Origin of the sequence: Streptomyces sudanensis, assembly GCF_023614315.1 — a bacterium.
Taxonomy (GTDB): Bacteria; Actinomycetota; Actinomycetes; order Streptomycetales; family Streptomycetaceae; genus Streptomyces; species Streptomyces sudanensis.
Genome location: NZ_CP095474.1, coordinates 4743587 through 4787311, shown reverse-complemented (window position 1 = coordinate 4787311; position 43725 = coordinate 4743587). Strand labels below are relative to the sequence as shown.

The 43725-nt window shown below is 75.8% G+C and carries 35 protein-coding genes and 1 pseudogene; 26 read left to right on the top strand and 10 right to left on the bottom strand.

All coding sequences use genetic code 11. From position 1 onward, the window contains the following. Nucleotides 1–91 precede the first annotated feature (91 nt). From MW084_RS22175 to MW084_RS22150, 6 genes are all read left to right on the top strand, one after another. Complete coding sequence (locus MW084_RS22175; RefSeq protein WP_010476762.1) at nt 92–1042, top strand: cytochrome c oxidase assembly protein; 951 nt, start codon at nt 92–94, stop codon at nt 1040–1042. A 74-nt stretch (nt 1043–1116) separates the two neighbouring features. After that, nucleotides 1117–1275, top strand: a complete 159-nt coding sequence (locus MW084_RS22170; RefSeq protein WP_010476760.1) for a hypothetical protein — start codon at nt 1117–1119, stop codon at nt 1273–1275. Between the two features lie 467 nt (nt 1276–1742). Further along, nucleotides 1743–2699 (top strand): thiopeptide-type bacteriocin biosynthesis protein, encoded by a 957-nt coding sequence (locus MW084_RS22165; RefSeq protein WP_010475286.1) that lies wholly within the window; start codon nt 1743–1745, stop codon nt 2697–2699. Between the two features lies 1 nt (nt 2700). Beyond that, nucleotides 2701–5262: a lantibiotic dehydratase gene (locus MW084_RS22160; RefSeq protein WP_010475288.1), complete on the top strand. Its 2562-nt coding sequence runs from the start codon at nt 2701–2703 to the stop codon at nt 5260–5262. A 40-nt stretch (nt 5263–5302) separates the two neighbouring features. Then, nucleotides 5303–5458, top strand: coding sequence for a hypothetical protein (locus MW084_RS22155; RefSeq protein ID WP_169331713.1), 156 nt, complete (start codon nt 5303–5305; stop codon nt 5456–5458). A 112-nt stretch (nt 5459–5570) separates the two neighbouring features. After that, nucleotides 5571–6791, top strand: coding sequence for a lanthionine synthetase LanC family protein (locus MW084_RS22150; RefSeq protein WP_010475290.1), 1221 nt, complete (start codon nt 5571–5573; stop codon nt 6789–6791). A 168-nt stretch (nt 6792–6959) separates the two neighbouring features. Here MW084_RS22150 and MW084_RS22145 read toward each other — a convergent pair whose 3' ends face one another. Both MW084_RS22145 and MW084_RS22140 read right to left on the bottom strand, forming a co-directional pair. Further along, a complete protein-coding gene (locus tag MW084_RS22145) occupies nt 6960–7835 on the bottom strand; it encodes an alpha/beta fold hydrolase (RefSeq protein ID WP_029553866.1) in 876 nt (291 codons plus the stop codon). 65 nt (nt 7836–7900) lie between these two features. Then, nucleotides 7901–9475, bottom strand: coding sequence for an alkaline phosphatase D family protein (locus MW084_RS22140; RefSeq protein WP_010475294.1), 1575 nt, complete (start codon nt 9473–9475; stop codon nt 7901–7903). A gap of 355 nt (nt 9476–9830) precedes the next feature. Here MW084_RS22140 and MW084_RS22135 point away from each other — a divergent pair, with 355 nt between their 5' ends. After that, nucleotides 9831–10559, top strand: coding sequence for a lysophospholipid acyltransferase family protein (locus MW084_RS22135; RefSeq protein ID WP_010475297.1), 729 nt, complete (start codon nt 9831–9833; stop codon nt 10557–10559). Nucleotides 10560–10681: 122 nt separating this feature from the next. Here MW084_RS22135 and MW084_RS22130 read toward each other — a convergent pair whose 3' ends face one another. Further along, on the bottom strand, nt 10682–10957 hold the full coding sequence (locus MW084_RS22130; protein ID WP_029553867.1) for a type II toxin-antitoxin system Phd/YefM family antitoxin: 276 nt from the start codon (nt 10955–10957) through the stop codon (nt 10682–10684). 54 nt (nt 10958–11011) lie between these two features. Here MW084_RS22130 and MW084_RS22125 point away from each other — a divergent pair, with 54 nt between their 5' ends. The 3 genes from MW084_RS22125 to MW084_RS22115 all read left to right on the top strand — a co-directional run bounded on the left by MW084_RS22125 (nt 11012) and on the right by MW084_RS22115 (nt 12981). Continuing rightward, on the top strand, nt 11012–11620 hold the full coding sequence (locus tag MW084_RS22125; RefSeq protein ID WP_010475301.1) for an ATP-dependent Clp protease proteolytic subunit: 609 nt from the start codon (nt 11012–11014) through the stop codon (nt 11618–11620). A 2-nt stretch (nt 11621–11622) separates the two neighbouring features. Next, the gene (locus tag MW084_RS22120) at nt 11623–11931 is read left to right on the top strand and encodes a hypothetical protein (protein WP_029553868.1); all 309 of its coding nucleotides are present in this window, start codon (nt 11623–11625) and stop codon (nt 11929–11931) included. Between the two features lie 609 nt (nt 11932–12540). Next, nucleotides 12541–12981: a C40 family peptidase gene (locus MW084_RS22115; RefSeq protein WP_255130712.1), complete on the top strand. Its 441-nt coding sequence runs from the start codon at nt 12541–12543 to the stop codon at nt 12979–12981. A 111-nt stretch (nt 12982–13092) separates the two neighbouring features. On the opposite strand, the gene MW084_RS22110 is transcribed toward MW084_RS22115, so the two are convergent. Then, nucleotides 13093–14265, bottom strand: coding sequence for an 8-amino-7-oxononanoate synthase (locus MW084_RS22110; protein ID WP_010474393.1), 1173 nt, complete (start codon nt 14263–14265; stop codon nt 13093–13095). A gap of 144 nt (nt 14266–14409) precedes the next feature. On the opposite strand from MW084_RS22110, the gene bioB reads away from it, so the two are divergent. The 8 genes from bioB to MW084_RS22065 all read left to right on the top strand — a co-directional run bounded on the left by bioB (nt 14410) and on the right by MW084_RS22065 (nt 22678). Further along, nucleotides 14410–15609 carry a biotin synthase BioB gene (gene bioB, locus MW084_RS22105; protein WP_010474394.1) on the top strand — a complete coding sequence of 400 codons (1200 nt, stop codon included), beginning with the start codon at nt 14410–14412 and terminating at the stop codon, nt 15607–15609. Further along, nucleotides 15602–16897, top strand: a complete 1296-nt coding sequence (locus tag MW084_RS22100; protein ID WP_010474395.1) for an adenosylmethionine--8-amino-7-oxononanoate transaminase — start codon at nt 15602–15604, stop codon at nt 16895–16897. Before bioB ends, MW084_RS22100 begins: the two co-directional genes overlap by 8 nt. A gap of 1 nt (nt 16898) precedes the next feature. Next, nucleotides 16899–17618, top strand: a complete 720-nt coding sequence (bioD, locus tag MW084_RS22095; RefSeq protein ID WP_010474396.1) for a dethiobiotin synthase — start codon at nt 16899–16901, stop codon at nt 17616–17618. 102 nt (nt 17619–17720) lie between these two features. Next, nucleotides 17721–18065, top strand: a complete 345-nt coding sequence (locus tag MW084_RS22090; RefSeq protein WP_010474397.1) for a VOC family protein — start codon at nt 17721–17723, stop codon at nt 18063–18065. 68 nt (nt 18066–18133) lie between these two features. Next, nucleotides 18134–18811 (top strand): class I SAM-dependent methyltransferase, encoded by a 678-nt coding sequence (locus tag MW084_RS22085; RefSeq protein ID WP_010474398.1) that lies wholly within the window; start codon nt 18134–18136, stop codon nt 18809–18811. A gap of 531 nt (nt 18812–19342) precedes the next feature. Next, nucleotides 19343–20761 carry a hemolysin family protein gene (locus MW084_RS22075; RefSeq protein WP_010474400.1) on the top strand — a complete coding sequence of 473 codons (1419 nt, stop codon included), beginning with the start codon at nt 19343–19345 and terminating at the stop codon, nt 20759–20761. Further along, on the top strand, nt 20758–21774 hold the full coding sequence (locus MW084_RS22070) for a hemolysin family protein (protein WP_010474401.1): 1017 nt from the start codon (nt 20758–20760) through the stop codon (nt 21772–21774). Before MW084_RS22075 ends, MW084_RS22070 begins: the two co-directional genes overlap by 4 nt. A gap of 124 nt (nt 21775–21898) precedes the next feature. Beyond that, nucleotides 21899–22678, top strand: coding sequence for an SGNH/GDSL hydrolase family protein (locus MW084_RS22065; RefSeq protein ID WP_010474402.1), 780 nt, complete (start codon nt 21899–21901; stop codon nt 22676–22678). Nucleotides 22679–22935: 257 nt separating this feature from the next. On the opposite strand, the gene MW084_RS22060 is transcribed toward MW084_RS22065, so the two are convergent. Beyond that, on the bottom strand, nt 22936–23922 hold the full coding sequence (locus MW084_RS22060) for a hypothetical protein (RefSeq protein WP_010474404.1): 987 nt from the start codon (nt 23920–23922) through the stop codon (nt 22936–22938). Nucleotides 23923–24106: 184 nt separating this feature from the next. Here MW084_RS22060 and MW084_RS22055 point away from each other — a divergent pair, with 184 nt between their 5' ends. The 7 genes from MW084_RS22055 to MW084_RS22025 all read left to right on the top strand — a co-directional run bounded on the left by MW084_RS22055 (nt 24107) and on the right by MW084_RS22025 (nt 33794). Then, nucleotides 24107–24385: a heavy-metal-associated domain-containing protein gene (locus MW084_RS22055; protein WP_010474405.1), complete on the top strand. Its 279-nt coding sequence runs from the start codon at nt 24107–24109 to the stop codon at nt 24383–24385. Between the two features lie 81 nt (nt 24386–24466). Beyond that, nucleotides 24467–26737: a heavy metal translocating P-type ATPase gene (locus MW084_RS22050; protein WP_010474407.1), complete on the top strand. Its 2271-nt coding sequence runs from the start codon at nt 24467–24469 to the stop codon at nt 26735–26737. A 105-nt stretch (nt 26738–26842) separates the two neighbouring features. Then, nucleotides 26843–27124, top strand: coding sequence for a metal-sensitive transcriptional regulator (locus MW084_RS22045; protein WP_010474409.1), 282 nt, complete (start codon nt 26843–26845; stop codon nt 27122–27124). A gap of 757 nt (nt 27125–27881) precedes the next feature. Further along, the gene (locus tag MW084_RS22040; RefSeq protein WP_029553794.1) at nt 27882–29333 is read left to right on the top strand and encodes an MFS transporter; all 1452 of its coding nucleotides are present in this window, start codon (nt 27882–27884) and stop codon (nt 29331–29333) included. Between the two features lie 435 nt (nt 29334–29768). Next, entirely contained in the window at nt 29769–31202 is a 1434-nt protein-coding gene (gene purB / locus MW084_RS22035; protein ID WP_010473656.1) for an adenylosuccinate lyase, read from the top strand. Between the two features lies 1 nt (nt 31203). After that, entirely contained in the window at nt 31204–31803 is a 600-nt protein-coding gene (mug, locus tag MW084_RS22030; protein WP_078571984.1) for a G/U mismatch-specific DNA glycosylase, read from the top strand. Nucleotides 31804–31928: 125 nt separating this feature from the next. Further along, nucleotides 31929–33794, top strand: coding sequence for an SIR2 family protein (locus MW084_RS22025; RefSeq protein ID WP_010473654.1), 1866 nt, complete (start codon nt 31929–31931; stop codon nt 33792–33794). 20 nt (nt 33795–33814) lie between these two features. On the opposite strand, the gene MW084_RS22020 is transcribed toward MW084_RS22025, so the two are convergent. The 5 genes from MW084_RS22020 to MW084_RS22000 all read right to left on the bottom strand — a co-directional run bounded on the left by MW084_RS22020 (nt 33815) and on the right by MW084_RS22000 (nt 42435). Beyond that, on the bottom strand, nt 33815–36526 hold the full coding sequence (locus tag MW084_RS22020; protein ID WP_010473653.1) for an NACHT domain-containing protein: 2712 nt from the start codon (nt 36524–36526) through the stop codon (nt 33815–33817). Between the two features lie 61 nt (nt 36527–36587). Continuing rightward, nucleotides 36588–37847, bottom strand: coding sequence for an FG-GAP repeat domain-containing protein (locus MW084_RS22015; protein ID WP_010473652.1), 1260 nt, complete (start codon nt 37845–37847; stop codon nt 36588–36590). Next, nucleotides 37844–38824, bottom strand: coding sequence for a myo-inosose-2 dehydratase (iolE, locus tag MW084_RS22010; RefSeq protein WP_010473651.1), 981 nt, complete (start codon nt 38822–38824; stop codon nt 37844–37846). The genes MW084_RS22015 and iolE overlap by 4 nt, the downstream gene beginning before the upstream one ends. A 23-nt stretch (nt 38825–38847) precedes the next feature. Continuing rightward, a complete protein-coding gene (locus MW084_RS22005; protein WP_010473650.1) occupies nt 38848–40548 on the bottom strand; it encodes a GMC oxidoreductase in 1701 nt (566 codons plus the stop codon). Between the two features lie 24 nt (nt 40549–40572). After that, complete coding sequence (locus tag MW084_RS22000; RefSeq protein WP_010473649.1) at nt 40573–42435, bottom strand: glycoside hydrolase family 15 protein; 1863 nt, start codon at nt 42433–42435, stop codon at nt 40573–40575. Between the two features lie 854 nt (nt 42436–43289). Between MW084_RS22000 and MW084_RS21990 the strand changes: the two are divergent. Continuing rightward, a pseudogene (locus MW084_RS21990) lies at nt 43290–43725 on the top strand (GNAT family N-acetyltransferase); the annotation flags it as partial.

Genomic DNA, 43725 nt, shown 5'->3' with positions numbered 1-43725 from the left:
GCCGAAGCCGCCCCCGGTCGCCGGGGCGGCCGGGGGCGGTTCTAGTCTGGTGCGGCAAGCGGACAACCCCGTACGAACCAGGAGCCGTCGGATGGACCACAGCGGACACGGCGTGATGGCGGACCTGCCGCCGTTCACGCTGGGGCGGGGACTGGCCTTCTCGCCGGACACGTTCTTCCTGGTGGGCTGCCTGCTCGCGCTGGCCCTGTACGGCTGGGGCGTCGTGCGGCTGCGCAGGCGCGGCGACGCCTGGCAGGCCGGCCGCACGGTCTTCTTCGTCCTGGGCGTGCTCTCCGTGGCCCTGGTGATGTGCACGGGGCTGAACGACTACGGCATGGTCATGTTCAGCGTGCACATGGTGCAGCACATGGTGATCAGCATGCTGTCGCCGATCATGCTGCTGCTCGGCGCGCCGGTGACGCTGGCGCTGCGGGCGCTGCCGGTGGCGGGCCGGGGCGGCAAGGGGCCGCGCGAACTGCTACTGATGCTGCTGCACAGCCGGTACATGCGGGTGATCACGCACCCGGCGTTCACCATCCCGATGTTCATCGCCAGCCTGTACGGGCTGTACTTCACCCCGCTCTTCGACTTCCTCATGGGGTCCACGGCCGGGCACATCGCGATGATGATCCACTTCCTCGCGGTCGGCCTGGTCTTCTTCTGGCCGATCATGGGCGTCGACCCGGGCCCGCACCGGCCGGGTTACGTGATGCGGATGCTGGAGCTGTTCGCGGGCATGCCGTTCCACGCGTTCTTCGGGATCGCGCTGATGATGGCGTCGGAGCCGATGGTGGGGGCGTACGCGAACCCGCCGGCGTCGCTCGGCATCGACGCGCTGGACGACCAGAACGCGGCCGGCGGCATCGCCTGGGCGTTCAGCGAGGTCCCCTCCGTGGTGGTGCTGGTCGCGCTGCTGTACCAGTGGTACCGCTCCGAGCAGCGGGTGGCCAGGCGCTCGGACCGGGCCGCGGACCGGGACGGCGACAAGGAGCTGGCCGCGTACAACGCGTACCTCGCCTCCCTCCAGGCGCGCGGCCGGTAGCGCACCCGCTGGCGCCGCCCCGGGGCGCGGGGCGACCATGGCAGGGCGGGGTCCGCGGGCGGGAGGAGGACGCGATGTCCGGTCCCACGAGGACCATGGGGATCCTCACCGCCGGTGCGCTGGTGCTGACGACGGCGTACACGGTGGCGCTGGGGAGCAACGGCTGGCTGTGGTTCGCCTGGATCGTGCTCGGCCTGCTGACGCTGGCGATGGCGGCCGCGGGCGACGGCTGAGCCCGTCAGGAGGCTCCCCCGCGGCGGCCCCTCGGCGGCGGCGACGGCCGGACGCGGACGGTGTCCCGCGCACGGAGCCGTGCGGAGCCGCACGGACGGGGGCGCCGCGCCCCCGCACGGCGTACCCGCCGCCCGTACCGGTGCCCCGACGCGCCCCCCCACCACGTGTCCGCCGCCCGCGNCNGNGCCGCCCNCGNCNGNGGNCNGGCGCCCGGCCGCGNGNCCGGCCCGGTGGCGGGCCGCGCGCCGGTCCCGGACGCGGGCGGCTCCGGCGCGGCGCGCGGCGGCTCCGGCACCCCGGCGCACGGAAGCACCCCTGCGCGCAACACCGACACGCCAGCGCACCTCCGCCGATCGTATGACTAACTCTCCTCGTGCTTTCGGCGGAGCCCGTCGTGGACACACAGTTGACGGACGGCCCGCACACGGCCGGACCCGTCCGCCGGACCGCCCCACGAGGAGGCCGCATGTTGCAGGTCGAGCGTCTGCTCGCGGACTGCCTCCGCGACGTGCGCACCGATCCCTCCGGTCCCCTGCCGGTGCCGCCCGACGGCGACGCCTACGCGGCGGCCCGCCACACCTTCCTCGCCGCCGGGCTGCGCGCCCTGCGCGACGAGCGGCGGCCGGACAGCGGCTGGGTGCAGGTCAACGTCGCCCCCGACGGAACGCACGCCTGGCCCGCCCTGTACCGGCGGCTCGCCGGGACCGCCCGCGAGCTGACCGGGTCGGGGGCGGCCGACGACTTCTTCTTCCTCCACAAGCCGCCGGGCGTGCGCATCCGCTTCCACGCGCCCGAACCCGCCGGCGCCGCCGCGCTGCGCGAACTGCTCGTACGGCTCCTCGGCCGGACCCGGGACGGCTGGGCACCGCCGGTACCGGCCGTCTACGAGCCGGAGACGTACCTCTTCGGCGGGGCCCGGTCGATGGAGTCCGTGCACCGGCTGCACACCGCCGACTCCCGGGCGTGGCTGGACCACCACACGGGGACGTGTCCGCCGGCGGACTGGCGGGTGTCGCTGACGCTGCTGCGCGCGGTCCTGGACGGGCTGGGCGTGGTCGGCTGGGAGCACCGCGGGGTGTGGCAGGCGGTGCGGGAGGAGACCGGCCGCCGGCTGGCGGGCGGGGCGGGCGGAGCGGACCGGGAGCGCGCCGCCGCGGGGATCCGGGCGTACTGGGAGCAGCCGGACGAGGCCCGCCTGGAGGCGCTGCCGGAGGCGTGGCGGGCCGGGGTGGCCGCGCACCGGGACGCGCTGCGCGCGGCGGCCGAACGGTGGCGGACCGGCTACTTCGAGTCCGGCGGGGCGCGGATCGGGCCGCGCAGGGCCGCCGCGCACTGGGTGGTCTTCCACTGGAACCGGGGACGCTTCTCCACCGCCCGGCAGGCGCTGCTCACCGAGGCGCTCGCCGACGACGGGAGGGCGTGACGTGACCGCCGGGACGATCGGGGGCCTCGCGCTGCTGCGCGTCGCGGGCATGCCGTGCGCCGCGTGGACGGCGGCGGGCGCCCCCGCCCTGTTCGACCGGATCGCCCGGCACGCCGGGACCGCCGAGCGGCAGGCCGCCCGGGCCCGGGCGCTGGCCGGGCGGGTGGGTGCCGAGGTGGTCCCGGACGCCCGGCTCTCCGGTGCCGAGCGGGGTGCCGTACTGGCGCTGCGGCGGCGCCTGCACGCCGGGGAGGCGCCCGGGCCGGAGGACTGCCGGCTGCTGGAGGCCGTGCCGGCCGTCGCCGCGGAGGCCCGGGCGCTGCTCGCGGACGCGCGGCGCGCCCGGGAGGAGGCGCGGCTGCTGGAGGAGGCGGTCGAGGCCGAGCAGGTGCGGGTGGCGGTCCGCGCCTGGGAGACCGCCCGCGGCGACGCGGTGCTGCGGTCGTTCCTGGCCGGGGCGGCGCCCGCCGTCGTCGAGGACGTGGAGCGCCGGCTGGCCCGGGGCGAGTCCTGGCGGGGCGGGCGGCTGCGCAAGCGGACCGCGTACCTGTGGCGCGTCCTGGGCCGGGCGGCCGCGAAGACCACGCCGAGGGGCTGGGCCGGTCACGTCGCCGCGGTCCCGGTCGGGGACGCGGACGGCGCCCGGACGCTGCTCGCGGGCAGGTGCGTGCTCGGCGGCGCGGCCCTCGGGGAGGTGGAGAACGTCCACCTCGTACGGGCCGGGAACGGACCGGCCGACCTGCTGGACGCCCCGCCGTCGACGCTGCTCGCGCCCGCGCCCCTGCACTTCACGGAGGGCGATCCGGCCGACGGCTCGGCGGTGCTGCGCTGCTGGGTGGTGGAACCGCACGCGCCGGAGCGGCTGCGCCACGTCGTCCTGCGGCGCACCGGCGCGCTGGGCCGCGTCCTGGCGCTGCTCGCGGACGGGCCGGTGGCGCTCGGGGACGTGGAGGGGGCGCTGCTCGCCGCGGTGCCGGGCGGGCGTCCCGCGGACCCGGCGGTGCTGCGCGGGTTCCTCCGGCACCTGGCCGGGACGGGGGTGCTCCAGGTGTGTGCGGCGCCCCGGCGGCGGTACGGGGCGTGGTCCCCGCCGGGCGCGGTGCCGCCGGCCCCGGAGGCGGCGGACACCGGGAGGTGGTTCGTGGACGTGTACCGGCGGGCGGACGCCGTCGTGGGCGCGCGGGCCGCCGACCGCGTACGGGACGGGGTGCGGGTCGCCGCGCGGGTCGCCGCGCTGCGCGAGGCCGGGGCCGCGCGGCAGGCCCCCGACCCCTGGCCGGTCGGGGCGGAGCCCCGGCGGGTCGGCGAGGTCCTCGCGGACCGGCTCGCCCGCGGCGAGGACACCGCCCCCGTCGCGGGCCGCAGGTACGGGGGCTGGGCCGCGCCCGAGGCGCCGGGCGGGGGCTTTGGGTACGCGGCGCTGCTGGACCACCTGGCGGCCCGTGCCGGCGAGGAGCAGGTCGACCTGGACGACGCGCTGCTGGACGCGCTCGGCGCGCAGCCCGCCGGCGAGGCCCTGCCGCCCTGGCCGTTCGACTGCCTGCTGCGGCCCCTGGCGGGCGGGCCGGGGACCCCGGCCGCCGTGCTGGAGACGGCCTCCCCGGCGGGGATGCTGGACGCCCGGTTCGCCGACGGGATGCGGGCGCTGGACGGCGGGTACGGGGCCGCCAACGCGTACCGGGCGTTCCTGGCGGACCTGGAGCGGCGCACGGGCGTGCGGTTCGTGGAGCTGCTGGTGCCGCCGCTCGCGGAGCGGGCCGCCAACGCCGTACGGCGCCCGGCGGTCACGTCCTGGTGGACGGGCGACCCGGACCCGACCCCGTACTACGGCCCGGACCGCGGTGGGGCGCGGTACCTGCCGCTGGACCGGATCACGGTGCGGCTGCGGGACGGGCGGCCGGTCGCCGAGGCGGACGGGCGGCGGATCGTGCCGGTCCACCACGCCACGCGGAATCCCGTGCCGCCGTACGACCGGCTGCTGCAGCTGCTGCTCGCGGCGGGCCTGCCGGCCACCCGGCGGGTGGTCCGGCTGGACGGCCTGGAGGCGGCGCTGCCCGGGCACGCCCGGCTGCCGCGGCTGACGGTGGCGGGCGGCGCGCTCGTGGTGGCCCCGGCGATGTGGCGGCTGGACCGCGCCCGGCTGTGGGACCCGCACGGCACCGCCCTGGCGAAGGTGCGCGCGCTGGCGCTGCTGCGGCGCTCCGCGGGCCTCCCCCGCCACGTCTTCCTGCGCACCGCCGCCGGAGCGCGGCCCGTCCCGGCCGACCTGGACTCCGTGACCGCCGTCCCGCTGGTCGAGCGGCTCTGCGCCCGGCAGGCGGGCGGCGAGCTGTTCGTCGACGAGATGCTGCCCGGCCCGGACGGCCTGGTCCTGCGCGACCCGCTGCACGGCGGGGAGCCGGTCGCCGCCCAGGTCCTGCTGCGCCTCCCCCACCGCGCCCGTCCGGAGGAGCTCGCCGCGCAGGCCGCGGCCGCGCTGCTGCCCGACGAGGCGCCCCCAGGCGTCCCCGGTCCGGCCGTCCCGCAGGGGCGGCGGACCGCCGGGGCGGTCAACACCTCATGAGGGAACCGAGGAAGCACCAACGAAACGAAAGGTGAGAGCCGTGCCCGACACCCTGGAACTGACCGACCTGGACGCTCTGATCGACGACCTCGACGAGCGCGTCACCGAGACCGAGCTGCCCGAGGCGCAGGCCACCTCGGAGTTCTGCAGCCTGCTGTGCACGATCGTCGTCTGCGCCTCGGCCGTCTGCGTGTAGCGGCCGTCCGCACGACAGGAGCCGCCCGGTCCGCCGGGCGGCTCCGCCGCGCCCGAGGACACCGCGACCCGAGGACACCGCGACCCGAGGACACCGCGACCCGAGGAGTACCGTGCAGCACCGGCCAGACCCCTTCGCCCCGCCGAACCCCCTCGCCCCGCCGGACCCGCTCGGCCTCGCCGTCGGCCGCCTGGCCGCCTGGGCCGCCGCGCCGGACGGCCCGGGCTCCGCCCGGTTCCCCTCCGACCCGGGCGTCCCCATCCTGGCCCACGTCGTGGCGAGCGTCGGCGGGCCGGAGGCGGAGCGCACGGCCGCCCGCGCCGTCGCCGTCTGGGCGCGGAACGCCGGCCGGGGCCCGGGGCACCCCGGGCTGTACGACGGCGGGCTGGCCGGCACCCTCGCCGGCCTGCGCCTCGGCGCCGCCCTCGACCCCCGCCTCCACCACGTCGCCGACCGGCTCCGCGACCGGCTGGTCACCGCCGCCGCGACGCACGGCGGTCGCCGCCGGGGGGTCCGGCTGGCCGACTACGACCTGGTCCTCGGCCCCGCGGGGGCGCTCCTCGCGCACTGCGCCGGCGCCCGCCCCGAACCGGGCGCCCTCCTGCCCTACCGGCGCAGGCTCGCCGCCCTGTGCGACGGCGACGACCTGGGGCGGCTGCGCGCCGACGGGTACGCGGACCACCCCCACCTGGCATGGCTCCAGGGCCGCGTCAACACCGGTATGGGCCACGGCGCGGCCGGGGTCGCCGCCGCGCTCGCCGCCGCCGTGCGGCACGCCGGCCCGGCGGCCGGCGACGCGCTGCGCCGGGTCGTGCGGTGGCTGGAGGGGCAGGTGTACGAGGACGGGCGGGGGCTGCTCACCTGGCCGGGCGCCGGGCTCGACGGGGGGGTGCCGCCGCGGGGCGCGGCGCCCCGGCAGGCGTGGTGCTACGGGGCGCCGGGCGTGGCGTGGGCGCTGTGGGACGCGGCGGACGCCCTGGGCGACGCCGGTGCGGCGGACCGGGCGGCGGCCGTCTTCACGCGGCTGGCCGAACGGTACGACGAGGGGTTCCACCTGTCCGGCGACGGCCCGGCCGACCTGCTGGGGCTGTGCCACGGCGCGGCGGGCGTGCTGGCGGTGGCGGACGCGTTCGCCCGGCACGCCCGGCACGCGGGCGCGGCCCGGCTGCGGGAACGGCTCGCCGCGCTGCTGCGCCGGCGCCTGCCGGGGGCTTCGGCGGCACCGGACTGGTCGGCGGAGCTGCTGACGGGCGCGCCGGGGGCGCTGGCCGCCCTGCTCACCGCGGCGCACGGCGCGTCCCGGGCGTGGCTCCCCTGCCTGGGGCTCCGCTAGCCGGGACTCCGGGCGACCCTGCGCGGCGGGCCGTGGCCGCGTGGCGCGCCGCCGTGGACCGCCCGGCGCCGAACGGCGGCCGAACGGCCAAGAGACCCGTACGTGCCGGGGGAGGGCCCCCGCCACCGCCCCGGTCCCCGGCCCGGGGCGGGGCGGGGCGGGGCGTCGTCAGCGGACGTGGGCCAGCAGGGTGCGCAGGACGGTCCCGGCGTGGGTCCAGAGCAGGGACCCCCCGGCGGTGGGGAGCAGGTGCCGAGTCGCCCCCGGGATCGTCGCGGCGAGGGATTCGCCCAGGTCCGGGGAGTGGACCGGGCTGGTGTCCCGCCGCCCGTACCAGAGGTCGACCGGGACGGCGATGCCGGCGGGGTCGAACGGCCAGCGGCCCATCGCCAGGACGGTGTCGCGGGCGTAGCCCGCCGGGCCCCGGCCGAAGGCCTCGTCCATCGCTCGGCAAAAGGCGCGGCGGAAGACCGGTTCGGTGTAGACCGCGAGGTCGGTCTCGGGGCTCGTGGCGACGACCAGGTCCCACAGCGCGTCGGCGCTGCCGAATCCGGCGAAGGCCGCCTCGGCGGCGCCGGGGTCGGCCGCGACGGCGTCCACCATGTCCCTCACCTGCGGGACCAGGGCACGGGCGAAGCGGGGGTGGGCGAGTTCGTCGCTGCCGGACACCACGGCCACCGCGTTCACCAGGCCGCCGGCCGCCAGGGCGAGGGCGAACGGCGCCCCTTGCGAGAACCCCACCGCCAGCGGCTCGCGCAGGGCCCGCTCCCCGACGAGGTGCCGGATGTCGGCGGCCCAGTCGGTCAGGGTCCGGCCGGGGGCCGGGTCGGAGGCGCCGAGACCGGGCCGGTCCACGCTGACGAGCCGGACGCCCGCCGCGTCGACGACGCCGCCGCCGAAACCGAGCCACCTGCTGGTGGCCGCCCCCGGGCACAGCAGCACCGGGGTGCCGTCGGCCGGCCCCCACTCCGCCCAGCCCAGGTGCCTGCCGTCCGGCAGCCCGGTCCGTCCGAGCCGGTCCGGCTCCCGCACACCGTAATCCATGATCCGTACCATCCCCCGCCGCCGTCCCCGGCGGCCCCCGGCGGCGCCGCCCGGCCCCTCCGGCCCTACTGCCCGACGAGGCCGGGCTGGAGCACCTTCGTGAACAGCACCGTACCGTCCTGCTCGCGCAGCCGGACCGTCAGTTCGGCGCTGCCGCCGTCGATGTCGACCTCGCCGAAGAACTGGTAGCCCTCGGCGGGGGAGACGTTCGCCCTGGTCGGCGCCTTCACGAAGACCCGTTCCGGGCCGAAGGTGCCGTCGAGCGCGTTCGCCGGGAAGGCACCGGCGTTCAGCGGCCCCGACACGAACTCCCAGAACGGCTCGAAGTCGGTGAACGCGGCCCGCGACGGCTGGTAGTGCTGCGCGGAGGTGTAGTGCACGTCGGCCGTCAGCCAGACCGTGCCGGTGATCCGGCGGTGCTTGACGAACCGCAGCAGCTCCGCGATCTGCAGCTCACGGCCGAGCGGGGCCCCCGGGTCGCCCTGCGCCACGGCCTCGATGTTCGGCTTGCCGTCCCCGCCGTCGGGCACGACCAGGCCGAGCGGCATGTCGGAGGCGATCACCTTCCACACCGCACGCGACCGGGACAGCTCCTTCTTCAGCCACTCCAGCTGCTCCCGGCCGAGGACGCCCTGCGGGTCGCTGCTCTGGCGGCCCGGGGAGTTCGCGTTGCGGTGGGTCCGCATGTCGAGCACGAAGACGTCCAGCAGCGGGCCGTGGCGCTGCACCCGGTAGACGCGGCCGTCGGGGCGGCGCAGCGTGGAGATCGGGAAGTACTCCGAGAACGCCTGGCGGGCCCGTGCGGCGAGCACGTCGACGCTTTTCTCCGTGTAGCGGCCGTCGGTGAGGATCTCGCCGGGGTACCAGTTGTTGGTGACCTCGTGGTCGTCCCACTGGATGATCGAGGGCACGCGGGCGTTGAACGCGCGCAGGTTGTGGTCCAGCAGGTTGTAGCGGAAGTTGCCGCGGAACTCGGCCAGGGTCTCGGCGACCTTGGACTTCTCCTCGGTGGTGACGTTCCGCCAGGTCCGGCCGTCGGGCAGGGGCACGGTGTCGGTGAGCGGGCCGTCGGCGTAGACGTTGTCGCCGGAGCACAGGAAGAAGTCCGGGTCCAGGGCGGCCATCGTGTCGTAGATGCGGTAGCCGCCGATGTCCGGGTTGATGCCCCAGCCCTGTCCGGCCAGGTCGCCCGACCAGACGAACCGCACCCCGTCACGGCGCCGGACGGACGCGGTGCGGAAGGTGCCGGTGACCGGCTCGCCGGTGCGGCGCGGGTCGTCCGGGTCGGCCAGCAGCACCCGGTAGTGGATCTGCTCGCCGGGCGGCAGGCCGCGCAGCCGGGTGGTGCCGGTGAAGTCGGTCCCCGCGTCCAGCAGCGGGCCGCGCCACCTGCGCGGGTTGCGGAACGACTCGGTGGCGGACGTCTCGACGACCATCCGGGCCGGCCGGTCCGAGCGCACCCACACCAGCCCGGAGTCCGTCGTCACGTCGCCGGTCTGCACGCCCCAGCCGGCCCGCGGACGCCCCGACAGGGCGAGCGCGGGTGCCGCGCCGAGACCGGTGGGCAGCGCCAGGGCGGCGGACGCGGCGAGCGAGCCGCGCAGCACGGTGCGGCGGTCGGGAAGCGAACGGGGTGCCATGAGAGGGCCTCCAGGCGGGATCCGGCCAATGTGTCCCGCCACACCTACTGGTGCGCCGAGGCGTGCGCGGAAACGGCGGGTGAACAGCCGGCCGCCCGCGTCCGGACCCGTGGCGGGCGGGCGCGGCCCGCCCTTCGGGCGGTCGGGAAACTTCCTGGGACGGAAGCCCGGGAGCGGGCATACGTCACTGTGGTCCGATCCTTCTCCGCAAGAGGCCGAGGTCAGGGCAGCGCGCACACGGTCAGGGGTGGTCACGCATGGCGGCGTCCGCGCACGTCCCGGTCCCCCTCCGCGTGCCGCCCGGCCCGGCGGGACGCGCCTCACAGGTCGATCCGGCAGCGTAGGGAGCCAGCCCGTGTTCTACCACCTCCTCAAGTACGTGCTCCTCGGCCCGCTGCTGCGGCTGCTGTTCCGGCCGAGGATCGAAGGGCTGGAGCACGTCCCGGAGACGGGCGCGGCCATCATCGCGGGGAACCACCTGTCGTTCTCCGACCACTTCCTGATGCCGGCCGTGCTGAAGCGGCGCATCACGTTCCTGGCCAAGCAGGAGTACTTCACGGGCCCGGGCCTCAAGGGGCGGCTGACCGCCGCGTTCTTCCGCGGGGCGGGGCAGATCCCGGTGGACCGCTCCGGCCGCGAGGCGGGGCAGGCGGCCATCCGGGAGGGCCTGCGGGTGCTGGGGCGCGGCGAGTTGCTCGGCATCTACCCGGAGGGGACCCGCTCGCCCGACGGGCGGCTCTACAAGGGCAAGGTGGGGGTCGCGGTGATGGCGCTGAGGGCGGGCGTGCCGGTGGTGCCGTGCGCGATGGTGGGCACGTTCGAGATCCAGCCGCCGGGGAAGGCCCTGCCGAGGATCGGGCGGGTGACGATCCGGTTCGGCGAGCCGCTGGACTTCTCCCGCTTCGCGGGCATGGAGAACGAGAAGGCCGTCGTCCGCGCCGTGACGGACGAGATCATGTACCGCATCCTCGCCCTGTCGGAGCAGGAGTACGTGGACGAGTACGCGGCCGGGGCGAAGGCGACGGCCGCGGAGGGCTCCCCGGGGTCCGGCTCCGGGTGCGCCCTGCCGCGGCGCCGCGGCTGAACCGCGCCCCGCAGGGATCCGGCCGGGCCGGCCCACCGCGCCTGCGGACCGGCGCGGCGGCCGTCGCGCCGGCCTCCGCCCGCACCGGGCGGAGCACTCGTCCGCGTGCGGCACGGCGCCGGTCAGCCGCCGTAGGGGCGGTGCTCCGCCGCGATGCCGAACCTGCGCTGTTCGCGCGGAGCGGACGGGGCGTCGCCCAGTTCCGAGACCGAGCCGATCGCGCCCTCCCCGGCGGCCTCCGCGCCGGATTCGAGTCGTTCCAGGTCGGCGGCGGAGACCAGGGCCACCAGCGGCCTGCCGTGGCGGGTCACGACGACCCGCTCGCCGCCGTAGACGACGCGGTTGATCAGATCGGCGAACTCCGCCCGGGCTTGCGTCACCGGAATCTCATGAGCCATGCTCCCAGTGTACCGTCTGTACATCCTGTACATTTTTTACGGATGGAGGCCCTCATGGAACCGAACGCCCGCCACGTCCTCCCCGAATTCACCGAGCGCACCCACTGGGGCGTCCGCTCCCTCGATCCGTACTCCAAGCTCCTCGAAGGGCGGATCATCCTGCTCGGCACCCCGGTCGACGCCACGGCCGCCGGCGACGTGGTCGCCCAGCTCGTCCACCTCGAGTACGCGGCACCGGACCAGGACATCTCCCTCTACGTCAACTCGCCCGGCGGCCCGGTCGACGCCATGACCGCGATCTACGACGCCATGCAGACCATCGCCTGCGACGTGGCGACCACCTGCGTCGGCCAGGCCGCGTCCACCGCCGCGGTCCTGCTCGCCGCCGGCGCGCCGGGCAAGCGCTCCGCCCTGCCCGGCGCCCGGGTGCTGCTCAGGCAGCCGGAGCTCGCCGAACCACTGCACGGCCGGCCCTCCGACCTGGACGTCCACGCCCGGGAACTGACGCGCCAGCACGACCTGCTCCTCGACCTGCTGGCCCGGCACACCGGGCGGGAACGCGACCGGGTGGCCGCCGACCTCGACCGCGACCTGGTCCTCGACGCGGCCGGCGCGCGGGAGCACGGCCTCGTGGACCACGTGGTCCGCTCCCGGAAGGCGTGACCGTGCGCCCCCCGGAGCCTCCCCCGCTGCCGGCCCTCACCCGCGCGGAGGGCGCCTACGTCGACGCGTACCTGGACGTCGTCGACCTGCTGGGCCGCCTCAACCCGGCCCGCGTCACGCACACCTACGGCGCGCTGCGGGCGGCGCAGGCGCTCGTCGGCCAAGCGACCGCGCTGCGCGACGCCCTGACGCTGATGCACCAGCGCGGTGAGCACGAGGTCCACGCGCGGACCCTGGCGCGCGCACTGCGCGCGCTGGACGGCGAGCGGCGCGCGCGGCGGGTGACGGTTCCTCAGGAGCCGTCCGCCTGAGCCGTCCGCCTGAGCCGTTCGGCGGACCCGGTCGGGGGACAGCGACTGGCCCGTTCGGCTGAGACGGGGAAACGGACTTCGTACGGGACGAGTTGCGCGCCGCGGGCCGCCCGCGACCACGACGCCGCAGGTACGGGGCTTGCCGGTGCGCGACCGGCCGGAGGGGAAACCCCGCCGTCCACTCGTGCGGCCCAATCGTGATGAGGCTCACACCGCCCCGTCGCAACCCGGGATTCGGGGTCCGGGCGGGAAAGATCCGTCCCGACGACAAGCCCCCGCCACCCGGGCGGGGCGGCCCGGGCGGACGCCGAATCCTGCCGCCGTCCGGACGACTGGTCGACACCTGTGGATCGGCAGGAGTGGAGGACCCAGGCAGTACGGGGCGACCGCCGCACATGTGCGGGCCGGTCCCCCTCGGGGTGAAGCCGCGTCAGCGGCCGGGCATCTTCGTCCTGTCCGAACCCGACAGGCAATCCTTCACAGGCGGGTTGACGAAGGGTACTGCATGTCCGCGACGCAGGATCAGGTCCCGGTAGCGCACTCCCGCACCACTCCGCACACGCCGCCCGGAGGCACCGCCCCNNNGGNCNNCNNGTGCGGCNNGNGNNGATCGCCGGCGTCCTGTCCGCCCTCACCCTGGTCGCCGCCGGCGGCGCCCTCGCCGGCCCCGGCTCGGCGCCCCCGGCGCACGCCGCGCCGGCCGCCGCCGGCATGGCGCTGAAGATCGCCGCGTCGAAGAAGGGCGCCCCCTACCAGTGGGGGGCCGTCGGCCCGTACCGCTTCGACTGCTCGGGCCTGACGCTCTACTCGTACAAGCGGGCCGGGAAGAAGCTGCCGCGCACCGCGCAGGCCCAGTACAACAGGACCCACCGGGTGGCCAAGTCCGACCGGCGCAAGGGCGACCTGGTGTTCTTCCACGGCAGCGGCGGCGTGTACCACGTCGGGATCTACGCCGGGAGCGACCGGATCTGGCACTCCCCGAAGGCCGGTTCGTGGGTGAAGCTCGAACGCATCTGGTCCCGGTCCGTCTCGTACGGCCGCGTGGGCTGACGGCGGGCGCGGCCCCGGACCGCACCCGCGCCGCGCAGGGCCGCCCTCCGCCTCCGGGGACGCCCGCCCGGNCGCGCCGGACGGCGGGCGGGCGGGCGCGGCGGAGCGGGGTCAGCGGGGCGGCGCGGTGCGCAGGATCACGGACACGGCCCGCCCGATCCGCTCGCCGTCGAGGTCGGCGCGCGCGGTGAGCCGCAGCCGCGACACCCCGTCCGGCACGGACGGCGGCCGGAAGCAGCCGACCGCCACGCCCTGCGCACGGCAGTCCGCCGCCCAGCGCAGGGCCGACTCCGGCGAGGGGGCCCGCACCGACACCACCGCCGCGTCCGGCCGCGCGGCGGTGAGCCCCGCGGCGGTCAGCTCCGTGTGGAGGGCGGCGGCCACCGCACGGGCGCGCCCCGCGAGGTCCGGTTCGCGGCGCAGCAGGCGCAGGGCCGCCAGGGCGGCGCCCGCCGCGGCCGGGGCGAGGCCCGTGTCGAAGATGAAGGTCCGGGCGGCGTTCACCAGGTGCTCGACGACCCGGGCGGGACCGAGGACGACGCCGCCCTGGCTGCCGAGGGACTTGGAGAGCGTCGCCGTGGCGACCACGTCGGGCGCGCCGGCGAGGCCCGCCGCGGCCAGGGCGCCGCGGCCCCCCTCGCCCAGCACGCCCAGACCGTGCGCGTCGTCGACGACGAGGGCGGCGCCGTGCTCCCGGCAGGCGCCGGCGAGGGCCCCGAGCGGTGCGGCGTCGCCGTCGACGGAGAACACCGAGTCGCTGACGACCAGGGCGCGCCGCCCGGGGTGGGCGCCGAGGGTCTCGCGCACGGCCCCCGGATCGGCGTGCGGGACGACGGCGGTCTCGGCGCGGGACAGCCGGCAGCCGTCCACGATCGACGCGTGGTTCCCCGCGTCGGACACGATCAGGGAGCCGCGGGGGCCGAGCGCGGTGAGCACGGCGAGGTTGGCGGCGTATCCGGACGAGAAGACGAGTGCCGCCTCGAAGCCGCAGAACGCGGCGAGTTCCCGTTCCAGTTCGGCGTGGAGGGCGGTCGAGCCGGTGACGAGCCGCGAACCGGTGGAGCCGGCGCCCCAGCGGCGGGCGGCGTCGGCGGCGGCGCCGGCGACCTCCGGGTGGCGGGTGAGACCGAGGTAGTCGTTGCCCGCCAGGTCCAGCAGGTCGGTGTCGGCGGGGCGGGGGCGCAGCGTGCGGACGAGCCCGGCGGCGGCGCGGCGGCGCGCCTCGGCGTCGATCCAGTCGAACGGGGCTCCGGGCGCGGTGTCGCCGGGCACGTCCTCGGGCATCTCTGGGTCCCCCTTTGTAGGCAGCCCACAGACCCTAACGAAGAAGACGCGCGGTCAGGGTGTGGTCATCCACACACCCCCGGGGGGCCGGGTTGTCGGGTTCTTCCTTGGCCGCGGGGCGTGCCGTGCGTCAGGATCAGCGCCATGGATCTGTTGAACACGCTGGTGGACAAGGGGCTGCGGCGCGAGTCGCCGACCCGTGAAGAGGCGCTCGCCGTCCTGGCGACCTCCGACGACGAACTGCTGGACGTGGTGGCCGCGGCGGGCAGGGTGCGGCGCCACTGGTTCGGGCGCCGGGTGAAGCTCAACTACCTGGTCAACCTGAAGTCCGGGCTGTGCCCCGAGGACTGCTCGTACTGTTCGCAGCGGCTGGGGTCGAAGGCCGACATCCTCAAGTACACCTGGCTGAAGCCGGAGGAGGCGTCGAAGGCCGCCGCCGCGGGCATCGCGGGCGGCGCGAAGCGGGTGTGCCTCGTCGCCAGCGGCCGGGGGCCGACGGACCGGGACGTGGACCGGGTCTCCAAGACGATCGAGGCCATCAAGGAGGACAACGAGGGCGTCGAGGTGTGCGCGTGCCTCGGGCTGCTCTCCGACGGCCAGGCCGAGCGGCTGCGTTCGGCGGGCGCCGACGCCTACAACCACAACCTCAACACGTCCGAGTCGACGTACGGGGAGATCACCACCACCCACACCTACGCGGACCGCGTCGACACCGTGCGCAAGGCGCACCAGGCGGGCCTGTCGGCGTGCTCGGGGCTGATCGCCGGCATGGGCGAGAGCGACGAGGACCTGGTCGACGTGGTGTTCTCGCTGCGCGAGCTGGACCCGGACTCGGTGCCGGTGAACTTCCTCATCCCCTTCGAGGGCACGCCGCTGGCCAAGGAGTGGAACCTCACCCCGCAGCGGGCGCTGCGCATCCTGGCGATGGTGCGGTTCGTCTGCCCGGACGTGGAGGTCCGGCTGGCGGGCGGGCGCGAGGTGCACCTGCGCACGCTCCAGCCGCTCGCGCTGCACCTGGCCAACTCCATCTTCCTGGGCGACTACCTGACCAGCGAGGGCCAGGCCGGCAAGGCGGACCTGGAGATGATCGCGGACGCCGGTTTCGAGGTGGAGGGCGCCGGCACGACGACGCTGCCGGAGCACCGGGTGGACGCGGCGGCCGGCGGCTGCGGGACGGGCGGGGGCTGCGGCTCCGGCGGTGTGTGCGGTCCGTCCGCGGAGGCCGGCGCGCCCGCGGAGGCGGAGGTGCCCTCCGGAGCGGAGACGCCCCTCCCGGAGGGCCGGCCGGACCTGGTGGCGGTGCGCCGCCGGGGCGCCGGAACGGACCTCGCGCCCAATGCCTGAGCCGCTCCACGGCCCCGGCGGGCTGGTCGCGCTGGACCGGGAGCACGTGTGGCACCCGTACGGGCCGATGCCGGGCCGGGTCGACCCGCTGGTGGTGGAGTCGGCCTCCGGGGTGCGGCTGCGCCTCGCCGAGCCGGCGCAGGGGCGGACGGAGCTGGTCGACGGCATGTCGTCCTGGTGGTCGGCCGTGCACGGCTACCGCCACCCGGTGCTCGACGGGGCCGTGCGCGACCAGCTCGGCCGGATGAGCCACGTCATGTTCGGCGGGCTCACCCACGAGCCGGCCGTCCGGCTCGCCACCCGCCTGGTGGAGATCACCCCGGCGCCGCTGCGGCACGTGTTCCTCAGCGACTCCGGGTCGGTGTCCGTCGAGGTCGCCGTGAAGATGTGCCTGCAGTACTGGCGGTCCACCGGCCGCCCGGCCAAGCGGCGGCTGCTGACCTGGCGCGGCGGCTACCACGGGGACACCTGGCAGCCGATGTCGGTGTGCGACCCCGAGGGCGGGATGCACGAGCTGTGGACCGGGGTGCTGCCGCGCCAGGTGTTCGCCCCGGCGCCCCCGGCCGCGTACGAGGAGGAGTACGCCCGCACCCTGCGCGAGCTGGTCGCCCGGCACGCCGGCGAACTGGCCGCGGTGATCGTCGAGCCGGTGGTGCAGGGCGCGGGCGGGATGCGCTTCCACTCCCCCGACTACCTGCGGGTGCTGCGGGAGGCGTGCGACGCGCACGACGTGCTGCTGGTGTTCGACGAGATCGCGACGGGCTTCGGCCGGACGGGCGAGCTGTTCGCGGCGGACCACGCGGGTGTGGCACCCGATGTGATGTGCCTGGGCAAGGCGCTGACCGGCGGTTACCTGTCGATGGCGGCGACGCTGTGCACGACGCGGGTCGCGGAGGGCATCTCGCGGGGCGAGGTGCCGGTGCTGGCGCACGGGCCGACGTTCATGGGCAACCCGCTGGCCTCCGCGGTGGCCTGCGCCTCGATCGACCTGCTGCTGTCGCAGGACTGGGCGCGGGAGGTGCGGCGGATCGGGGCCGGGCTGCGCGAGGGGCTGGAACCGGCGCGCGCCCTGCCGGGGGTGGAGGACGTGCGGGTCCTCGGCGCGATCGGCGTGGTCCAGCTGGACCATCCGGTCGACATGGCGGCGGCCACCGCCGCGGCGGTGCGCGAGGGCGTGTGGCTGCGGCCGTTCCGGGACCTGGTGTACGTGATGCCGCCGTACGTCACGGACGACGAGGACGTGGCACGGATCTGCCGCGCGGTGCGCGCGGCGGCGAGGGAGGGCTGACATGCCGGTCGTGGTGGTGAGTGGAACGGGCACGGAGATCGGCAAGACGGTCGTCACGGCGGCCGTCGCGGCGGCCGCGCGGGCCGCGGGCCGTTCGGTGGCCGTGCTGAAGCCCGCGCAGACGGGCGTCGGGCCGGGCGAGCGGGGCGACGCCGACGAGGTCGTACGGCTCGCCGGGCCCGGGGTGACCGGGCGGGAGCTGGCCCGGTTCCCCGAGCCGCTGGCCCCGGAGACGGCCGCCCGGCGGGCCGGGATGACGCCGGTCGGGCCGGACGAGGTGGCGGAGGCGGCACGGGAGCTGGCCGCCGGGCACGACCTGGTGCTCGTCGAGGGCGCGGGCGGGCTGCTGGTCCGGTACGACGCGCGGGGCGGCACCCTCGCGGACGCGGCGCAGCTGCTGGGCGCGCCGGTGCTGGTGGTCGCCGCGGCGGGGCTCGGCACGCTCAACCTGGCCGCGCTGACCGGCGAGGCGCTGCGCGCACGCGGCCTGACGCAGCTCGGCCTGGTCGTGGGGAGCTGGCCGAAGGCGCCGGGGACGGCCGAGCGGTGCAACCTGACGGACCTGCCGGCCTCGGCGGGCGCCCCGCTGCTGGGCGCGGTCCCCGAGGGGGCCGGCGCCCTGCCCCCCGCGGCCTTCCGGGCGGCGGCGCCGGGCTGGCTGGCGCCGGAGCTGGACGGGACGTGGGAAGCGGAGGCGTTCGCGCGGGCCGTCGGCGCCTGAACGCGGGCGCGCACGCCCCGGGCCGGCGGCCCCGGAATCCGGGGTGCGGGCGCGGACGTCCGGTCCCCGCGGGCCGGGCGTCCGCCGTCTACGCTGGCCGGTATGCGAGCGACCGTCAGCGAGATCGTGTTCGACTGCGCGGACCCCGCCGCCCTGGCGCGGTTCTGGGCCGGGCTGCTGGGCGGCGATCCGGTGGACCGGGACCCGGACTGGTCGTACGTGGACCCGCCCGGCTTCGTGCGGGTGGCGTTCCAGCGGGTGCCGGAGGGCAGGTCCGCGAAGAACCGGCTGCACCTGGACCTGAGCGGCGGGGACGTGGAGAGCGCCGCCGAACGGGCGGTCGCCCTGGGGGCCGTGCGGGTCGGCGGATTCGTACGGGACGCGTACGGGGGATTCCGGGTGATGCGCGACCCGGAGGGCAACGAGTTCTGCTTCGTCAGCGGCTGACGGGCTCACGGCGGGCGCCCGCGCCCGTGTCCGCCCGATCGGCCGAACACCGCCGAAGGAGGTCCGCGATGAGGGAACGGCGTGCGGGGACCGGCCCGGGCACCGTGGACCACCCCCTGTTCGCGCGCCTGTACGCGCGGCTGGGCGCCGCCGCCGACAGGGGCGGGTTCGGCGAGCTGCGGAGGGAGCTGCTGGACGGGCTGTCCGGGCGGATCGTCGAGGTGGGGGCGGGCAACGGCCTGAACTTCCCGCACTATCCGGCGGCCGTGTCCGGGGTCGTCGCGGTCGAGCCGGACCGGGTGCTGCGGCGGCTCGCCGCGCGGGAGGCGCCGGGGGTGCGGACGCCGGTGGACGTGGTGGCGGGGACGGCGGAGGCGCTGCCGCTCGGGGACGGGGCGTTCGACGGCGCCGTCGTGTCGCTGGTGCTGTGCAGCGTGCGGGACGTGCGCGGGTCCCTGGCGGAGCTGCGGCGGGTCCTCAGGCCGGGCGGTGAGCTGCGGTTCCTGGAGCACGGCCTCGCGCCGGGGCGGGTGGCGGCGGCGGTGCAGCGGGGCGTGGACGCCACCGTGTGGCCGCGGCTGTTCGGCGGCTGCCACACGGCGCGGGACCCGCTGGCCGGGATCGGGGCGGCCGGGTTCGAGGTCGTCACGTACCGGAGGCTGCGGATTCCGGAACGGGGCGTTCCGCTGCCGGCGTCGCCGATCGTCCTGGGCGTCGCGCGGCGGCCCCCGTCCGGTGCCGCCTGAGCCGGCCGGGCCCGCAGCCGCGCAGGTGGGCCGGGGAGAGCCGGGTGCGGGCACCGCCGGTGACGAAGGCGTTGACCGGGGCCATGGGGTCGGCGGCCATCGCCTTGGCGAACAGGACGCCGAGCGCGAGGGGCAGCAGGGCGCCGGCGAAAGCCGCGCCGAACGCGGCGAGCTGCTCCGGTTCGACGCGGCGGCGGGTCGGTGCACAGGTCATGGGGGCCAGCCAACCGGCGCGGTGGCGCCCCGGGCATCCGCCGGGGTACTCAGGCGCCCCGCCCGCGGTGTACTCACCCGCCCCGGGGCGTCCGGCGCCGCGAACGGCGCCCCGGGAGCGGCCGGCCGGCGGGGCGCGCCGGTCGCGGACCGGACCTGCCGCCGTTTTGCTGGTCCTTTACCATGGGTGGACGATTCCGACCGCATACGAAAGGTGTGTGAGCGTCCGCCCATGGGCGAGCCTCCCAGTAGCACGACCGGCCATCGACACCGCGCGATCACCACTCCTCCGACCGGCCACGGGGCGGGGGTGAACCGATGACGGAAGTGCTGCTGCTCCTCCTGGCGCTGCTGCTCGCGCTGGCGTGCGGCGTGTTCGTCGCGGCCGAGTTCTCCCTCACCACGGTCGAGCGGGCCACGCTGGAGCGGGCGGCGGAACGCGGCGAGCGCGGCGCCCCGGGCGCCCTGAAGGCCGTACGGTCGCTCACGTTCCAGCTCTCCGGCGCGCAGCTCGGCATCACGGTGACCAACCTGATCGTCGGCATGCTCGCCGAACCGTCCGTCGCCCGGCTGATCAGCGGGCCGGTCCGGGACCTCGGCGCCTCCCCGTCCGTCGCCTCCTCACTGGCGCTGGTGATCGGCACGGCCCTGTCGACGGTGGTCCTGATGGTCGTCGGCGAACTGGTGCCGAAGAACTGGGCCATCTCCTCGCCGCTGGCGGTGGCGAAGGTCGTGGCGACTCCGCAGCGGGTGTTCAGCGCCGCCTTCAAGCCGCTGATCAGCCACCTCAACAACACCGCCAACCACATGGTGCGCCGCCTGGGCATGGAGCCCGCCGAGGAACTGGCGTCGGCGCGCGGACCGCAGGAACTGGTCGCGCTGGCCCGCCACTCCGCGAAGGCGGGCGCACTGGAACCGGACACCGCCGAGCTGTTCGTCCGTACGCTCAACCTGGCCGAGCTGACCGCCGAGAACGTGATGACGCCGCGCGTCCAGGTCATCGCCCTGGAGTCGCGGGCCACCGCGGAGGACGTCGCCAACGCGACCCGCGCGACCGGCCTGTCCCGTTTCCCCGTCTACCGCGGCAGCCTGGACACCGTCATCGGCACCGCCCACATCAAGGACGTCCTCACCGTGCCCGCCGAGTGGCGCCACCGCACCCCGGTGGTCGAGCTGCTGCGCGAACCGGTCCTGGTGCCGGAGAGCCTCACCGTGGACCGGCTGCTCGACCGGATGCACGGCAAGGCCACCATGGCCGTCGTCATCGACGAGTACGGCGGCACGGCCGGGATCGTGACGATGGAGGACATCCTGGAGGAGGTCGTCGGCGAGGTGCGCGACGAACACGACCCGCACGAGACGCCCGACCTGGCGCGGACCGGCGAGGACGCCGACGGGCGCGCCCTGTGGTCCGCCGACGGGGCCGCCCGCACCGACCAGCTGCGGTCGATCGGGCTGGACGTCCCGGAGGGCCCGTACGAGACGCTCGCCGGGCTCGTCGCGACGGTGCTGGGCCGCATCCCGAAGGCCGGGGACACCGTCGAGGTGTCCGGCTGGCTGCTGGACGTGACCGACGCCTCGGGGCGCCGGGCGGCGCGCGTCGCGCTGCGCGCCCCCGCGCCGGGCGAGGAGCCGGGGAGGGCCGCCGGCCGGGAGGGCCCCGGCGCTCCCGGCGCGCCGGAGTTCCCGGGCGCTCCGGGCGCCTCGGGCGCCCTGGGTGAGGGGAGGGACCGGTGATCGCCGTCCAGTTGCTGATCGGCTTCCTGACGCTGGTCCTCAACGCGTTCTTCGTCGGCGCGGAGTTCGCCCTCATCTCCGTCCGCCGCAGCCAGGTCGAGCCGCAGGCCCAGGCCGGCGACCGCAGGGCGCGCAGCGTCCTGTGGGGGCTGGAGCACGTGTCGGCGCTGCTGGCCGCCGCCCAGCTCGGCATCACCCTGGCGACGCTGGTCCTCGGCATCGTCGCGGAGCCGGCCATCGCCCACCTGCTGGAGCCGCTGTTCGGCGCGGTCGGCGTGCCCCACGGCCTGGTCCACCCGATCTCGTTCGTGATCGCCCTGACCGTGGCCACCTACCTGCACATGCTGCTGGGCGAGATGGTCCCGAAGAACATCGCCCTCGCCGAGCCGGTCCGCACGGCGCTGCTGCTCGGCCCGCCGCTGGTGGCGCTGGCGCGGGCGCTGCGCCCGGTGATCTTCACGATCAACGCGTTCGCCAACGCGCTGCTGAAGCTGCTGCGGGTGGAGACGCGCGACGAGGTCACGGCGACGTTCTCGGACGACGAGCTGGCCCGGATGGTCACCGACGCCGGCGACGCCGGCCTGCTCGACGACCGCGCGGCCGAGCGGCTGCACGACGTGCTGGAACTGGGCCGGCGCCCGGTGCGCGACGTGGTCATGCCGCTGGAACGGGTCGTGTACGTGCAGGTCGGCGCCACGCCGGACGAGGTGGAGCGGCTCTCCGCGCGGTCCGGGTTCTCCCGTTTCCCCGTGGTGGACCCCTCCCGCCGCATCCTGGGCTACCTCCACGTCAAGGACGCGCTGGACGTCATACCGCGCGACCAGCCGTTCCCGGTGTCGGCGATGCGCCCGATCGCCCGGGTGCGGGCCTCGACCCCGCTGGACGACGTGCTGACGGCGATGCGCCGCAGCCGCACGCACCTGGCGGCCGTCCTCGACGACGACGGACGGCTGGCCGGGCTGGTCACGATGGAGGACGTGCTGCGGGAGCTGGTGGGCGGCCCGGCCTCCTGACGCCCGCGGCGGTCGGCCGCGACCGCTCCCGGACCGTGTTCCGGAGGCGGTCGCGGCCCGCCCGCGATCGTGCGCGGATACCCGGTGGGGGTGTCCGCGCGCACCGCGATACGATCACTCCGCCATGGAGACCGACACCACCTGCACGAGCCTCGTAGCGTTGGGCGACAGCTTCACCGAGGGCATGTCGGACCTGCTGCCCGACGGGTCCTACCGGGGCTGGGCCGACCTCCTCGCGGGCCGCCTCGCCGCCCGCACGCCCGGCTTCCGGTACGCCAACCTCGCGGTGCGCGGCAAGCTCATCGCCCAGATCGTCGACGAGCAGGTGGGCCCGGCCGCCGGAATGGGCGCCGACGTGGTCACGCTGGTCGGCGGGCTCAACGACGCCCTGCGCCCCTCCTGCGACATGGGCCGCGTGCGCGCCCGGCTGGAGGAGGCCGTCGAACGGCTGGCGCCCTCGTGCAGGCGGCTCGTGCTGATGCGCAGCCCCGGCCGGCGCGGCCCGGTGCTGGAGCGCCTGCGCCCGCGGATGGAGGAGCTGTTCGCGCACCTCGACTCCCTCGCCGCGAGGCACGGCGCGCTCGTCGTCGACCTGTACGGGGCACCCGTACTGGGCGACCCCCGCCTGTGGGACGTGGACCGGCTCCACCTGACGGCGGAGGGGCACCGGCGGGTGGCCGAGGCCGTCTGGCAGGCGCTCGGCATGGAGCCCGAGGAGGACTGGCGGGCCCCCCTGCCGCCGCAGGTGCCGGGACCGTGGGCGGAACGGCGCCTGAGCGACCTGCGGTTCGCCCGGCGGCACCTGGCCCCGTGGGTCGTGCGGCGGCTGACCGGCCGCTCGTCCGGCGACGGCCTCCCGGCGAAGCACCCCGAACTCCTGCCGTACCGCAGCCCCGCGGTGTGACCGCCGGGCCGGGCGGCGCGACCCGCGCCCGCCCGCCTCGCGGGAGGGCGTGAACCGGGGCGGGGCGCCGGTCCGCGGAGACCGCCGGCGGGAACCCGCCCGGCCTCCCCGCCGCCCGGTCTCTCCACCGCCCGGCCTCCCCGCCCGGCCTCTCCACCGTCCGCTGCGCCCCGCCCGGACGCGCGGACGGGGCGGGGCCCGGCGCCGGCCGTCCTCCGGCGCCGCCTCCCGGCGGGAGGGCCCCGGCGGTCGCCGGATCAGTGGTGCTCGGCGCCGGTGTGGTGCTCGTGCCCACCGGTGGCAGGGGCGGGACGGTCGGCGGCGGGGCGGTCGGCGGTGGAGAGGGTGAAGGCGGCGGTGCGGACGGTGCCCCGGTGCTTGAAGTCGAGGAAGAGGCGGTACGCACCCGGGGTGGGGGCGGTGGCCGTGAAGGAGACGGCCGGGCCGGGCCGGGTGGTCCCGTCGCCCGGTTCGCCTCCGGGGTGCACGTGCAGGTAGGCGAGGTCTCCCGCGCGCAGGGCGACCAGGTGGCCGTAGGCGCCGAGGTACGGCTCCAGGTCGGTGACGGGCCTGCCGTCCTTCGCGACGCGGAGCGTCAGACCGGTCGCCTTGCCGGCCGCGAGCGTGCCGTCGAGGGTGACGGTGTAGCCGTCGACCTCGGCCGCGGCCTTCTGCGGCGGCAGCTCGCGGGGCCGGTAGGGGCCCGCGACGGCGAGGTCCGCGCCGAGGGTGAGGGGCCGGGCGCCCCGTCCGGCGGGGGTGAAGTCGGCGAAGACGCGGTAGTCACCCGCCGCCGGCAGGTCGACGGGGGTGCTCCAGGTCCCGTCCGGCCCGAGGACGGGGTGCAGGTGGCGGAAGGTGTTCAGGTCGCGTGAGGCGACGATGAGGTGCAGGTCCTTGTCGTGGGACCTGACGTAGCCGGTGACGGCTTCGCCGGTCTCGTCCCTGACGGCGAAGCGCAGCGGGGTCTTCCCGCCGGCGGCCAGGCGCGGGGTCAGCAGGTCGAGGGTGTAGCCGTCCTGCGAGACCTGCAGCCCTCCCGGGGTGCTCCCGCCCGGGGCGGGGGACGTCCGTCCGGTGTGCCGGTCGCCGTGGTCCATCGCGTCGTCCTTCCGGTGGGCGGCGTGCGGGGCGCCCGGGGTCCTGTCGGTGAGCGGGTCGGCTGCCGCCCCCATGCCGTAGGCGCCGGTGAAGGCCAGGGCGAGGGCCGCACCGTAGAGGCCGGTCCTGACTGCGGTGTTCATGGTGCTCTCCCGTGTCGTGCGCGGGCCGGAACGGCGCGCTGAATGTCTCGACCCATCAGAGCATACCCCTGGGGGGTATAAAAGCAATGCGGCGGCAGGTTTGCTTTTCATACGGGGCGGGGGTATATCTGGATCAGCCAAAGATACCCCCACGGGGTATCAAGCCCTACGGTTGGAGAACCACATGTCCTCGTCCTGCTGCTCCCCGAACAACACCTGCTCCACCTCCGCGCCCGCGGGCGCGGACGGCGTCCGCACCGTGTACACGGTGACGGGCATGACCTGCGGCCACTGCAAGGACGCGATCACCAAGGCGCTCGGCTCCGTGGACGGCGTCAGCGGCGTCGAGGTGGACCTCGCCTCCGGCCTGGTCACCGTGGTCGGCGCCGCCGACCCCGACGACCGGGTGATCGCCGCCGCCGTGGAGGGCGCCGGCTACGAGGTCACCGGCCGAGCGGCCTGATCCGCCTCCTTCCCCGCTTCCTCCTTCCGGGCCCGCCGGGGCCGTAGAGGCCCCGGCCGTCCCCCGCCACCAGGAGCACGTATGAGCACTGCCACCACCACCGTCGCCACCACCGGCACCGCCCAGGTCGAGCTCGCCATCGGCGGCATGACCTGCGCCTCGTGTGCGGCCCGGATCGAGAAGAAGCTCAACCGCATGGACGGGGTGAGCGCGACGGTCAACTACGCCACCGAGAAGGCCAAGGTCACCTTCGACGCATCGATCCCGGTCGCGGACCTGATCGGCACGGTCGAGGCCACCGGTTACACCGCCCGCGAGCCCGAACCGCCCCGGCCGGATTCCGGCACGCCCGCGGGCGACGCGGGGCGGGACGGGGACGACGGGTCGCGATCGCTGCGTCAGCGCCTGGTCACCGCCGTACTGCTGTCCGTGCCGGTCGTCGCGATGGCGATGATCCCGCCGCTCCAGTTCGAGTACTGGCAGTGGCTCTCCCTCACCCTCGCCGCGCCCGTGGTCACCTACGCCGCCTGGCCGTTCCACCGCGCTGCCTGGACCAACCTCCGGCACGGCGCCGCCACCATGGACACCCTGATCTCCCTGGGCACCTCGGCCGCGTTCCTGTGGTCGCTGTGGGCGCTGTTCCTCGGCACCGCGGGCACGCCCGGGATGACGCACCCGTTCGAGTTCACCATCGCCCGCAGCGACGGGGCGGGCAACATCTACCTGGAGGCCGCCGCCGGTGTCACCGCCTTCATCCTGGCCGGCCGGTACTTCGAGGCCCGCTCCAAGCGCAAGGCGGGCGCCGCGCTGAAGGCGCTGCTGGAACTCGGCGCGAAGGACGTCGCCGTGCTGCGCGGCGGACGCGAGGAACGCATCCCCACGGCCGAGCTGCGGGTGGGTGACCGGTTCGTCGTCCGGCCCGGCGAGAAGATCGCCACGGACGGCACGGTCGTGGAGGGCACCTCCGCCGTCGACGCCTCCATGCTGACCGGTGAGTCCGTGCCCGTCGAGGTCGCCGTCGGCGACACCGTCACCGGGGCGACCGTCAACGCGGGCGGCCGCCTCGTCGTCGAGGCGACCCGGGTGGGCGCCGACACCCAGCTCGCCCGGATGGCGAGGCTCGTCGAGGACGCCCAGAACGGCAAGGCCGCCGCCCAGCGCCTCGCCGACCGGATCTCCGCCGTGTTCGTCCCCGTCGTCATCGCCCTGGCCCTGGGCACGCTCGGGTTCTGGCTGGGCAACGGCGCGGGCGCGGCCGCCGCGTTCACCGCGGCCGTCGCCGTGCTGATCATCGCCTGCCCGTGCGCCCTGGGCCTGGCCACGCCCACCGCGCTGATGGTCGGCACCGGCCGCGGCGCCCAGCTCGGCATCCTCATCAAGGGCCCCGAGGTGCTGGAGAACACCCGCAGGGTCGACACCGTCGTCCTGGACAAGACCGGCACCGTCACCACCGGCCGGATGACCCTCCTGGCCGTCCACACCGCGAAGGGCACCGACAACACCGAGGCCCTGCGCCTGGCCGGGGCCCTGGAGCACGCCTCCGAGCACCCCATCGCCCGGGCCGTCGCCACCGCCGCCGCCGACGCCGGGGACCTGCCGGCCCCCGAGGACTTCGCGAACCTCCCCGGCCTCGGCGTCCAGGGGATCGTCGAGGGCCGCGCCGTCCTCGTCGGCCGCGAGAAGCTGCTCGCCGAATGGTCCATCACCCTGCCCACCCCCCTGAAAGAGGCCAAGGACCAAGCCGAGGCAGCGGGCCGCACCGCGATCGCCGTCGCCTGGGACGGCCAGGCCCGCGCGGTCCTGGAAGTCGCCGACGCCGTCAAGGACACCAGCGCCGAAGCCATCGCCCGCCTCAAGGCCCTCGGTCTCACGCCGATCCTGCTGACCGGGGACAACCGGGCCGTCGCCGAAGCGGTGGCCGCCGAGGTCGGCATCGAACGGGTCATCGCCGAGGTGATGCCCGAGGAGAAGGTCGGCGTCGTCGAGCGCCTGCAGGGCGAGGGCCGTACCGTCGCCATGGTCGGGGACGGCGTCAACGACGCGGCCGCCCTGGCCCGGGCCGACCTCGGCCTGGCGATGGGCACCGGCACCGACGCCGCGATCGAAGCCGGCGACCTGACGCTCGTACGGGGCGACCTGCGCGCCGCCGCCGACGCGATCCGCCTCTCCCGCCGCACCCTCGCCACCATCAAGTCCAACCTCTTCTGGGCGTTCGGCTACAACGTCGCCGCCCTCCCCCTGGCCGCGGCCGGCCTGCTCAACCCGATGATCGCGGGCGCCGCCATGGCCTTCTCCTCGGTCTTCGTCGTCGGCAACAGCCTGCGCCTGCGCTCCTTCCGCGCCGGCTCCTGAACCCCCCGCCCTCACGTGCTCCGCCCGGCCTCCCGGGCGGAGCACGCCGCCTCGCCCCGTCGTCACACCTCCACCCCCTCGGGGTGAACAGTGGAAGGAATCGCCGTGCACGGTTACACCGCCGACAAGGACGACGTCCTCAATCGACTGCGCCGCATCGAGGGCCAGGTGCGGGGCCTGCAGCGCCTGGTCGAGGAGGACACCTACTGCGTCGACGTCCTCACCCAGGTCGGTGCCGCCACCAGGGCGCTGCAGGCCTTCGCCCTGACGATGCTCGACGACCACCTGCGGTCCTGCGTGGCCGACGCCCTCGCACGGGGCGGCGACCGGGCCGAGGAGAAGATCACCGAGGCGTCCCAGGCGATCGCCCGCATGGTCCGTTCCTGAACGGTCACGGCCCGGCCCGGACGGCTGCCGGTGCCCTGCTCGCCGGTGCCGGGCGGCGGCACGTGGCGCGGTTCCTCGCGCCCGGCGCCCCTGCAGCGCCGCGGCGGCCCGTGGAGGGGCGATCGCGGCCGGGTCTCCGTCCGGCGGAGATCCCGGAAGCCGCCTCCGGGTAGGCCGGCGTCCTGTGCGGATGCGGTCCGGCCGGTACACGGTGGCCGGGGCGGTCCGACCGGAGGGCGGGGGTCCGGGNGCGATCACCCGCCCCGCGCCCCGGCCCGCACGCCGGCACCCGGTAGCGGAGTGCGCGGGGCCACCACGGTCGCGGACACGGCCCGGCGAGGCGGGGGGGGGACGGGACTTCCGGGAGCCGAGAGCCACCGAACCCTCAGGTACGGCCCGGTACTCACCTCCGGCCCGGTACTCACCTCCGGCCCGGTACTCACCTCCGGCCCGGTACTCACCTCCGGCCCGCCAGGCCCCTCCGCGGACGCGGCCTGGCGCCCACCGCCCCCCTGGGCGGCCCTTCCGCGGACCACCGCGGGCGCGGCGGGTGGCGGGTAGGGACGGGTGCGTCCCGAAGGGTCTTTCGGCGCCCGTTCCGCCGGGCCGCCCGGGATCGCACCGCGAGCGGGCTCGTCCACCGGCGGCGTGGATCCGGACACCCCCCCGATTGAGAAATACCCCCCAGGGGTATAGCGTTCCCTTATCGAAGTCATACCCCCCAGGGGTATGAAAGGTTCCATCTCCGGGAGCAGTCATGCCAACCGTCAATCCACGCCGCTGGTGGGCCCTCGGGGTGCTCGCCGCCGCCCAGTTCATGGTGATCATGGACACGTCGATCATCGGCGTGGCGCTGCCCGAGATGCAGCGCGACCTGGGGTTCTCCCAGGGGGATCTGCAGTGGGTGTTCAACGCCTACGTCATCGCCTTCGGCGGCCTGCTCCTGCTGGGCGGCCGCCTGTCCGACCTGCTGGGGGCCCGGAAGGTGTTCGTGGCTGGCTGGGTGGTCCTGATCGTCGGCTCCGTGGCGGCGGCCGCCGCCCAGAGCGCGTGGGTGGAGGTGGTGGGCCGCGCCGTGCAGGGAGTGGGCGGCGCGCTGATCGCGCCCGCGTCGATGACGCTGCTGATGATGCTCTTCGGCCACAACCCCAGGGAGCTGGGCAAGGCCCTGGCCCTGTACGGCGCGGCGGCCCCGGCCGGCGGCACGGCGGGGGTCTTCCTCGGCGGAGTGTTCACCGAGTGGGCGAGCTGGCCGTGGGTGTTCGTCATCTACGTCCCGATCGGAATCGCCACCCTGCTCGCCACCGGCCTGCTGCCGGCCGTCGCCGCCCGCCGCGGCGGCGGTGTGGACGTCCTCGGGGCGGCGGCCGTCACCGCCGGGCTCGCCCTCACCGTCTTCACCGTGGTCCGCGCCCCCGAGACCGGCTGGGCGACGGCGCGGACGGTCCTCCAACTGCTCGCCGGACTGGGCCTGCTGGTCGTGTTCGTCCTCATCCAGCGCTCCGCGAGGTCGCCGCTGATGCCGCTCGGCATCTGGCGCACCCCCGGACTCGGCGTCTCCAACCTGGCGATGGCGCTGCTGGGGGCGGCCTGGATCCCGATGTGGTACTTCCTCAACCTCTACCTCCAGCAGGTCCTCGGCTACGGCGCCTTCGCCTCCGGCGCGGCCCTGCTGCCGATGACCGGTCTGCTGATGGTCCTCATGACCACCGTCAGCGCCCGCCTGCTCGGCCGCTTCGGCCCCAAGCCGCTCATCACCGGCGGTCTGCTGGTCCTGGCCGCCGGCCTGGTGTGGCTCTCGGCCGCCCGCCCGACCGGCAGCTTCGCCGTCGACGTCCTGCCCGCCTCGCTGGTGGCGGCCCTGGGCATGGCGCTCGCCTACATCCCGACCCTGATGGCGGCCATGTCCGCCGCCCCGCAGGAGCAGGCCGGCCTCGCCTCGGGCATCGTCAACACCACCTACCAGGTCGGCTCCGCCCTCGGTCTCGCCGCCCTGACCGCGCTCGCCACCTCGCGGGGCGCGGGAGCCCTCGGCGACCTGACCGCCCTCACCGACGGGTTCAGCGCGGCGTTCCTCTCCGCCGCCGGCATCGCCGCCGCGGGCGCCCTGGCCACCCTCGCCCTCATGCGGGGCGGGCCGCAGGGCCCGCCGGCCGAAGCCGCCGCCGACGACGACCGGGCCGTACGGCGCCAGCACGCCGGGAACTGACCGGCCGTGGAGCAGGAGGGCCCGCCGTCGCCGCCGGCGGGCCCTCGCCGCGCCGGTACGCGCTCCGGCGGCCGAAGCCGCCGCGCNCCGNNNCGGCGCCCGCGGCCGGGTGCGTCCCGGAGGCCGGACACCGGCGGCACCGCCGCCGCCCCGCCGGACGGGCACGCCGGGACGGACGGGGTGCCCGTCCGGCGCCGGGGAGCAGCCCCGGGAGCGCGCCGACCGGGGNGCGGTCGCGGGGCGGGACCGCGAGGGCGGCCCCCCCCGTGCGCCCGGCCGGCCNNCCGCCCGGGCCACGACCCCCGCGCGGGTCCGGCGCCCCCGGCGGAAGGGCGCCGGGCCGGGCGGCGCGGCCCGGCGCCCGTCCTCCTCGTAGGAAGGCACGAACCGGGGCGGGGCGCCGGCCTGCGGAAACCGCCAGTAGAATCGGTCCACGTGACTGCCAAGCCCCGCATCCCCAATGTCCTCGCCGGCCGCTACGCCTCCGCCGAGCTCGCCGTCCTCTGGTCTCCCGAGCAGAAGGTGCGGCTGGAGCGCCGCCTGTGGCTCGCCGTGCTGCGCGCCCAGAAGGACCTCGGGATCGAGGTGCCCGACGCCGCCCTCGCCGACTACGAGCGGGTCCTGGACCAGGTGGACCTGGCGTCGATCGCCGAGCGGGAGAAGGTCACGCGGCACGACGTGAAGGCCCGGATCGAGGAGTTCAACGCCCTCGCCGGACACGAGCAGGTCCACAAGGGCATGACCTCGCGCGACCTGACGGAGAACGTCGAGCAGTTGCAGGTCCGGCTCTCCCTGGAGCTGGTGCGGGACCGCACCGTCGCCGTGCTGGCGCGGCTCGGGAAGCTGGCGGCGGAGTACGGCGAGCTGGTCGTCGCGGGCCGGTCGCACAACGTGGCCGCGCAGGCCACGACGCTCGGCAAGCGCTTCGCGACCGCCGCGGACGAGCTGCTCGTCGCGTACGCGCGACTGGAGGAGCTGCTGGAGCGCTACCCGCTGCGCGGTGTGAAGGGACCGGTCGGCACGGCGCAGGACATGCTGGACCTGCTGGGCGGCGACGCGTCGAAGCTGGCCGAGCTGGAGCGGCGGATCGCCTCGCACCTCGGCTTCGCGCACGCCTTCACCTCCGTCGGCCAGGTCTACCCGCGCTCCCTGGACTACGAGGTCGTGACGGCACTGGTGCAGCTGGCCGGCGCCCCGTCGTCGCTGGCGAAGACGATCCGCCTGATGGCGGGCCACGAGCTGGTGACCGAGGGCTTCAAGCCGGGTCAGGTCGGCTCGTCCGCGATGCCGCACAAGATGAACACCCGCTCCTGCGAGCGCGTCAACGGCCTGATGGTGGTCCTGCGGGGCTACGCCTCGATGGTCGGCGAGCTCGCCGGCGACCAGTGGAACGAGGGCGACGTGTCCTGCTCGGTGGTGCGCCGGGTCGCGCTGCCGGACGCGTTCTTCGCGTTCGACGGGCTGCTGGAGACGTTCCTCACCGTGCTGGACGAGTTCGGCGCGTTCCCCGCGGTCGTCGCGCGGGAGCTCGACCGGTACCTGCCGTTCCTGGCGACCACCAAGGTGCTGATGGCGTCGGTGCGGGCCGGGGTGGGACGCGAGGTGGCCCACGAGGCCATCAAGGAGCACGCCGTCGCCTCCGCGCTGGCCATGCGCGAGCGGGGCGCCGAGCGCAACGAGCTGCTGGACAGGCTCGCGGCGGACGAGCGGATCCCGCTGGACCGCGCCGGACTGGACGCGCTGATGGCCGACAAGCTGTCCTTCACGGGCGCGGCCGCCGACCAGGTGGGCGCCGTGGTGGCGCGGATCGGGGAGATCGCCGAGCGGCACCCGCGGGCCGCCGCCTACGCGCCGGGCGCCATCCTCTGACATGGCCCCGCGCCGGTTCACCGACGAGGAGCTTCGGGCCGCTCGCGACCTCCCCCAGGCTCGGCTTCGCTCGCCTGGGGGCACCCCCACCATCCCCGACGTGGTCGCGGACGGGCTGTCCGTGCTCTTCTGCGGCATCAACCCGGGCCTGATGTCGGCCGCGACGGGCCACCACTTCGCCCGGCCCGGCAACCGCTTCTGGCCCGTGCTGCACCTGTCCGGCTTCACCCCGCGCCGGCTGGACCCGTCCGAGCAGGACGAGCTGCTGTCGTACGGGCTGGGCATCACCAACGTCGTGGCGCGGGCGACGGCGCGGGCGGACGAGCTGACCGACGAGGAGTTCCGCGAGGGCGGCCGGGTGCTCACCGCGAAGGTGGAGCGGCTGCGGCCGCGCTGGCTCGCGGTCGTCGGGGTCACCGCGTACCGGGTGGCCTTCGCCGACAGGAAGGCCGCGATCGGCCCCCAGGAGCGGACGATCGGCGGCACGCGGGTGTGGGTCCTGCCCAACCCGAGCGGGCTGAACGCGCACTGGACGGCGCGGACGATGGCCGAGGAGTTCGCCCGGCTGCGCGAGGCCGCCGAGGGCGACCCGCCCTCCTGACAGCGGCGGGCGGCCGGGGGCGGCGTACGGCGCCCCGGCCCGCCGCCCTCATCCCGGGGCCGCNCNNNCNCCGCCGCCGGCCGTGCCGGGAGGCGGTCCGGGGGCCGTCGGCGCACAGTGGGAGCATGACGGACCACGACAGGCCGGCGGCGGCAGCGGCGGTGCGGGGTCTCGATCCCCTGGTCTCGCTCGCCATGTGCGTACGGGCCGGGCCCGGCGTGTACGCGCTGCTGCTGGGCGCGGGCGTGTCGCGGGACGCCGGTGTGCCCACGGGGTGGGAGATCGTCGCCGACCTGGTGCGCCGGGCGGCCGTCGCGCGGGGCGCGGACGAGGAGCTCGCCGTCGCCGATCCGGAGTCGTGGTGGGCCCGCCACGGGAACGGCGGGCCACTGGGCTACTCCGTGCTGCTGGAGGCGCTGGGCGACACTCCCGCCGCCCGGCACAAGCTGCTGCGCGGCTACTTCGAACCGGACGACGAGGAGCGGCGAAGCGGGCTCAAGCAGCCCGGGGCGGCGCACCGCGCGGTGGCCCGGCTGGTGGCACGGGGCTGGGTGCGCGTGGTCCTGACCACCAACTTCGACCGGCTCACCGAGCAGGCGCTGGAAGCGGCGGGGGTGCAGCCGCAGGTGGTCCACGGTCCCGACGGCCTGCGCGGGATGACGCCGCTCGCGCACGCCCGGGCCACCGTCGTCAAGCTGCACGGCGACCTCGCGGACCTGGAGGCCCGCAACACCGAGCGGGAGCTGGAGGAGTACCCCGCCGCCTGGGCCGGGCTGGTGGACCGGGTGCTGGACGAGTACGGGCTGATCGTCTGCGGCTGGTCCGCCCAGTGGGACCGCGCGCTGGGCGCCTGCTTCGAACGCCGCGCCACCCGCCGCTACCCCGTCTTCTGGGCCGCTCCGCACGCCCCCCGGGGCAGGGCCGCCGAGCTCGTCGCCCGGCACGGCGCCCTGGTCGTCCGGGGGCTGACGGCGAAGGAGTTCTTCCCCGGCCTGCTGGCCCGCGTCGAGGCCCTGGAGCGCCTGGCGGAGCCGGCGCCGACCCGCGAGCTGTCCCTGGCCCGCCTCAAGCGCGCGCTGCCCGACCCGGTCCGCCGCATCGAACTGCACGAGCTGGTGGACGCCGAGGCCGTGCGGGTGGTGGAGCGCCTCTCGGAGGGGGGCGGGTACCCGCCCGGTGAGCGGATGCCGGACCCGGGGGCGTACCGGGAGGGGCTGGAGCGGTACCGGAGCGACTGCGACACGCTGCTGCACCTGCTGGCCGCGGGCGCGTTCCACGACGAGACGGGGGCGCACACGCGGGTGTGGGTGCGCGCCCTCCAACGGCTGCTGAACGTAGGGGAGGAGGCCGGAGGGGGGCAGGGCCCTCCCCGGCCGCACCTCTACCCGGCCCTGCTCGCCCTGTGCGCGGCCGGCAGCGCCGCCGTACTGGCCGGCCGCGACGACCTGCTCGGCCGGCTGCTGCTCGAACCGGCCCTGGCCCTTCCCCCCGCACCCGGCGACGGCCCGCACCGGGCCGCCGCCGAACCCCGGCCCGCCGTGCTGGCCCTGCACACGGCGGACGTCCTCGGGCCCGGCGAACGCCTCAACGCCCTGCTGGACGAGCCGCACCCGCCGCCGCTGGCCCAGGCGGCGCACAGTACGTGGCTGCGCGAGCAGCTGCGGGACGTGCTCGCCGAACCGGCGGCCGACAGCGACCGCGCCCTGTCCGACGCGTTCGACTGCTACGAGTACCTCACCGCGCTCCTCCAGGTCGACCTCTCGGAGGCACCCGCCCCGCTGGGCGAGTTCGCCCTCCCGGACCGCTGGGACGGCGAGGGGCGGCTGCGCGTCGCCGCGCGCGTGCAGGCCCGGTTCTCCGAGACCTGGCCCGTGCTCCGCAGCGGCGCGTTCGGCGGTGAGATCCATCGGGCCCACACCGCCGCGGCCGTCGTGGACGCGCTGTGCGCGCAGCACTACGCGGAGGCCGTGGGGCGGGAGCCGTTCCGGTGACACGGCGCCCCGCCGGGCCGTCACGCCCGGGCGGCGCCGGCCCCGGCGGCCCCGTCCGCCGGCGCGACGCCGCCGACGATGCGCTCCCTGAACTCCGCGTGGCAGAACTGGTAGACGGGGCCGACGCGCCTGAGGACGCTGAGCAGCCGGGCGTCCTCCATGAACGCCAGGGGGTGACGGGGCAGCCGCCGGGCCGCGGCGAGCCGCAGACCGCTCTCCCGGTACGCGAAGTAGGCGGTGTCCGACGCGGCCAGGAGCCCGGCGGCCAGTCCGACCGACAGGTTCGCCTCCGGGGTCAGCAGCGCGTAGCCGACGGCCTGCACGGCCGGGACGCCGCTGTCCGTCAGGTCCGCCTGGGCCGTGACGGCCCATTTGAGCAGGAGCGGCACCACCGCGAACGCCATGAGCGCGACGGCGGCCGCGCGGTCGCCCCGGACCGTGGACTGCGGGGTCTCCTGCTCCAGGTCGGCGGGGACGCGGGCCCAGCGCAGGACCGCCAGCCCCGCCCCGGACAGGACGCCGAAGAAGACCCCGAGGGAGCCCGTCACGGAGAACCTCACCCACCAGGACAGCTCCTGGATCCAGGGTGCGACGAGGGCCAGCAGCACTCCCAGGCCCATCCCCCACAGGAGCCCCCGGCCCAGGCACGCGGGGAGCATGGCCCACAGCAGGCGCCTGGGGCCGCGGAAGTCCATCCGGGTCGGGCGGGAGGAGCCGCCGGCCGGGTCGAGTCCCGCCATGATCCCGGCGATCAGCAGGAAGACGCAGGTGTGGAAGGTCGCGTCCTTGCCGACGAAGGCCAGCACCCCGGCCGGGTCGACGAACGAGAAGTCCGTGAGGGGCCGCCCGGTGACCTGGCGGACGGACAACTGCAGGAAGGCGCCGGCGAGTCCGGCGCCCAGCCAGAAGAGGAGGCCGAACACCAGGACCCTGCGCGCCCGGGAGGCCCGCCGCCCTCCGGCGCGCGGACGCCGCCCGGCCCGCCGGCGGAGCAGTGAGACGCCCCGCACGCCGAGGGCCAGCAGCGCCATGCACAGGGCCCAGGCGAGGCCCGCCCGGAGCCCGGTGTACGGCGCCACGCCCGCCCCGACGTCCGGGTGCGCGCGTTCGACCGCTCCCGCCCAGCGTTCGACGACCGTTCCCACCACGGCGGAGAGCGGGAGGACGACGGCGCAGCCGATGCCCAGGCGGCGCGCGGCCCCGGCGAGGGCGCGCGGGCGCCCCGGGGAGTACGGCGGGGACGCGGACGGCTGCTCCGCCCCGCCGGCCGCCCAGGCCAGGCGGATCACCGCCGTCGCCGCGAGGCCCGCGGCGAGCGCGACGGCCAGGGACCACGCCAGGCGCGCGGGCGGCGGGAACGCCCAGAGGAAGTGCTCCGCCGCCGTGCACCCCGCGCCCAGGCCGACCGTCGCCCCGGCCACCGGTCCCGACAGCGGCCCGGCGGGGTCCGGGGGCAGCGCGCGGCGCAGTTCCCACCAGGCGATGTCGTCCGTGCCCTGCCGCTTGGTGTGCGCGGCGAGGAAGGCCAGTGCCGTGCGGGCGTCGTCGGGGTGCCAGCGGGCGGCGGCGGTGCGGCGCGCGTCGGGGACGGACGGGTCCGAGGCGGTCGGCGCCGTGGAGAACGCCGCGGGGACCAGCGCGTCGAGCAGGTGGCGCCGGAGGGCCGCGGCGTCGGCGCAGCGGAGCAGGTCGGCGGGGTCGCCGGCGGGTGAGGCGTAGACGGTGCGGGCGAGCCAGACGTTCAACGGCACCGACAGGGCCCGGGCGACGGTTCCCTCCGGGTGCCGGGCGAGTTCGTCGATCACCGGCTGCCAGGCGGGGATGCGCCGGGGCGGGACGGCGCTGCGCAGGTAGTCGGCGACGTCCGCCGCCCTCACCGGCTCGGCGACGACCACGGCGGCGGCGGTGACCACGTCGGTCTCCGCCACCGCCCGCCGGTACTCGTCCCGGCGCGAGGCGAGCACCAGCGGGCCGTGCACGGAGACGGCGTGGTTGACGGCGGTCAGCGCCCCGGGCCGCAGTTCGGCGGGGATCTCGTCGAAGCCGTCCAGCACGGGCAGGACCCGCCCCTCGGCGACCAGTTTGCGTGCCGCGTCCCGGCCGTACGTCTCGTGGTTGCGCAGCGCCGGGTAGTCCTCGCGGACGCGGCGCGCCAGCCAGTCCGGCAGCGGCTCCCTGCGGGGGTTCCACGGTGCCAGGTCCAGCAGGACGGGGACGGGCTCGCCGGGTTCCGGGGCGTTCAGGAGCTCCCGTACCAGCAGGAGCGCCAGGGCCGTCTTGCCGGCGCCCGGTTCGCCGAGGATCACCAGCCGCCGGTGCGGCAGGGCGCGGAACGCCGCGGCGAAGGCGCGGACGTCGTCGCTGCGGCCGGACAGGGTGCGGCCGACCATCCGCAGGTGGTCGCCGGCCTCCGCCTGGTCGCTGCGCCAGCGCACGGCCAGCGGGTGGGGGTCCAGCAGGCCCCGCGCGGCGGCCTCCTCGGTCCACTGGCGGCGCACCATGGCGGCGAGCGCCTCCGAGGCCAGGTCCAGTTCGGCCCGGGTGGCCGGCTCGGCGGGGCGGGAGCGGTGCCGGGACCAGCTGAGCAGGCCGGCGACGGCCGAGATCAGCACGCTCAGGGACGTCGCGGCCGCCTGGGCGTCCGCGCCGATCACGAGGGCCACCACCGTGACGAGCACCGCGGCGCCGACCGCCGCGGCCGCCCAGGGCCACCACCTTCTGCTGTACCTCATAGCGCCTCACAGCGGATCTGCGCGGTCCGGGCCGGTGCGGTGGGCCCGGCGTCCCGCGTGGCTACGGCCCGGCGGTGGCCCCCTCGATGGCGTTGCGGAACAGGCAGAGCTTGGCGTTCTCCGCGAGGAAGTACTTGTCGACCTTGTAGGCGATGGTGGCGAAGTCGAGCCGGCCGTCCCCGTCGAAGTCGCCGACGGCGATCCGCGCGGCGCTGTCGGAGGACACCCGCCACTTGGCGAACACGCCGGCGGTGACGTCCAGCGCCTTGTAGTAGAAGACGCCCTGCCAGGGGTACGGCCCGCGCAGGGCGACCAGGAACTCGTCGTCGCCGTCGTTGTCGAAGTCCGCGCAGACGACCTGGTGGCCGGGGCCCTCGCCGAGTTCGTTGGGGTCGCCGAAGACGTCCAGCACGACCCGGTGCCAGGTCGCCTCGGCCACGGGGGTGCCGTGCCGTTCCTTGACGTACACCGCCACCGTGTTGCCGTGGAAGGGTTCGGTGGCCGCGACGTAGGCGTGCGGGTCGTCGCCGACGCGTCCGGCGCCGACGTCGCCGCTGCCCTTGAACCCGGTCCGCTCGAACCGCTCGTGTTCGCCGGAGCCGATGTGGGTGGTGGTGAACCGGTGTTCGCGCTCGTCGTGGTGGAGCCAGGTCACGCCCTCCTCGGAGGCGAGCAGGACCGAGTCGAGGTGCTCGCTGCCGGGCAGCGGGTTCCGCCGGATCTCCCCTCCGTGGAGCATGCGGAAGTGGCTGTCGTCGACGACCTGCTTGTTCCAGGGGCGGCGTACGTCGTCTCCGGGGCTGAACAGCACGACGGGGACGAGGGCGTGGACGTGCCGGGCGCCCACGGTCGGCAGGCCCATCAGCTCGGGTGTGCGGGTCTGGGTGAAGTGGCCGAGGCGCAGCCGGTGCATGGCGGTCTCGCGGCCGATGTAGTGGCGCTTCCAGCGTGCCCCGGAGTCGGGGTCCCCGGGGTTCTCGATCCAGTCGATCTTCCCGCCGCGGGGGTCGGGGTCGTCGATGCGCCCGCCCGGGCCGTACAGCTCGTAGCAGACCGCGATGTCGGGGCGGCCGTTGCCGGAGATGTCGGCGAAGTGGGCGCCGATCGGCATGTGGAAGCCGTCGGCGACCAGTCGCCGCCGCCAGTCGGGGTTGCGGTACCAGTAGATCTCGCCGAGGTACAGGCCGTGGCCGAACAGGTCGGGACGGGTGTCGCCGTCGATGTCGGGGGCCTCCAGCCAGTAGCCCTCGACGAGGTCGTCCTGCACGACCTCCCGGGTGAAGCGGGGGACGCGGATGTTCAGGGGGGTGCTCGCGCTCATGGGGTTGCCTCCCGTGGGGGTGCGGCCGGGTCCGGTCGGCCGAGGGCCCGCGCCAGGTAGGCGTGGGCGGTCCGGGCGTAGTGGAGCGGCGGCTGCCCGCCGTGCGGGTCCTGCTCGGCCTCCACCACCAGCCAGCCGCGGTAGGAGTCGCCCGGGCGGAGGGCCTCGAGTACGGCGTCGAAGTCGATGTCGCCGTCGCTGTCGCCGGGCACGGTGAAGATGCCGGCCTCGATGTACTCGCGGAAGCTGCCGTCGGCGAGGGTGCAGTCCCGGCGGACGCCGCCGCGGACGTTCTTGAGGTGCACGTGGGCGATGCGGTCGCGGTGGCGCTCGACGATCTCCACCGGGTCGGCCCCCGCCCAGGCGAGGTGGCCGGTGTCCAGCAGGAGGCCGACGTGGCGCGGGTCGGTGTCCCGCATGAGCCGGTCGACGTCCTGCCCGGTCTGGACGCCGGTGCCCATGTGCGGGTGGTAGGCCAGGGCGAAGCCCTGGCTCGCGGTGATCTCGCCGAGCTTGTCCAGCCCGTCGCACAGGTCGGCCCACTGCTCGTCGGTGAACTCCGGTTTGTTGCCGCGCAGGCTGAGTGCCTGGAGGTGGGCGGACCCGCCGGTCTCCGCGACGCCGATGACGCGGGTCCGCACCGGGGGGTCGCCGGCGTTGAACCGCTTCAGGAACTCCAGCACCCTCAGCAGTTCGCGGGCGGTGCGCTCGGGGCCGTCGGGCACGGTGAAGTACGTGCTCACCCACGGCTCGCTCACGCTGAGGCCGCGCAGGTGCATCGCGGCGATCAGCGCGTCGACGTCGGGGGTGAAGGTGTGGCCGATGCTGCACCCTTCGAACCCGGCGAGCGCGATCTCGCTGAGGCACTGCTCCATCGGGATGTCGTTGCCGATGAGCGGGAAGTCGTCGTTGGTCCAGCAGGTGGGGGTGATGCCCAGGTGGATGCCGTCCGGGCGGGGGGCGGTGTGTGCCGGCATGGTGGGGGTCCAGGGGTCGGGAGTCAGTGTCCGGGGTGGCCCTTGAGGATGGTGTCGGCCGCGTGCAGCGCCGTGGCGACGCTGGTGAGCGTGGGGTTGGAGGCGTTGCCGAAGGGGTGCAGGCCGTTGCCGCCGAGGTAGAGGTTGTCGATGTTCCAGACCTTGGAGTACTCGTCGACGACGCTGTCCAGCGGGCTGGTGCCCATGCGGGTGGTGCCCGCGATGTGCAGCGGCAGGCCCGGGGTGAGGAAGACCGGTTCGGAGCCGGGCATGAAGCCGCCCAGCGCGGCGGCGGTGCGCAGCATGTGCTTGTTCATGCGGTCGGCCTCCTTCCGTTCGGCCTCGTCGAGGCAGAAGTGGAAGGTGGGCTGCGGCATGTCGAAGGTGTCGTGGATCTTGCGGGAGAAGACGACCTTGTTCTCCGGGCGGGGGCGGGAGATGCCGAACCAGCGCAGGTCGACGATGAGCCGGGGGTCGACGTTGGGCGGCACCGCGCCGTAGGTGAAGGCGTCCCGGTGGATCTGGCAGTGCCAGGGGCGCCCGCCGGTCACCGGCAGGACCAGGTTGGGGTCCCGTTCGGAGGGCGGGAAGGGCACCGGGTCGGCGGTCTTGTCGCCGGAGTGCAGCCGCTTGAGCTGGGCGGCGCGGTAGCGGGCGACCCGGTCGGCGGCCTCGTCCCCGCTGCCGGGGACGGTCCGCAGGATCTCCTCGACGCGGTCCATGTGCTCCCGGTGCAGCACCACCTGGCAGAACGACATGGGCTGTTCGGTCAGGTAGCGGCCGAGGGCGGGCAGGGTGACGCCGGAGTTGAACAGCAGTTGCGGCGTCGGGACGGCGCCGCACGCCACCACGTACGTCTCGGCGCGCAACCGGATCTCCTCGCGCACGTCGCGCAGGTTGCGCACCACGGCGTGGCGGACCTTCCGGTGCTTGCCCGAACCGGTGATCTTCAGCCCGACGCACTGGTGCTCGGGCAGCAGCGCGAACGAGCCCTGCGGCGGCGTGTGGGCGGGGTCGGCCAGGTCGCCGAGGACGGTGTCGGCGGCCGACCACGTCACCGCCGAGGTCCGGGCGGAGTCGGCGCGGTCGCTGACCGCGAGGGGCAGTTCGGTGACGTCGGCGAACTCCTCCCCGGCCCGTTGCAGCACCCGCTTGACCAGCAGGTGGCGGGCGGAGGCGGCGAAGACGGAGGTGCTGCGGGCGAGCAGGGACTCCGCCTCGTCGTACAGCCTGTCCATCCGCTTCTCGTCGATGGGGTAGCCCCGGCCGCCGTACCGCCGTTCCACTTCGGGGTGGAAGCGGGGCACCGCGCAGGTCCAGTGGGTGGCCATGCCGCCCACCGCGTACGTGGCCGCCGCCGCGGGCAGGTTGACGTACCCCCGCTGCTCCGGGTTCTGGTTGCGCATCGAGAAGCCGGCGTACTTGTCCGGGTCGTACGAGAACGCCGACGGGTCGAGCGTGAGCACCGGCTCCCTGTTGGTGGCGGTCGACAGGGGAAGCAGGTTGCCCCTGATGACGGAGACGAACAGGTCGATGTTCTTCTGGAACAGGTAGCTGTTCTTGAGGTGTTCGCCGTAGCGGCGGGACAGCTGGGCCCCGGCGTCGATCATCAGGACGTTCCTGCCCGCCTCCACCAGTTTCCGCGCGAAGGCGCACCCGACCGGGCCGCTGCCGATGATCAGCACGTCGGCCTCGCGGTGGACGGGTGTGTCGATGTCGTTCATGGGCGTCCTCTCGGCTCGACCGCGTCAGTGGCGCGCGGGGCCGCGGTGTGCGGCGGGTGCGGTGGTGCCGGCGCCGTCTCGGGCGTCGGCGTGCCGTCCGTCCAGGCAGGTGATGTCCGTCGTGCCGCTGAGCCACAGCGCGCTGTTGACGAGGCCGACCATGCTGAACGCCTGCGGCGTGTTGCCGAGGTGGCGGCCCGTGGCCGGGTCGTACTGCTCCGCGAGCAGCCCCACGTCGTTGCGCAGGTCCAGCAGCCGCTCGAACAGTTCCAGGGCCTCCTGCCGCCGGCCGGTGCCGTGCAGGGCGTCGACGAGCCAGAAGGTGCAGACCAGGAAGGTGGCCTCGGGGCCGGGCAGGCCGTCCACGCCGCCGTCCGCCTCCGGCAGGTAGCGCCGCAGGAAGCCGTCCTCGTCCAGTTCGCGGCGCACGGTGTCGACGGTGCCGCGGATCCGCGGGTCCCGCCAGGGCAGGAAGCCGACGCGGGGCAGCAGCAGGAGGGCCGCGTCCACGCCCTTCGACCCGTAGAACTGGGTGAAGGTGTTCCGTTCGGCGTCGAAGCCGTGCTCGCAGACCTCCCGGTGGATGCGGTCGCGCAGCTCCTCCCAGCGGTCCACCGGGCCCCGGTGGCCGTGGTGCGGCACCGAGCGCACCGCCCGGTCGACGCCGGCCCAGGCCAGCGCCTTCGAGTGCACGAAGTGGCGCGGTTCGCCGCGGACCTCCCACAGGCTGAGGTCGGGCTCCCGCCAGTTGCCCTCCAGGAAGTCCAGGAGGGCCAGCTGCATGTCCCACGCCGTGTCGCTGGCGGCCATGCCGGCCTCGCGGCCCATGTAGAGGCATTCGAGGACCTCGCCCCACACGTCCAGCTGGAACTGGCGGGTGGCGGCGTTGCCGACCCGGACGGGCGACGAGTCCTCGTATCCGGAGAGCCAGTCGAGTTCGTACTCGGGCAGCCGCCAGGTGCCGTCGAGCCCGTACATGATCTGGAGGTCGGCGGGGTTGCCGGCGACCGCGCGCAGCAGCCAGTCCCGCCACCGGGTCGCCTCCTCCAGGTAGCCGGTGCCGACGAGCGCCTGGAGCGTGAACGTGGCGTCGCGCAGCCAGCAGTAGCGGTAGTCCCAGTTGCGCGGGCCGCCGATCCGCTCGGGCAGCGAGGTGGTCGCCGCGGCGACGATGCCCCCCGTGGGCCGGTACGTCAGGGCCTTGAGGGTGATCAGGGAGCGCCGTACCGCGTCCTCCCACGGCCCGCGGTAGGCGCACCGGCCCGTCCAGGACCGCCAGAACCGCTCGGTGGCCTCGACGGCCGCCCGCGCCTCGACCGGCCTGGGGCGGCTGACCAGGTGGGACGGCTTGTGGGTCAGGACGAAGGGGACCTGCCGGCCGGCCTCGACGGTGAACTCCGCCCGGGTGGTCAGGTTCTCCCCGTGCACCTCCACCGGGGTGTGCAGCCAGAACCCGTCCGGGCCGGCCACGGCCCGCAGTCCGCCGCCCGCGCGGTGCACCCACGGGACGATCCGGCCGTAGTCCGGGCGCAGCCGCAGGTCCATCCGCATCGTCACGCGTCCGCTGAGTCCTTCGACCAGGCGCACCACGTCGGCGGCCTCGCCCCGCAGCGGCATGCAGTCCACGACGCGCACGCCGCCGTCGGCGGTGTGCCACTCGCTCTCCAGGACCAGGGTGTCGTCCCGGTACCGGCGCCGCGTCGCGGGGCCGCCCCCCACCGGGGCCAGCAGCCACCGGCCGGCGCTGTCGTTGTGCAGCAGCGCGGCGAAGCACGCCGGCGAGTCGAAGCCGGGCAGGCACAGCCAGTCGATCGACCCGTCGCGCCCCACCAGCGCACCCGACTGCAGGTCGCCGACGAAGGCGTAGTCCTCTATGGCACTGACCATTCCGACGCTCCCTCGCACCGGCCGGCGGTCCGCGTCCGCCTCGCGCGTGCGCGCCGCACGTGCGAGGCGCGGGGACGGCGACCACCGAGACCCGTGTGCCGCCGCTCCCGGCGCCGCCCGGGCGGGGGGACGAAGCGGGCGTCCCCAGGGCGGGACGGCACGCGAACGAATGTTGATCGATGTACCACCCGGGCCGGAACACCGGGCGTACGCCGGGCACCTGCGGGCGGGACCACAACCCGCGCGGGTCCCCGGACACCTCGTCCAGCGTGGCACACGACGGGAACGGGCGCGATTCGTCGCCCGCGGCCGGCACGCGCGGAAGCGCTCCGGGGACGGGCCACGGGCCTCCCGGGCCGCCGCGCGGCCCGGCGGCGGACCGGCGGCGGACCGGCGGCGCACCGGTGGCGCACCGGTGGGACTCCGGCCGGCCGACGGTCCGGGCGGGGGTCCGTCACGTGCCGCGCCGGCCGCGGGCGGAGCACGCGGTCCACGGGGGACACCCGGTACCGCAAAATGCAAAAATCAACCTTTAAGCGCCCACATGCACGCTTAACCAGTGAGTCACACACCGTTCGTGATGGCGCAACACCGCTGCGCCAGAGTGCCGCCATGACCCGGACGACCGAAGCGCCCGCCGTTCCCGCGAAACGCGCCCGCCACCCCCGTCGGCGGCACCTCGCCGAACTCGTGGCGCTGTCCGCCGCCGTGGCGTTCGCGGTCGCGGCCGCGAACGCCCTCGCGCACGGTCGGCACCCGCTCGCCGCCCCCGCGGCGGCCCTGGTGGTCACCGCCGTCCTCCACACCCGGCGGGCGCGGCGCCACGGCCAGGCCCCGCCGGACCCGGTGCCCCNGCGGGCGCCGGCCGCCCCGGACCGCCCGCCGGCCGCCGTCCGCGACGAGGAGGCGGAGCAGGCCGGGGCGGGGACCGCGCTGTGGCGGATGCGGACCACCGTGCGCGACGAACCGGGCAGCCTGGCCGCCCTGTGCGGGGCGCTCGCGGAGCTGGGAGTGGACATCCTCACCCTCCAGACCCACCCGCTGGCCGACGGGACCGCCGACGAGTTCCTGCTGCGCGCCCCCGCGCCGCTCCGGCCGGACGCGCTGACCCGGCGGGTCGCCGAGGCGGGCGGCGTCCGCACGTGGATCGAGCGGGCCGACGCCCACGAGCTGGCCGACACCCCCACGCGGGTCCTCGGCATGGCCACCCGCACCGCCCTCGACACCTGCGAACTCCCTCTGGCACTCCGGCAGTTGCTCGGCCGCTGCACCATCCGCTCCCTCCCCGCC

Coding starts and splice junctions, on each gene's coding strand:
- MW084_RS22015 (WP_010473652.1), bottom strand. CDS start 37,847: ATGAGCGCGAGCACCCCCCTGAACATCCGCGTCCCCCGCTTCACCCGG.
- MW084_RS22050 (WP_010474407.1), top strand. CDS start 24,467: ATGAGCACTGCCACCACCACCGTCGCCACCACCGGCACCGCCCAGGTC.
- MW084_RS22085 (WP_010474398.1), top strand. CDS start 18,134: ATGAGGGAACGGCGTGCGGGGACCGGCCCGGGCACCGTGGACCACCCC.
- bioD (WP_010474396.1), top strand. CDS start 16,899: ATGCCGGTCGTGGTGGTGAGTGGAACGGGCACGGAGATCGGCAAGACG.
- MW084_RS22170 (WP_010476760.1), top strand. CDS start 1,117: ATGTCCGGTCCCACGAGGACCATGGGGATCCTCACCGCCGGTGCGCTG.
- iolE (WP_010473651.1), bottom strand. CDS start 38,824: ATGCCGGCACACACCGCCCCCCGCCCGGACGGCATCCACCTGGGCATC.
- mug (WP_078571984.1), top strand. CDS start 31,204: ATGGCCCCGCGCCGGTTCACCGACGAGGAGCTTCGGGCCGCTCGCGAC.
- MW084_RS22090 (WP_010474397.1), top strand. CDS start 17,721: ATGCGAGCGACCGTCAGCGAGATCGTGTTCGACTGCGCGGACCCCGCC.
- MW084_RS22000 (WP_010473649.1), bottom strand. CDS start 42,435: ATGGTCAGTGCCATAGAGGACTACGCCTTCGTCGGCGACCTGCAGTCG.
- MW084_RS22175 (WP_010476762.1), top strand. CDS start 92: ATGGACCACAGCGGACACGGCGTGATGGCGGACCTGCCGCCGTTCACG.
- MW084_RS22145 (WP_029553866.1), bottom strand. CDS start 7,835: ATGGATTACGGTGTGCGGGAGCCGGACCGGCTCGGACGGACCGGGCTG.
- MW084_RS22055 (WP_010474405.1), top strand. CDS start 24,107: ATGTCCTCGTCCTGCTGCTCCCCGAACAACACCTGCTCCACCTCCGCG.
- MW084_RS22065 (WP_010474402.1), top strand. CDS start 21,899: ATGGAGACCGACACCACCTGCACGAGCCTCGTAGCGTTGGGCGACAGC.
- MW084_RS22130 (WP_029553867.1), bottom strand. CDS start 10,957: ATGGCTCATGAGATTCCGGTGACGCAAGCCCGGGCGGAGTTCGCCGAT.
- MW084_RS22165 (WP_010475286.1), top strand. CDS start 1,743: ATGTTGCAGGTCGAGCGTCTGCTCGCGGACTGCCTCCGCGACGTGCGC.
- MW084_RS22075 (WP_010474400.1), top strand. CDS start 19,343: ATGACGGAAGTGCTGCTGCTCCTCCTGGCGCTGCTGCTCGCGCTGGCG.
- MW084_RS22060 (WP_010474404.1), bottom strand. CDS start 23,922: ATGAACACCGCAGTCAGGACCGGCCTCTACGGTGCGGCCCTCGCCCTG.
- MW084_RS22140 (WP_010475294.1), bottom strand. CDS start 9,475: ATGGCACCCCGTTCGCTTCCCGACCGCCGCACCGTGCTGCGCGGCTCG.
- MW084_RS22040 (WP_029553794.1), top strand. CDS start 27,882: ATGCCAACCGTCAATCCACGCCGCTGGTGGGCCCTCGGGGTGCTCGCC.
- MW084_RS22125 (WP_010475301.1), top strand. CDS start 11,012: ATGGAACCGAACGCCCGCCACGTCCTCCCCGAATTCACCGAGCGCACC.
- MW084_RS22110 (WP_010474393.1), bottom strand. CDS start 14,265: ATGCCCGAGGACGTGCCCGGCGACACCGCGCCCGGAGCCCCGTTCGAC.
- MW084_RS22025 (WP_010473654.1), top strand. CDS start 31,929: ATGACGGACCACGACAGGCCGGCGGCGGCAGCGGCGGTGCGGGGTCTC.
- MW084_RS22020 (WP_010473653.1), bottom strand. CDS start 36,526: ATGAGGTACAGCAGAAGGTGGTGGCCCTGGGCGGCCGCGGCGGTCGGC.
- bioB (WP_010474394.1), top strand. CDS start 14,410: ATGGATCTGTTGAACACGCTGGTGGACAAGGGGCTGCGGCGCGAGTCG.
- MW084_RS22100 (WP_010474395.1), top strand. CDS start 15,602: ATGCCTGAGCCGCTCCACGGCCCCGGCGGGCTGGTCGCGCTGGACCGG.
- MW084_RS22005 (WP_010473650.1), bottom strand. CDS start 40,548: ATGAACGACATCGACACACCCGTCCACCGCGAGGCCGACGTGCTGATC.